Raw genomic sequence first — 53,534 nt, 5'->3', positions numbered from 1 at the left:
GCCCGCGGGTCACGTGGACCCCGCCGGCGGCCGACTCGCGATCGCAGCGGGCGACGTAGGTCGCTGCACCGAGGGCGAGATAGGCGTCGCGGGCGGTGGTGATCACGGCGTCCGCCTCGGCCCGGCGCCCGGCCCGGCGCAGGGTCTGGCCGTAGGCGAAGTGCACACGGGCGCGGTCGTAGCGCAGCGGCAGCGGCTCGAGCAGGGCGATGGCCTCCTGGAAGCAGGCGCGGGCGGCGTCGAGGTCGCCGCGCACGCCGTACCAGCGGCCGCGGGCGTAGGCCAGGCGTGCGGTGGCCGAGGTGTGCCCGCGCTCCCGGGCGACCTCCTCGTGCCGGGCGAGGAAGACGTCGGCGTCGTCCTCGCGACCGACGATCACCAGCGCGTTGGCGTAGACGTCGGCCCACGGCCAGTACCCGGGCTGCTCCACCCAGTCGCGGGCCCAGGGCTGGGTGAGCGGGGCGAGGGCGCGGACGACAGCCGGGTAGTCCGCCCGTGCCTCGCTGTACGCCGCCCGGGCCAGCGCCGCCGGCACCCGCATCAGGCTCGTAGTCCCGCCCGCCCGCGTCGCCCACTCGCAGCGAGCGCTCGGCGGCCTCCCAGTCACCGCGCAGCGCGAGCACCTGGGTCCGGGTCCAGGCGAGGAGCGGCACGAGCAGGCTCATCCCGGTGCGCCGGGCGAGACTCGACGCCGGCCGTCGCCGTACGCATCGCCTCGTCCCAGTCGCCCGACTGCAGCTGCACGCGTGCGAGCCAGCCCCGTGCCCACAGCGAGATCCGCAGCGAGCCGCCCAGGAAGTCCGTGGGCACGGCGCTCTGCAGGCTCCTCGCGCGCCCGGTCCGGGTCGTCGGCCGCCAGGTGCAGCCACCCCGAGGCCATCGCCACCCGCTGGGCGACCGGCCCCTCGGGCACGCGGTCCATCAGCGCCCGGTAGCCCTCGAGCGCGACCTCGATCCCCTCGACCGGCGCGACGCCCAGCCCACGGACGGCGGCGGCCTCGACGGCGGTCGGCGCGGCCGGGTCGGCCAGGCTCCATGGCCCGGTCCGCCCACGTCACCAGGTCGCGCGGGCGACAACGGGCCAGGTGGTGCAGCACGTGGCGCTGGGCCACGAGGGAGGCGGTCGCGGCGTCCCGGCGGGGGTTCGCCAGGCTCCCAGGCCCGGTTCAGCCGGCTCTCGGCCTCGGCGGGCCGGCCGCGCACGACGGCGAGGTAGCCGAGCACCGCGTTGCGCGACGGCGTCTCGCGCAACGACTCCAGGCTCCGGCAGGTAGCGCGAGGCACGCGGCACCTCCCCCGCACCCACCAGGGCGTCGACCCCGCGCACCAACCGGGCACCGCGGGTCTCCTCGTCGGCGCTGGCCCGCGAGGCCAGCACCAGCAGGTCGGCCGCCGCGGCCCAGGCACCCTGGGCGGCCCGCTCGGTCGCGAGGGCGTCGAGCCGGTCCGCCAGGCTCCGCGTCCGGGTACGGCGCAGCGAACCACCGGTGCCGCACGGACACCGCCGGGTCGGTCACCACTTCCGCCGCGCGGTCGTGGAGCTCGGAGCGACGCAGCGGGCCGAGCTCGTCGAGCAGCGCACGGCGGACCACCGGGTCGGCCAGCCGGACCCATGCGGCGTGCTCGTCGAGCACTGTCAGCAGGCCGGCCGCAGCGGCCTCGGCGACCGCTGCCGTGGCCGGGTCCACCGCGGCGGTCCGGCCGGCGTCCGCGACCGCGACGGCACGCGCGCGCCGGTCCGCGGTCTCCAGCACCGCGATCGCCCGCACCAGCCGGCAGGTCTCCTCCGACAGCCCGGCGAGCGCGGTCCGCACCGCCCGAGCGGCGGTCGCCGGCGCGGGCAGGGCGAACCAGGGCGCCGTCCAGTCCGCGGCCGGAACGTCCTCGAGCAGGCTCCGCGACGTACCGGGCCCGGCCGCCGGTGTGCCGCAGCAGCCGGTCGGCCTGGCTCGCGGGCAGCACCACGCCGCGCTGCTCGGCCAGGGCGGCGACGTCCTCGGCGTCGAGGCCGCCGAGCGCGACGACCTCGTCGGCCGCGGCGCGCACGCTGTCGAAGAGGCCGTCCCCGGGCAGGGCCCAGCCGAGCACGACGACCACCTCGCCCCGGCGGCTCGCACTGACCAGCGCCTGCACCGCGGCGGCATCCGCGTGCTGGGCGTCCTCCAGCACGACCGTGCCGGAGGCGTCGACCTCGCCGAGGGCGTCCTCCCAGGGCAGCGCCAGCAACCGCCGGTCGTCCGGGACGGCACCGGCGAGCGCCCGCAGGAAGGTGCTCAGCCCGCCGCCCGGCGGTGCAGTGACCAGGACGAGCCGCGGCCCGTCGTCCCGCGCCAGGGCGGCCACCAGGCCGTCGAGCGCGCGACGCCGGGTCGGCACCAGCGGCGGGCCAACGGTCACGCTCTCACCGTAGAGGCTCAGCCCAGGTCGCCACCGGCGACCGGCAGCACCGTCCCGGTGATGTACGACGCCTCGTCCGAGGCCAGGAACGCGATCGCCGCGGCCTGCTCGTCCAGCGTCCCGTAGCGGCCCATCAGCGAGGATCCGAGGGTCTGGTCGATGTGCGCCTGGAACCATGCCCGCTCCTCGTCGTTGCCCGGCACCGGGGTGCCGCGGGAGACCCGCCGGGGCGGGGCCTCGGTGCCACCAGGAGCGGTGGCGACGACGCGGATGCCGTGCTCGGCGTACTCCAGCGCGAGGGAGGCGGTCACCGCGTTCACGCCGCCCTTGGCGGCGGAGTAGGGAATCCGGTGGATGCCGCGGGTCGCCGCCGACGACACGTTCACGATGACCCCGGCGCCCCGCTGGACCATGCCGGGCAGCACCGCGCGGCAGGTGAGCAGCGTGGTCATCAGGGAGCGGTCCACCTCGGCCGCGATCTCGTCGGCGGTGAACTCCGTGAACGGCTTGAAGTTGATCGCGCCGCCGACGTTGTTGACCAGGACGTCGACCCGGCCGAACCGCTGACGGGCCGCCTCGGCCAGGTCGGCCGCACCGGCCCAGGTCTCGAGGTCGCAGGTGACCGACTGCGCCGCGAGGCTCCTCGGCCAGGCTCGGCGACCAGACTCGGAGCGGTCTGCCAGGACCAGCGAGCCGCCCTCGGCGGCGACCCGGCGCGCCACCTGGGCACCGATCCCCTGGGCCGCACCGGTCACCACCACGACCTTGCCGGCGAAGCGGCCCGGAGTGACGAACCGCGGCCGGGTCGTGGCCGCTGCATCCGACATCGCACGGCGCATGGTCTGCTTCGAGCGCCCCGCGTGCGCGACGATCAGGGCGCGCGCGGCCTCGCGGTCGCCCACCTCGAACGCCTCGACGATCTCGACGTGGTCGACCGCGCAGCGCGGGTGGCACCAGGTCGCGTTGCGCAGCACCTCGGCCATCCGGCCCTTCACGCCGAGCGCCTGGTAGGCCTGCAGCAGGTGCTCGTTGCCGGTCTGCACGAACAGGTAGTCGTGGAAGGCGGCATTGGTCTCGGTGTACGCCGCCGCGTCGGTGAAGCACTCGCCGTCGACGTAGGGCAGCGTGGACTCGGCGAGCAGCCGGTAGCCCGCCAGCCTGCCGCGAGTCCAGCCGGCCGATCGTCAGGCTCCAGGGCGCCCAGGCTCCAGGGCCTGCCGCGCCTCGAAGAGCGCGTCGGAGGACCCGACGTCCGGGTGCTCCTCGCCGATCTCGTAGGCACCCGGCGCAGGCTCCTCCGCGGGCGCGGCCGCGAACACCTCCCGGCCGGCGATCCCCCGAGCATCGCCGGCCGGGATCAAGCTCGTCCTCGGGGTCGTGCTCGGCCGCGGCCTCGGCAGGAGCCACCGGGACGGCGGCGACGGGCGGCGGCGTACCGGCGAGCGCGAACTTCTCGTAGTAGAAGCCCGTCGGCTCGATGCCGGCGTCCGCGACGTGGGTGCGCACGGCCTCCACCATCGGCGGAGGCCCGCAGAGGTAGACGGCGACGTCGCCGCCGTGGAGGTGCTCGGGGCGGATCAGGCTCATCACGTAGCCGCGGTTGGCGGCCGTGGTGGCCGGGTCCGAGACGCAGTGGTCCCAGGTGAGCCGCGGCAGGTCCGCGGCCACCTCGGCGACCTGGTCGAGGGCGACCAGGTCCTCGTCGGTGCTCACGCCGTAGACCAGGTGGGCGGTGCGGGTGCTCCCGGCCGCGCGCATCGTGCGCAGCATCGACAGGATCGGGGCCAGCCCGGTGCCGCCGGCGAGCAGCAGGACCGGACGGTCCGCCTCGCGCAGGAAGAACGAGCCGTGCGGACCGGTGACGGTGAGCGCGTCGCCGACGGCCGCTCGCTCGGAGAGCCAGGTCGACATCGCGCCGCCGGGAGTGAGCCTTCACCAGGAAGGTCAGCCGGTCCTCGTGCGGCGCGCTGCTGAACGAGTAGGACCGCGTGACGTCGGTGCCGGGGACCGCGATGTTGACGTACTGCCCGGGCAGGAACGCCAGGTCCCCGCGGTCCGGGATCTCGATCGCCAGGCTCCACCGTGGTCGCGGAGAGCCGGGTCAGCGCCGTCACCCGGGCGTCGTACGACGCGGCGCGGGTCTTGGCGACCTCCGACGTGCTCGCCACCTGCAGCACCAGGTCCGAGCGCGGCCGCATGCTGCACGGCAGCACGAACCCGCGTGCCGCCTCGTCCTCCGGCAGCGCGTCCTCGAGGTAGGCTGCCACCGTCGTACTCCCCCGACTCGCACAGCGCCTTGCAGGTCCCGCACGCCCCGTCGCGGCAGTCGAGCGGGATGTTGATCCGTTGGCGGTACGACGCGTCGGCGACGGTCTGGTCGGTGCGGCAGGTGATGAACCGGGTGACCCCGTCCTCGAAGGAGAGGGCCACCTGGTGGGTGGCGACGTCGGTCTCGGTGAGCGTCATGGCGGCCTCAGAAGTGGTAGACGTCCACCACGTGGTGGATGTAGTCGTTCTTCAGCACCACGGTCTTGCGCCGGATCAGCGGGCGCTCGCCGGTGAAGTCGATGGTGCAGAAGGTCGTGCCGTAGTACGGATCCACCGTCTTGTAGCGGAAGTACATGGTGTGCCAGTTGAAGCGCACGTCCACGACGTCACCGCGGCGCTCGATCACCTCGACGTTCGCGATGTTGTGGCTGGTGCGCGGCTCGGGGATCGACGTCGCCGAGGAGCGCTCGGTGCGGATCCGGAAGACCCGGTCCTCCAGGCCGCCCTTGTTGGGGTAGTAGATCAGCGAGACGTCGCGCTCGGGGTCCTCGACGAGTTCGGTCGTCGTCGGTCCAGGCGGGCATCCAGTAGACGACGTCGTCGGCGTAGCACTCCAGCCACTTCTCGAACTCGCGGTCGTCGAGGTGGCGAGCCTCGCGGTAGAGGAACTGCTCGATGGCGTTCTGGGTGATCGACTTCGCGCCGGTGCCGGCGGCCAGGGCGTTGGTGCTCACCTGCCCGCCTCCTTCTCCAGCGCGGCGCGCATCGTGTCGCGCCAGTAGCCGTGCTGGACGGGGTAGAGCCCCTCGTCCTCGTTCTTCAGCCCGGACGAGATCACCCCGTCCATGCCGAGGGAGGTGGCGACCTCGTCGGGTCCGGTGAGCCAGTGCTCGGCGCCGCGGCTCATGTCGTTCCACGGCGCGGCGGTGGCCCGGAAGGTCAGGCTGGCAGGAGCGGAACTCCTCCAGGTCGTCGGGGGTGGCCATGCCGGAGGCGTTGAAGAAGTCCTCGTACTGGCGGATCCGCCACGACCGGGCCTCGGCGCTCTCGCCCTTGGGGGCGATGCAGTAGATGGTGACCTCGGTCTTGTCCGGCGCGATCGGGCGGAAGTGCCGGATCTGCGTGGAGAACTGGTCCATCAGGTAGACGTTCGGGTAGAGGCAGAGGTTGCGCGAGCCCTTGACCATGAACTCGCCCTTGGCCTCGCCGTAGGCGGCCTTGAGCTCGTCCATCCGGTCCCACAGCGGGCGGTCCTGCGGGTTGCCCGCCCAGGTCCACAGGCACAGGTGGCCGTTCGGGTACGACCAGTAGCCGCCACCGGACTTGCCCCACTGGCCGGCGTCGAGGGTCTTGGTGGCGTTGGCGGACTCCCCGGTGCCGCGGCGCGAGGTGGTGGCCGCGTAGTTCCAGTGCGTCGCGGTGACGTGGTAGCCGTCGGCGCCGTTCTCGGCCTGGACCTTCCAGTTGCCGTCGTAGGTGTAGGTCGAGGAGCCGCGCAGCACCTCCAGGCCGTCCGGCGACTGGTCGACGAGCATGTCGATCACCTTGGTGGTGTCGCCGAGGTGCTCGGCCAGGGTGCTGACGTCCTCGTTGAGGCTGCCGAACAGGAAGCCGCGGTAGCCGTCGAAGCGCGCCACCTTCGTCAGGTTGTGCGAGCCCTCGGTGTCGAAGGAGGCCGGGTAGCCCGCCCCGTCGGGGTCCTTGACCTTCAGCAACGTGCCGTCGTTGCGGAAGGTCCAGCCGTGGAAGGGGCAGGTCAGCGTCATCCGGTTGTCGCTCTTGCGGCGGCAGATCATCGCGCCGCGGTGTGCGCAGGCGTTGACGAGCAGGTGCAGGCTCGCCGTCCTTGTCACGGGTGATGACGACCGGCTGCCGCCCGATGTACGTCGTGAGGTAGTCCCCGGGGTCCGGCACCTGGCTCTCGTGCGCGAGGTAGATCCAGTTGCCCTCGAAGATGTGCTTCATCTCGAGCTCGAAGACCTCCTCGTCGGTGAAGATCCGGCGGTTGGCGCGGTAGATCCCGGCCTCCGGCTCCTCCACGACGGCGTCGGCCAGCATGGCGCCGACCCGCTCCAGCATCTCGGTCATGGCTGCTCCCGGTGTGTTCGACGGCGGATGCCCGGAACTCAAGCACGACGTGGCGGTCGTCACACGAGGCAATTACCTAGGTCTGGCCACGGGCTTGATTCATCATTGGGAGTTATGAATCAGCGAACTATTCGTCTTTGTGTTTCTGGATCAAGGCGATCTAGCGTGAGTGACGCCGACCACACCGGCCCCGCCCTGGAGAGGAGGAGGTGACCATGGACCTCAAGCAGCCTGCGCTACTTCGACGCCGTCGCGGAGACCTGCCACTTCGGGCAGGCGGCCGAGCGGCTCCACCTGGCCCAGCCCGCCCTCTCCCAGGCCGTACGACGCCTGGAGGCCGACCTCGGCGTCCTGCTCCTCGCCCGGACCACCCGGCAGGTGGCGCTGACCCCGGCCGGCGAGTTCTTCCACCGCGAGGTGCGCCGCATCCTCGGTGACCTGGACGCCTCGGTGCTCGGCGCGCAGAGCATCGCCGACGGCAGCCGCGGCCTGCTCCGGGTCGGCTTCACCGGCACCAGCGCGTTCACCCAGGCTGGCCCGGCTCTCGCGGATGATCCGCTCCGCCCTGCCCGGGGTGACCCTGGAGGTCCGGGCCGACCTGCTCACCCCCGGCCAGGTGGAGCGACTGCTCGACGGCCGGCTCGACCTCGGCGTGCTGCGCGGGCCGGTGGCCGAGCCGGGCATCGAGACCCGCTCGCTGCTGCAGGAGCCGCTGGTGCTGGCGCTGCCAGCCGACCACCGCCTGGTCCCGGAGGCGGCGCTGGAGGTGGCCGACGTCGCCGCCGACGAGTTCGTCGCCTACGCCGACACCCGCTCCGCGGTCAACGAGGCGATGGTGTCGAGTCTGCCTGCGCGCCGGCTTCTCCCCCAACATCACCCACCGCGCCCCCGGCACCGCCGCCCTGCTGGCCCTGGTGGCCGCGGACCTCGGCGTCGCCACTGGTCCCCGAGTCGGTGCGCAGCATGCAGACCAAGGGCGTGGTGTTCCGCGACGTCGCGGACGCCGCGAGCATCGACCTGTCCCTGGCCTGGCGCGCCGACGAGCCGTCCGCGCTGGTGTCCAGCGCCCTCGACGTGCTCGACCGCCAGGGCTTCGCCACCCCCGCACCCGTCCCCCCGAGCCTGAGGAGACCCGTGAAGATCACCGCCGTCGAGGCGATCCCGTTCCGGATCCCGTACGTCAAGCCGCTGAAGTTCGCCAGCGGCGAGGTGCACGTTGCCGACCACGTCCTGGTCCGCGTGCACACCGACGACGGCGTGGTCGGGGTCGCCGAGGCGCCTCCGCGGCCGTTCACCTACGGCGAGACGCAGCGCGGCATCCTCGCGGTCGTCGAGACGATCTTCGCCCCGCAGGTGGTCGGGCTCGCGCTCACCGACCGCGAGCGGATGACCGCCCTCCTCGGGCGCACCGTCGGCAACCCGACCGCGAAGGCCGCCATCGACATGGCGGTCTGGGACGCCCTGGGCCGCACCCTCGGGCTGTCCGTCTCCGAGTTCGCTCGGTGGCTACACCGACCGGATGCGGGTCTCGCACATGCTCGGCTTCGACCAGCCGGCCGCGATGGTCGAGGAGGCCGAGCGGATGCGGGAGGTGCACGGCATCACCACCTTCAAGGTGAAGGTGGGGCGCCGCCCGGCCGCCCTCGACGTCGCCGTGGTCCGCGCGCTGCGCGAGGGCCTGGGCCCCGACGTCGTGCTGTACGTCGACGGCAACCGCGGCTGGACCGCCTCGGAGTCCGCCCGGGCGATGCGCCAGATGGCCGACCTCGACCTGGCGTTCGCCGAGGAGCCTGACCCCCGCCGACGACGTGCTGGGGCGGCGCTGGCTGGTGAGCCGAACTCGACGTGCCGTTCATCGCCGACGAGTCCGCCACCACGCCCGCCGAGGTCACCCGCGAGGTGCTGGGCGGCTCCGCGACGGCGCTGTCGATCAAGACCGCCCGGACCGGCTTCACCGGCTCGCAGCGCGTGCTCCACCTGGCCGAGGGTCTCGGCCTGGAGGTGGTGATGGGCAACCAGATCGACGGCCAGGCTCGGCTCGATCTGCTCCGTCGCCTTCGGTGCCGCGCACCCGCGCACCAGCCTGCACGCGGGCGAGGCTCTCCAACTTCCTCGACATGAGCGACGACCTGCTCACCGAGCCGCTGCGGATCGAGAACGGTGAGTCTCACGCTCCGGCCCGGCGCCGGCCTCGGCGTCGACATCGACGAGGAGAAGGCTTCGCCACTACCGCACCGACCACTGAACGACCCCGCGACACCACCCCGAGAGGACATCCCATGACCACCGACGTCGCCACCGCAGCCGCATCCGGCGCCAGCGCCACCGAGCGCTTCCACACCGACAAGTCGCCGTACGCCGCCGTCGCCGGCACCCCGCCCGAGCGGGTCGACCGGCTGGCCCGGCGCGTGCTGGAGGCCGTGTACCAGACCGTCCGCGACGAGAAGGTGACCTACGACGAGTTCAACGCGCTCAAGGCCTGGATGATCGGCGTCGGGGAGGACGGAGAGTGGCCGCTGTTCCTCGACGTGTGGCTGGAGCACGTCGTCGAGGACGTCAACACCGCCCACCGCGAGGGCAACAAGGGCTCGATCGAGGGCCCCTACTACGTGCCCGGCGCCCCCGAGCACGGCAGCACGGGCACCATCGACATGCGCGAGGGCGAGGCCGGCACGCCGCTGGTGTGGACCGGCACGGTGACCTCCACCGACGGCACGGTCCTCGCGGACGCCCTCGTCGAGCTCTGGCACGCGGACGCCGACGGCTTCTACTCGCAGTTCGCCCCCGGCATCCCCGAGTGGAACCTGCGCGGCAACTTCCGCACCGACGCCGCGGGCCGCTTCGAGATCCACACGATCCAGCCGGCGCCGTACCAGATCCCGACGGACGGCTCCTGCGGCAGGCTGATCGCCGCCGCCGGCTGGCACGCCTGGCGCCCGGCGCACCTGCACGTGAAGGTCTCCGCGCCCGGACACGAGTCTGCTGACCGCGCAGTCTGTACTTCCCCGGCGACGAGCACAACGACGACGACATCGCCTCGGCCGTGAAGCCCGGTCTGCTGCTCGCCCCGGTGCCGCAGGCCGACGGCTCGGCCAGCGTGGACTACGGCTTCGTGCTCGACCCGGTCCGGGGCTGAGCCGGTGCTCTTCCAGGTCCGGATGGACGTCGACCTCCCGCGCGACCTCGACCCCGCCGCGCGGGGAGGACGTGCTCGCGCGGGAGAAGGCCTACGCCCAGGAGGCTGCAGCGCGGCGGCGAGTGGGCTCACCTGTGGCGCATCGTCGGGCAGTACGCCAACATCAGCGTCTTCGACGTCGAGTCCAACGCCCGCCTGCACGAGATCCTCTCGAACCTCCCGCTGTTTGCGTACATGCGGATCGAGGTCACCGCGCTGACCGGCCACCCGTCGGCGATCTGATGCTCCCCGCCATCGCGGTGCGCTCGCTGGCGGGCGAGCCCGGGCAGCCGCTGCTCGTCGTCGGCCCGTCTCTCGGTACGACGGCGGGCCGCCTCTGGAGCGGGGTCGCCGCCGGCCTGCCCGGCCGGCACGTGCTCGGCTGGGACCTGCCCGGCCACGGCGCCTCCCCGCTCCCCCGCGGCGGCTTCACCATGGCCGAGTCTGGCAGCGGCTGTCCTGACCGCGGTGACCGAGGCGGCCGGCGGCCGGCCGTTCGCCCACGCCGGCGACTCGGTCGGCGGCGCCGTCGGCCTGCGACTCGCGCTCGACACCCCGAGCCGAGTCTCGTCGGTCACCGTGCTGTGCAGCGCCGCCTCCTTCGGCGGCCCCGCCCCGTGGAGCGAGCGGGCCGCGCTGGTGCGGGCCGAGGGCATGGCGCCGATGGTCGCGTCCTCCCCCGCCCGCTGGTTCGGCTCCCGCATCGCGGACGTGGCTCGCCGCGCGGCGCTCGACGACCTCGCCGGTGTCGACCCGGAGGGCTACGCCTGCGTGTGCGAGGCGCTCGGCGGGTTCGACGTGCGGGAGCGGCTCGACACGATCGGCGTCCCGGTGCTGGCCGTTGCCGGGGCGGAGGACGTCGCGACACCGCCGGTGACGCTGAAGGAGATCGCCGCCGGCGTGCCCCGCGGCGAGACGGCCGTCCTCGACGGCGTGGGCCACCTGGCGCCGTACGAGGATCCGGAGGCGGTGGCCGGTCTGCTCGGCGCCTTCCTCGACCCGGCCTGACTCAGGCCTCGGTCTCCCTCGGCGAACTGCTCGTGGTTGCGGATGACCTCCGCGATGATCACGTTGAGGATCGACTCCGCGAAGTGCGGGTCCAGACCGGAGGCTCTCCGCCATCGAGCGCAGCCGCGCGATCTGCACGGCCTCGCGGGCCGGGTCGGCGGGCGGCATCCCGGCACGGGCCTTGAGCCGGCCGACGGTCTCGGTGCACTTGAACCGCTCGGCCAGCAGGTGCACCAGCGCGGCGTCGAGGTTGTCGATGCTCGACCGGAGTCGATGGAGGCTCGGCCCGGGCTTCGTCTGCGCTCACACCACGAATCCTGCCCTACCGCCGGTCGTCTCCACGACGGCGACCGCTCCGCGGCGCTCCAGGCTCGGCGCACAGCCACTGGGCCGCCTCCCGCGAGCGTACGACGAAGCGCGCCGGCTCCCGCTCCAGGCTCCTCCTTCACCGGGAGCGGGCCGGGCCCGGTCGCCTGACGGACCGCCTTGACGACGTCGATCCATCGGCTGCCGACCGTGTCGATGCGCCCCGACGACCACGATGCAGGACCCGACGGTCCGCAGCCCCCTCCACAGCATCCGACGATCCTAGGATCCGAGCACGCCCCCTGACGAGAGGACCCGCATGAGCGAGCAGGTGCTGTACACGCTCGACCCCGACGAGCAGCCGACCCACTGGTACAACATCGTGGCCGACCTGCCGACGCCGCCGCCCCCGCCGCTGCACCCGGGCACCCGCGAGCCGGTCGGGCCCGACGACCTGGCGCCGCTCTTCCCTCCGGAGCTGATCGCGCAGGAGGTCACCACCGAGCGGTACGTCGAGATCCCGGAGCCCGTCCTCGACGTCTACCGCCAGTACCGGCCGAGCCCGCTCTACCGCGCCCGCCGCTGGGAGCAGGCGCTCGGCACCAGCGCCCGGATCTACTACAAGTACGAGGGTGTCTCGCCGGCCGGCTCGCACAAGGTCAACACCGCGGTCCCGCAGGTCTACTACAACAAGGCTCAACGGCATCACCCGGCTCACCACCGAGACCGGCGCCGGCCAGTGGGGCACCGCGCTCTCCTACGCCAGCGCGCTCTTCGGCGTGACCTGCGAGGTCTGGCAGGTGGGCGCCTCCTTCGACACCAAGCCTCAGCGGCGCACGCTGATCGAGGTGTTCGGCGGCACCGTGCACCGCTCCCCCAGCCGGCTCACCGAGTCGGGCAAGGCGTTCGCGGAGGACCACCCCGGCTCGCTCGGCATCGCGATCTCCGAGGCCGTGGAGGTGGCGGCGCAGGACGACACGGCGAAGTACGCCCTCGGCTCGGTGCTCAACCACGTCCTGCTGCACCAGAGCGTGATCGGCGAGGAGGCCGTGCGCCAGGCTCGCGAAGGCGGGCGAGACCGGCGCCGACCTCGTCGTGGGCTGCGCGGGCGGCGGGTCGAACTTCGCCGGCCTGGCGTTCCCGTTCCTGCGCGAGAAGGCTCACCGGCAACCAGTCGCCGCGGATCCTCGCCGTCGAGCCGAGTCTCCTGCCCGACGCTGACCCGCGGCGAGTACCGCTACGACTTCGGCGACACCGCGGGCCTCACCCCGCTGATGAAGATGCACACCCTCGGCCACGACTTCGTCCCCTCGCCGATCCACGCCGGCGGCCTGCGCTACCACGGCATGGCACCGCTGGTCTCGCACACCGTCAACGAAGGACTGGTCGAGGCGGTCGCGCTGCACCAGAACGAGTGCTTCGACGCGGCCGTGGAGTTCGCGCGGACCCAGGGCATCGTCCCGGCTCCCGAGTCGTCCCACGCCCTGGCACAGGTACGGCGCGAGGCGCTCGCCGCCGCCCAGTCGGGCACCTCGCCCGTGATCGTCGTCGGCCTGTCCGGGCACGGCCTGCTGGAGTCTGGGCGCCTACGCGACGTACCTCTCCGGGGGGCTGGAGGACGACCCGCTCTCCGACGCCGCGCTCGCCGAGGCGCTGGCCAACGTCCCGGTGGTGTGAGGCCGTGCCCGTCACCGTGCGTCGCGCGGAGGCCGGGGACGTCGACGGGATCGTCGCCGTCGGGCACGCGACCTGGCCGCCGACGTACACCGCGGTGACCGGCGCGGACTACGTCCGCCGCGGGCTCGCCCAGTGGTGGTCGGTCGACCACATCGGCCGGACCGTCGCGGACGGGCTCGCCCTCGTCGCGGTCGACGGGCCGCGGGTGGTGGGCGTGGCGACCTACTCCCTCGACGGGGACGTGGTCGACGTCTGGAAGGCTCTACGTGCTGCCCTCGGAGCAGGGCGGCGGCGCCGGCCGCGCCCTGCTCCGTGCGGTGGTCGAGGGGCCGGCCGCGGGGGCGAGCGCGATCCGGCTCGCCCACGTGGCGGGCAACGCCGCGGCGCGGGCCTTCTACGAGCGGCAGGGGTTCACCGAGACGCACCGGACGGCCGGCGAGGACGGCGGCCCGGACCTGGCCTGGATGCGGCTACCTCTGCGGAAATAGCAGGCGCAAGGCGTTTCTCGCGACGTAGCGTCCTCGACCGGCCCGCACCCGGCGGGCCGACCACACGAGAAGGGCCACGACGCAGGACACCACCATGGAGAAGATCACCCCGAAGCCTCCTGAGCCTGGGCTTCGATCCTCGAGCAGGGCACCCGCGAGCAGGCGATGACGACGGCGAGCATGCCGTTCATCTACCCGCACCTCGCGCTGATGCCGGACGCCCACCTGGGCCTGGGCGCGACGGTGGGCTCGGTCATCCCGACCCTCGGCGCGATCATCCCGGCCGCGGTCGGCGTGGACATCGGCTGCGGCATGATCGCCGTCCGGACGCAGTACGTCGCCGACGAGTCGCCCACCGACCGGCGACCGCTGCGCGAGGCCATCGAGCGGGCCGTCCCGCTCTCGGCCGGTGCCGCCAACCGGAAGATCTCGCGGGAGCACACCGAGCGCCGGCTCGCCGAGACTCACCGAGGCCGCCGAGCAGGCCGGCTTCGAGCCGGGGCGCTACGCGAAGCGGTGGGACCTCCAGCTGGGCACCCTCGGGTCGGGCAACCACTTCATCGAGGTGACCCTCGACGAGGAGCACCGGGTGTGGCTCTTCCTCCACTCCGGCTCGCGCGGGGTCGGCAACCGGATCGCGCAGCACCACATCAACCTCGCGCGCGAGCCTGTGCGAGAAGTGGTGGATCAAGGCTCCCCGACAAGGACCTGGCCTACCTCGCCGAGGGCACCGACGAGTTCTGGGCCTACATCCACCAGATGCGGTGGGCCCAGCGGTACGCGCTGCTCAACCGCGAGGAGATGATGGACCGGGTGGTCCGCCAGTTCGCGGAGTGGGTCGGTCTCGGCTCGGCCGACGAGGTCGAGCGGGCCGAGGAGATCAACTGCCACCACAACTACACCGAGCAGGAGACCCACTTCGGCCGGGAGGTGTGGCTCTCGCGGAAGGGCGCGATCAACGCCGAGCGCGGGCGGCCCGGGCTGATCCCGGGCTCGATGGGGACGGCGTCGTACGTCGTGAGCGGACGGGGCAACCCGGTGGCGCTGCACTCTGCGCCGCACGGCGCGGGGCGGGAGCACTCCCGCTCCAGGGCCCGCCGGACGTTCACCCGCGAGCAGGCTGCGGGCGGCGATGGCGGGGATCGAGTACCGCGACACCGATGCGTTCATCGACGAGATCCCGGCGGCGTACAAGGACATCGACCGGGTGATGGCCGACGCGGCCGACCTCGTCGAGGTCCGGCACACGCTGCGTCAGATCGTGAACGTCAAGGGCGACTGATCGGCACCCGTCGGTGACAGGGGCCGGGGCGGTCGGTTTGAATGGACGCATGGAGGACGACCATCCCGACCTGCCCTGGCCCCTGAGCGGCGCCGACGCGCTGCGTGCGGAGCCTGCTGGCGGCCTACGACGACCCGAGCCGCGGGCACCACAGCGTCCGGCACCTGCGGGAGGTGCTCGCCCGGTTGGACGAGCTGGCCGCGGCCGGTGCCGGCTTCGGCACCGTGCCGGTCCAGGCTGGCCGCGTGGTTCCACGACGCGATCTACGACGGCGAGCGGGACGCCGAGGAGCGATCCGCCTCGTGGGCCGAGGAGGCGCTCGCGCCGCTCGTCGACGCCGCCACCCTCGCCGAGGTGGTCCGCCTGGTGCGGCTCACCGAGCACCACCGCCCAGAGACCCACGACGCCAACGGGTGCGCGCTCAGCGACGCGGACCTGTCGATCCTGGCGGCGCCGCCCGAGCGCTACGAGGAGTACGTCGCCGCGGTGCGCAAGGAGTACGCCCACCTGCCCGACGAGGTCTTCGCCGCCGGCCGGGCCGACGTGCTGAGCCAGGTCTCGCCGCGAAGCCGCAGGCTCTTCCACACCGAGCACGGCATCGCGGCCTGGGAGGCGGCGGCGCGCAACAACATCGCCGCCGAGTCTGGAGAAGTCTGCTCCCGCAAGCCTGAGCGTTCGCTGAGGTTGTGCGCCCTGCACACAATGGGGCCGTGGACGACAGCGTGATCTACACCGCACGAGCGCAGGTGCTGGCCGACCTGGCCGCCCGCGCACTCGACACGCCGGCGTCGGTGACCCTGCTCGAGGACGCCTGCTCCGAGCGCCGGTGGTGGTTGGAGCAGTGGGCCGAGGGCGCGCCGTACATCGCGGGGCTGATCGCGCAGGACGTCCAGGACGCGCTGGCCGACCAGTTCGGGCGGGACCGGCGCGACGGCCTCTGGCCGGTGTGCTCGCGCTGCGAGAAGGGGCCGGTGCACGCCCTCCACGTCGACCCCGACCTCGGCGGCCCGGACCCGCAGTGGGTCTGCGAGGAGACCGGGACGCCGGTCGCGCCGCTCGGCCACCTCGCCGACATCGGCGCCTGACAACCCGCGCAGGATCCGAACACCTGTTCGACTCCTGCGCTAGGCTGGGTCCATGTCGGTGGACTTCCAGAGCAGCCTCTTCGACGCCCCGGCCGCCGGCCGGACGACCTCGATCGAGCGCCGCCCACTGAGCGGCGGCGCCTGGGTGGACGTGGCGCGCAACTGGCTTCCGGACGCCGACGACGTCTTCGCGACGCTGGTCGCGGAGGTGCCGTGGCGCGCGGAGCGGCGCGCGATGTACGACCGGGTCGTCGACGTACCGCGACTGGTGCACACCTACGTCATCGGCGACGAGTCTGCCGCACCCCGGGCTGACCGCGGCCCGGGAGGAGCCTGAGCGCCCACTACGCCGCGGAGCTCGGCGAGCCCTTCCGCACCGCCGGCTGCTGCTTCTACCGCGACGGGCGCGACAGCGTCGCCTGGCACGGCGACACCATCGGCCGCGGCTCCACGCAGGACACGATGGTCGCCATCGTCTCGCTCGGCGACCCGCGCCGGCTGCACCTGCGCCCGCGGGACCCCGAGCGGCGCGCGGAGTCGTTCGCGGTGGAGATGGGCCACGGCGACCTGGTGGTGATGGGCGGCTCGTGCCAGCGCACCTGGGAGCACGCGGTGCCCAAGGTGGCCGCGGCCGGCCCGCGGATCTCCGTGCAGTTCCGGCCGCTGAACGTCTTCTAGTCCTGCGCCGCGAGGCTCGGCGAGCGAGCGGACCACGCAGAACTCGTTGCCCTCGGGGTCCGCGAAGGTCACCCAGCCCGAGCCGGGGCCGTGGATGCCCCGGTGGTCGGCGACCTCGGTGGCGCCGTACTCCCGCAGCCAGGCGATCTCCTCGTCCCGGGTGCGCTCGCGCGGGCGCAGGTCGAGGTGCACCCGGTTCTTGACCGTCTTGGCGTCGGGGACCTCGATGAAGAGCAGGCTGGTGGCCGGTCTCGGGGTCGCGGATCATGCACTCGACGTGGCCGGGCAGGTTCGGGTCGCCGTCGAGGTCGACGTACCCCAGCACGGGCTTCCACCACTCGGAGAGGCTCGTAGGCGTTGGTGCAGTCCACGGTGGTGTGCGAGACGAACGACGCCATGGCCGGCCTCAGTCCGTGCCGTGCGCCGCGACGAAGGCCAGGATCCGCTCCGACAGACTCGGGGCGGCACACGATGACGTCGGGCAGGTAGACGTCGGCCTGGTTGTAGACCAGGCTCGCTGCCGTCGACCCGCGAGGTGAACAGGCCCGCGGCCCGGGCGACCGCGACCGGTGCGGCCGAGTCCCACTCGTACTGCCCGCCGGCGTGCACGTAGGCGTCCGCGACGTCCCGCACGACCGACATCATCTTCACCCCCGCCGAGCCCATCGGCACCAGACCGGCGTCCAGGCTCCTTCGCCAGCGCCTCCACGAAGGCCGGCGGGCGGGTGCGCGAGACGGCGATCCGCGGACGGCTCGACGTGCGCGGGGGTACGACGGGCGGCATACCGGTGCTGAAGGTCTCCCCCAGGCTCGGGCTGGGCCACCGCGCCGGCGACCAGGCTGGCCGGCCTGCCACAGCGCCACGTGCACCGCCCAGTCGTCGCGCGGCGGCTCGGAGAACTCCCGGGTGCCGTCGAGCGGGTCGACGATCCAGACCTTGTCGGCACTCAGCCGGGCGTCCTTGTCGGCCGCGCTCTCCAGCGCCTCCTCCGACAGCACCGCGTCGTCGGGGCGGTGGGTCGCCAGCAGGTCGGTGAGCAGCAGGTGCGCGGCCCGGTCGCCGGCGTCCTTCAGGCTCCTTGCCCGTCAGGCCCTCGCCACGGACCTCCAGCAGCCGGCGTCCGGCGGCCTCGGCCAGCCAGGCGGCGAATCGGTGGTCGTCGGCGACGACCTCGGGAGCGGGGGCACCAGGCTCGAAAGTCACCCGGTCACCCTAGCGACGCCCCGCGAGTGGGGACTTTCCACCCGCGAGTTGGGACTTCGCACCCGCGAGTTGGGACTTCGCACCCGCGAGTTGGGACTTTACGACCACCCGGCCGGGGAGAACCCCCAAGTCGACAGGGAGAACCCCCAAGTCGACAGGGAGAACCCCCCCAAGTCGACAGGGAGAACCCCCAAGTCGACAGGGAGAACCCCCAAGTCGACGGGGGGAACCCCCAAGTCGGCGGGAGGGTCAGGAGTTGAACTTCTGCTGGGTGCGCTCGAGGCCCTCGGCGATGAGGGTCTCGACGGCGTCGGCGGCGGAGTCGACCTGGAAGGGCAGGCTCCCTTGCGCTCGGTGGTCGAGTAGTTCGACAGCACGAAGTCCGCGACCTCCTGCCGCCCGGGCGGGCGGCCGATGCCGGCGCGGACGCGGAAGAAGTCGCCGGTGCCGAGCGAGGAGCGCATCGACTTGAGGCCGTTGTGGCCGTTGTCGCCGCCGCCCTTCTTGATCCGCAGCGTGCCGAAGTCGATGTCCAGACTCGTCGTGGATCGCGATGACGCGCTCGGCGGGCACCTTGTAGAACGTGGCGAGCGCCTTGACCGGGCCGCCGGACTCGTTCATGTACGAGCGGGACTTGGCGAGCACCACCCGCGGGGCGGGGGCGCCGGGGACACCCAGGCGACCTTCGACGACGTCGGCACGGCCGGTCTTGTGGGCGCGGAAGGTGCCGCTCATCCGGCGGGCCAGGCTCGTCGACCACCAGGTAGCCGATGTTGTGCCGGTGGCCGGCGTACGACGCCCCGGGGTTGCCGAGACCCACGACGAGCCACACGTCGGTGTCGGTCACGTCATCGCTCCAGGGGTGCTCGGCGGGAGATGCGGAGCTCCCCGGCGCGGCGGACCGCGCCGGGGAGATCAGTCGGCCCAGGAACCACCTGAGCCGGCTGAGGGTCACTCGCTGTCGCCACCCTCGGTGGCCTCGGCGGCCTCGTCGGAGGCGGCCTCGGGCTCGTCCTTCTCGATGCCGGCCTCGGCCTCGGCCTCCTCCAGGCTCGGCCTCGAGGGCCTCGGCGGTCTGCGCGGCGGTCACGTTGACGACGAGGGTCTCGGCGTCGGTGAGCAGCGTGGTGCCCGAGGGCAGGTCGAGCCTGGCCGGCGAGGAACTGGGTGCCGGCCTCGGCGCCCTCGATCGAGATCTCGAACTGCTCCGGGATGTGGGTGGCCTCGGCCTCGACCTGGACGGTCGCGTTCTCGGTGACGACGAGGGTCTCGGGGGCGGCGTCGCCGACGATGTGGACCGGGACGTCGACGGTGACCTTCTCGCCGCGCCTCACGGCGACGAAGTCGACGTGCTCGAGGACGCGACGGACCGGGTCGACCTGGACCTGCTTGGTCAGCGCGAGCCTGCGTGTCGCCGTCGATGTCGAGCTCGAGCAGCGCGTTGGCGCCGCCGTGCTTGATCGCCATCATGGTGTCGTGGCCCGGGAGGCTCAGGTGGATCGGCTCGTTGCCGTGGCCGTAGACGACGGCGGGGATCTTGTGCTCGCGGCGGATGCGGCGGGCGGCGCCCTTGCCGAACTCGGTGCGCAGACTCGGCCTTGATCTTCTCGGTGCTCATGGGGAAATCTCCTGGGTTCGTCGGGGGCGGTGCGCGGCCGCGAACGAGGAAACGCCGCGCTTCCCTGGCCCGATGACCGGCAGGGCGCGCGGCGTCGTACAAGACGAACCGGCCCAGTCGATCACGGAGTCACAGAAGCGGGAGTCCCTCGCCGAGGCAACCGGGAGAGACTACCCAACGGCGTGCGCTCGGCGAAAATCGCCGACAGTTCGTTATACGCATTTATACTTTGGCGAAGTATAAAGAAGTATCCAGACTCGGGAGACCTCATGGTGCGCAACCCCTACACCCCCGGCCAGGTGCCGCGGATCCTGGCCGGCCGTGCCGTCGAGCCTGCACCGGATCGAGGGCCTGCTCGCCCGGGTGGTGACCTTCGGCGAGACTCGGCGGACCGCTGCTCGTCTTCCACGCTCCGCGCGGCATCGGCAAGACATCGCTGCTGCGGGCCGGCCAGCAGCGGGCGGCGCAGTCCGGCTTCGTGACCGCCTGGGTGGCCTGCACCCGGCAGCAGCCCGTCCTCGCCGAGGTGGCGCACAGCATCGGGCGCGCCCTGGAGCGGGCCGACGCCGTGCCGTCCGGGGCGGCGGGGCAGCGCTGGCGCGGCCAGGCTGGAACGACTCACCGTCGAGGTCGGCGTACCGGGGGCGCGGGTCTCGGCCCAGGTCGGACGGCGCGAGGACGCCGCGCCGCCGCACGCCGCCATCGGCATGCTGGAGACCCTGCTGCACGACGCCGCCACCGCGGTCCGCGCGCGGGGCGGGGCCGGGCTGCTGCTCCTCCTCGACGAGCCTGCACACCGCGTCCGCCGACGAGATGTCGGTGCTGCTCAACGCCCTGCAGAACCTCGACGGCGAGCGCGCCGAGAACCCGCTCGCCGTCGTCGCGGCCGGGCTCCCGGTCACCCCCGAGGCACTGACCCGGGCTGCGACCTTCGGGGAGCGGAGCACCTACGTCTCGCTCGACGTGCTGTCCGCCGACGATGCCCGCGCCGCCCTCGTGGGCCCCGCGGAGGCGGAGGGGGTCGGTTGGTCCCCCGCCGCGCTGAGCGCGATCGTGGAGGAGTCGAAGGGCTACCCCTACCTCATCCAGGCTGCTCGGCAGCACCACCTGGGAGGCCGCCGAGCCCGCCCCCGGCGACCGGCTCACCCTCACCGCCGTCAAACGTGGTCTGCCCGTCGCCCGGGACCAGGCTCGCGGCCATGCACCGCGCGCGGTGGGGCGCCGCCTCCCGCCTCGACAAGCAGTTCCTGAGCGCGATGGCCGCCGCCGGGGACGGCAACGTCACCCGGGCCGCGATCGCCGCCGGGATGGGCGTCGACTCGCGCGCGATCAGCGTCCCGCGCGAGCGGTTGATCGACAAGGGCGTGATCGAACCCGTCGGGCACGGGCTGGTGCGCTTCACGCTGCCGGGCTTCGGCGCGTTCGTGCGCTCCCTCGACGAGGAGTGACAGGTTGCACCCGACCGGCTCAGGGCCGTCCGGTGCGTGCGGCGCCAACGCCGCAGACGTGCGTGCTGCGCGGTCCTGAGCCGGTCAGGCGTGCCCGTCGAACATGGAGGTGACCGAGCCGTCCTCGAACACCTCGCGGATCGCCCGGGCGACCAGCGGCGCGATCGACAGCGTGGTGAGCTTTGTCGAACTGCTTCTCCGGCGGCACCGGGAGGGTGTTGGTGATGACGACCTCGGTGGCGGTGCTGTTCTTGAGCCGGTCCACCGCGGGGTCGGAGAGGATCGCGTGCGTCGCGGCGATGATCACGCCCGCGGCACCGTCGGCCATCAGTGCCTCGGCGGCCTTCACGATGGTGCCACCGGTGTCGATCATGTCGTCGGTGAGCACGCAGATGCGGTCCTTGACCTCACCCACGACGCGGTTGGCGACGACCTCGTTGGCGACGTCGGTACGACGCGTCTTGTGGATGAACGCCAGCGGCGCGCCGTCGAGGCGGGCCGACCAGCGCTCGGCGACCTTGATCCGGCCGGCGTCCGGGGAGACCACGGCGAGCGGCTGGTCGCCGTACTTCTCCTTGATGTAGTCGGTCAGCAGCGGCAGCGCCATCAGGTGGTCGACGGGGCCGTCGAAGAAGCCCTGGAGCTGGTCGGCGTGCAGGTCGACGGTGATGATCCGGTCGGCGCCGGCGGTCTTGAACAGGTCCGCCATCAGCCGGGCGGAGATCGGCTCCCGACCGCGGTGCTTCTTGTCCTGCCGGCTGTAGCCCCAGAACGGCATGACCACGGTGATCCGCTTGGCGGAGGCGCGCTTGAGCGCGTCGACCATGATCAGGTGCTCCATGATCCACTCGTTGATCGGAGTGGTGTGGCTCTGGATGACGAAGGCGTCGCAGCCGCGCACCGACTCGTCGTAGCGGACGTAGATCTCGCCGTTGGCGAACTCGCGGGCCTCGGTCGGCACGAGCTTGCTGCTCGAGGATCTCGGCGACCTCCTCCGCCAGGCTCGGGATGTGCTCGTCCGGAGAAGACCATCAGGTTCTTCTCGGTCGTCCGCTTCAAGCCCGTCACGCCTGACTCCCCTGGTCGCCGGAGGTGGTGCCTACGATTCTGCCCGCTCCGCGGCACCGTCCCCAAGTCCCCGCCCGTTTTCGGACTGTTCATCGAGTGCGGCGGCCGCGGCCTGCGCCTGCGCGGTGCCGGCGCGGCGGCTCTGCACCCAGCCCTCCAGGTTGCGCTGGGGCGAGGTGCTCACGGCCAGCGCGCCCGCGGGGACGTCGCGGCGCACGACCGTGCCGCCGCCGGTGGAGGCACCGTCTCCGATCTCGATCGGGGCCACGAAGGTGTTGTTGGAGCCGGTCCTGGCGTGCTTGCCGACCTTGGTGCGGTGCTTGTTCACCCCGTCGTAGTTGGCGAAGATCGTGCCGGCACCGATGTTGGTGCCGTCGCCGATCTCGGCATCGCCGACGTACGAGAGGTGCGGGACCTTGGCGCCCTCGCCGATCGTGGCGTTCTTGGTCTCCACGAAGGTGCCGATCTTGCCGTCCTTGCCGAGCAGCGTGCCGGGCCGCAGGTAGGCGAAGGGCCCGACCGTGGCGCCGGCGCCGATCACGGCGAGCCTGGCCGTGGGCGCGCACGACCCGCGCACCGGCGCCGATCTCGCAGTGCTCCAGGGTGGTGTCCGGCCCGATCACGGCGTCCTCGGCGACCACGGTCGTGCCGAGCAGGCTGGGTGCCGGGCAGGATCGTCACGTCCGGCGCGAGAACGACGTCCGCCTCGATCCACGTCGTCGCCGGGTCCATCACGGTGACGCCCTCGCGCATCCAGCGGGTGACGATGCGGCGGTTGAGACTCGCGGCCGAGCTCGGCGAGCCTGGGCGCGGTCGTTGGCGCCCTCGGTCTGCAGGGCGTCCTCGACCGGGTGCGCCGCGACGGTCAGCCCGTCGCCGCGGGCCAGGCCGATGGCGTCGGTGAGGTAGTACTCGCCCTTGGCGTTGTCGTTGCCGATCCGCCCGACGGCGTCGGCGAGGAAGGCCGCGTCGAAGGCGAGGATCCCGGAGTTGATCTCGGTGATCGCGCGCTGCTCGTCGCTGGCCTCCTTCTCCTCCACGATCGCCTCGACCGCACCGCTCGCGTCGCGCACGATCCGTCCGTAGCCGTGGGGGTCGGCGACGATGCCGCTGAGGATGCTGACGGCCGCGCCGGCAGCGCGGTGGAACTCGGCGAAGGCCTGCAGCGTCTCGCCGGCGAGCAGCGGGGTGTCTCCGGCCGCGACGAGCACGGTGCCCTCGCGCGGCGGGCTGTCGAGGGCCTCCAGGGCCATCCGGACGGCGTGCCCGGTGCCGAGTCTGCTCCTCCTGCACGGCGAGCACGGCGTCGGCGCGCACCTCGGTGACGTGCGGCCCGACCAGGCTCGCGCTGGTGCCCGACCACCGCGACCACCCGGGCCGGGTCGAGCGTGCCGACCGCGGCCAGCACGTGACCGACCATGCTGCGCCCGCCGATGCGGTGGAGCACCTTCGGGGTCTTCGACTTCATCCGGGTGCCCCCGCCGGCGGCGAGGACGATGACGGTCAGGCTTGCTCACTCACGCCCGCCACACTAGACCGGGCGGCTCAGCGTCCGTCGAGCCAGGCCAGGACCGCCAGGACGCGCCGGTTGTCGTCGGAGGCCTGCGGCAGGTCGAGCTTGGTGAAGATGTTGTTGGTGTGCTTGCCGACGGCCTTCTCGGTGACGACCATCCGGGCCGCGATCGCCGCGTTGGAGCGGCCTTCGGCCATCAGCGTGAGCACCTCGCGCTCGCGCTCGGTGAGCCGGTCGAGCGGGCGGCTGCGGGCCGAGACCAGCGCCGCGACCACCTCCGGGTCGAGCACGGTGCCGCCCTCGGCCACCTGGCGCACGGCGGCCAGGAAGGCATCGACGTCGGCGACGCGGTCCTTGAGCAGGTAGCCGATCGAGCCCTCTCCCCCGGCCAGCAAGCTGCCGGGCGTACAACGGCTCCACCCACTGGCTCAGCACCAGCACCGGGAACGCCGGTCGCGCCGCACGCACCGCGGTCGCCGCCTCCAGGCCCTCGGTGGTGTGCGTCGGCGGCAGCCGTACGTCGACCACCGCGATGTCGATGTCCTCGCGACCCAGCGCCCGGGTCAGCGAGGGGGCGTTGTCGACCGCCTCGACGACCTCGATCCCGCCGGCCTCCAGGATCCGGGTGAGTCCGACGCGGAGCAGCGCCCGGTCCTCGGCCAGCACCGCCCTCAGGGTGTCCGGCACGGCACCTCCAGGCTCGACGAGGGTGGGGCCACCGGCCGGGCTGAGCACCCGGATGTCGCCGTCGAAGGCGTCCAGCCGGCGCGCGACGCCGGTCAGCCCGGAGCCGGTGGCGTCGGCACCGCCGCGGCCGTCGTCCCCGACGGTGATCCGGAGCCGGTCGCCGTCGTAGCGGCCGGTGACCCAGGCGCGTCCGGCGCGGGCGTGCTTGACGGTGTTGGCGAGGCACTCGGCGACCGCGAAGTAGGCCGCCGACTCGACCGGCGCCGGCAGCCGCGGGACCTCCATCGAGACCGACGTCGGCACCGGGAGCGCCAGCGCGAGCGCCTGGACCGCACCGGCCAGCCCGCGGTCGGCCAGCACCGGCGGGTGGATCCCGCGGACCACGCTGCGCAGGTCGTCGAGGGCGTCCATGGTGGTCTCCCGTGCCTCGCGCAGCAGCGCCGCGGCGGCGTCGGGGTCGGTGGCGATGAGGCTTCTCGGCGAGGCCGACGTTCATGCCCACCGAGGCGATCCGGGCCTGGGCGCCGTCGTGCAGGTCGCGCTCGATGCGTCGTACCTCCGCGGCGGAGTGGTCCAGGCTCTCCGCCCGCGACTCCTCGACCCGCTCGACCCGCTCCTCCAGCCGAGCCACGCGCGAGCCGCCGAGCATGGCCCGCTCGGTCAGCGCCCGCGCGCGCACCAGCGGCGGGGTGACGAACCACCACGCGACCAGGGCCGGGCCGCCGAGCAGCAGCAGGAGCAGCCACACGAGCCCGGCGCCGCTGAGCGCGAGGACCAGCCAGGTGAGCGGCGCGGTCAGCAGCGCGACCGGCAGCAGCGACATCGCGAAGCCGCCGGACGCCGAGAACCACAGGAAGCCGACGTTGCGCCACCGGGCCGGGTCGCGCATCCAGCGCACGCCGCTGGGCGAGGTGGCGTAGCGGGGCTCGATCGTCGTGCCGAGCAGGCGGCCGCTGACCGCGCGGTGCGCCCGGGTCAGCCCCGCCGTCGCCGGTACGACGGCCTGCGCGAGCAGGATGCCGATCCCCAGGGCCGGCCCGAGGGCCAGGCAGAGCACCGTGCCGATGGCGAGCACCAGGCTCGGCACGAAGGACAGCGCGTACCCGGCCGAGACCAGGGTCAGCCGCAGCCGGTCGAGCAGTCCCTCGACCGTCACGTCCTGGGGCCGCCCGAGGCGGACCGGCGCGAGCATCTCCATCGTCGTGAAGTCTGTCATCGCGACACCGTCGTCGCCATCTGCGCACGCACCGAGGTGCGCGCGGCGCCCAGCGTGATCGCCACCACCGCGGCCACGACGGCCGGGACCAGCCACAGCCCGCCGTCCGGTACGACGCCCTCGTGCCGCGCCACGGCGAAGGGCACCACGGTCGTGAGCGCCGCCAGGGTGCCGAGCACCACGCCGATCGCGGCGACGATCCCGGCCTCGGCGACGACCGAGCGCTCGACCTGGCGCGGGGTGGCGCCGATCAGGTGCAGCCGCCGCAAGCTCGCCGCGGCGGTGGGCGATGGTGGCGACGAAGGCGTTGACGACCATGATCGCTGCGAACAGCGCGAGCATCCCGACGACCACGTTGTTGAGCAGGTTGATGGTGCCGCTGTCCGGCGTGCCGGCGGGCAGGGTGCGGCCGTCGATGTTCACCAGCAGCAGGGTGCCCACCGCGGCGGAGGTCAGCACGATCACCGGGGCGAGGACGCCGGCGAGCAGGTGCGCCCGCCGTGCGGTGTTGTACGACGCCAGGTGCCCGCTCGCCCCGCGGCCCACCAGCAGCCCGGCCGGGCCGGCGAGCCGGCGCAGCAGGACCGGGGCGAGGACGGCGAGACCGACGCCCACCAGGATCGGTCTGGAGCCGCTGGTCGACATCGCGGCGTACGGGTCGTCGTCGTGCGCGGTGACCGCGACGGTGATCACGGCCATGGCGAGGCCGTAGCCGACGAGCAGCACCGCGGCACCGATGCGCCACCAGCGCATCCGGCCGGCCTCGGCACCGGCCTCCTGGAGCAGCACCCCGGCCGGGCCCCGGGTCGCGCGCCGGGCGGCCACGACCGTGGCCAGGCCGGAGACGAGCAGGACGAGGAGGGCGGCGGCGCCGACGGAGGCGGGGCCCGCGTCGTACTCCGCGGCGGAGGTGACGAGCCCGCCCGAGCGGATCAGCGCGAACAGGCCGTGCCCGGCGACCGAGGCGAGGCCGGCACCCAGCACCGCCGCGAGGCCCGTCACGGCCGCGGTCTCGCGGACGACGAGTCGCCGGGCCTGGCGCGGGGTGGCGCCGATGGTGCGCAGCAGGCCGATCTCCGCGGCGCGCTGGGTGGTGGTGATGCCGACGGTCGAGGCGACCGAGAAGAGCACGATCAGCGCGCCCCACCCGCCCACGACGGCGCCGAGGACGACCAGGGTGTCGGCGTCGTTGCCGTGCGCGCCGAGGGCGGACTCGGTGAGCGTGGCGAAGGAGCCGATCAGGACCGTGCCGAGCAGGACGGCGAGGAAGGTGGCGGTCGCGGCGAGCGGGCGGTGCCGCAGGCTGCGCCAGGCGAGCGCCGTCATCGCGCCACCACCAGGTCGTCGAGGTGCGCCATCTGACCGGCGACCGCATCGGCCGTGGGGTGGGTCATCCGGCCGGCGACGCGGCCGTCGACGAGGAACACCACCTCGTCGGCGTACGACGCGGCGACGGGGTCGTGCGTCACCATCACCACGGTCTGGCCCATCTCGGTGACGCTGGCCCGGAGCAGGGCGAGGATCTGCCGCGCGGTCGCGGAGTCGAGCGCACCGGTCGGCTCGTCGGCGAGCACGACGTCGGGGTCGGTGACCAGCGCCCGGGCGATGGCGACGCGCTGCTGCTGGCCGCCGGACATGCTGCCGGGCAGGTGGTGCGCGCGCTCGCCGAGGCCGACCCGCTCCAGCAGCATCCGCACCCGCGCCCGGTCCGGGCGCCCGCCGGCGAGGCGGGCGGGCAGGGCGACGTTCTGGGTGGCGGAGAGGTAGGGCAGCAGGTGGAAGCCCTGGAAGGCGAAGCCGATCTGCTGACGACGCAGGCGGGTACGCCGGTCCTCGTCCCAGTCGGTGAGGTCCTGCCCGCCGACCAGCACCCGCCCGGCGCTCGGCCGGTCGAGCCCCGCGGCGCAGGACAGGAAGGTGGACTTGCCGGAGCCGGAGGGCCCCATCACCGCGGTGAAGGTGCCGCGGGCGAAGGCGAGGTCGACGCCGCCGAGGGCGGTGATCGTGGCGTCGCCCGTGCCGTAGGTCCGGGTCAGGCCCTGCACCTCGAGGGCCGGGGAGGTGGTGCTCATCTGCGCTCCTGGGGAGTGTCGGAAGTGATGTCTCCGACGCTAGGAAGCACAGCGGTCCGCCACGAGGGGCCTGGTCCGCCGACCGGGGGTGGGGTTTCCCCTACCCCGCGCTCCCGCGCAGCAGCCCCACGGCGGGGCCGAACATCGTCTCCTTGATCGCACCCAGCGCGGTCCGGTCCTTGCCGGCGAGCGGCGCGACCTTGGCGATCGCGTCGGCGAGCAGGGACTCCTCGGGGGCGGTGCCGTCGACGATCCCGGCCCGCGCGGCGTCGGTGCCGCCGAGCCGGGCGCCGGTGGTCATCGTGTCGACCGCGGCGCGCGGGGTCGGCTTGGCCTGCACCAGGGCGGCCATGCCCGGGGTGAAGGGCAGCGCGATGTCCACCTCGGGGAGGCAGAAGAAGCCGCGGTCCGCGCGCATCAGCCGCCAGTCGTGGGCGAGCGCGAGCAGCCCGCCGCCACCGAACGCGTGGCCGTTGACGGCGGCGACCGTCGGGACCGGCAGCGCCAGGACCCGGGCCAGCAGCGCCTCCACCCGGGCGACGTACGGGACGAAGTCGTCGGGGTGGGCCTGCGCCCACTCCAGGTCGAGGCCGTTGGAGTAGAACTTCCCGGCCCCGACGGTCACCAGGGGCGTCCCCGCCGCGACGACGTCGTCGAGCGCCGCCTCGACCTCGTCGAGCCAGGTGGGCGCGAAGCGGTTCTCGTCGTCGCCGAGGGTCAGCACCGAGACACCGTCGGTCGTGGTCAGATCAGGCACGGCGCCATCATGCCCCTCGTTAGGCTCGGCCCATGAGCTCCCCCACCGTCCTGGTGACCGGCGCCACCGGCTTCGTCGGCCGCCGGCTCGTCCCCGAGTCTGGTCGAGCGCGGGATGGACGTGCGGGCCATGACCCGCCACCCCGAGCGGTACGACGGCCCGGGCACCCCCGTCGGCGCCGACGTCGGCGACGAGGAGTCCCTCGCCGCGGCCCTGGCGGGCGTGGACGTCGCGATCTACCTGGTCCACTCCCTCGACCACGCCGACTTCGAGGCCCGCGACGCCGACGCGGCCCGCCGCTTCGGGCGCCTGGCCGCCGAGGCCGGCCTGCGCCAGATCGTCTACCTGGGCGGGCTGGGCCGCGACGACGAGGAGCCTCTCCCCGCACCTGCGCTCGCGGCGCGAGGTCGAGGGACTGCTCGGCGCGGGCGGCGTGCCGGTCACCGTGCTGCGCGCCGCGATCGTGGTCGGCCACGGGGGCATCTCCTGGGAGCCTGACCCGCCAGGCTGGTGAAGAACTTGCCTGCGATGGTGGTGCCCAAGTGGACCGCGACCCGCACGCAGCCGATCGCCGTGGACGACGTGATCCGCTACCTGGCCGGGGTGATCGACCTGGAGGGCGCGATCGGCGAGGTGCTGGAGATCGGCGGCCCGGAGGCGATGACCTACCGCGACATGCTCGACATCGCCTCCGACGTGACGGCCGGGCATCCCGTGCCGCTGGTCTCGGTGCCCGTGCTGACACCCCGCCTGTCGTCGTACTGGCTGGCGTTGGTGACCGACATCGACGTCACCACCGGGCGCAACCTCATCGACTCGATGAGCACCGAGGTCGTCGTCACCGACAACCGGATCCGCACGCTGGTGCCGGGTGAGCCGATCAGCTACCGCGAGGCCGTACGACGCGCGCTGGCCGAGCGCCTGCAGGAGGGCGACGAGGTCTAGGCAGGCTCGGAGGTCAGGAGCCGAAGAGCGCCGGCAGCGCGAACAGCATGGTCAGCGACCGGGAGCAGTGCGTGATCACCGGACCGAGGATCCCGCCGGACGCGCGCCGCTCCAGCCCGACGACCACGCCGAGGATGATCGCGGCGAAGGCCAGCATCACGTTGCCGGTGGCGAGGGTGGCCAGCACGTAGGCGATCGAGGTCCACGTCACCGGGTGCCGCGGCAGGGCGGCGTAGGCCGCGCCCCGGAAGAACAGGCTCCTCCGCGATCCCGTTGACCAGGGTCACCACGACGAGCAGCGGCACCGAGCCCTGGTCGGCGAAGTCCACGACCGAGCGGACCTGCCGGTCCAGCCAGTCGATCTCGCGCACCACCAGCCCGCCGGCGACGAACACCGCCGCCAGCCCGAGCCCCACCAGCAGGGGTGCCAGCACCGGTCGCACCAGCGCGTCCCCGCGCCGGATCCGGCCCAGGTGCAACGGCCCGGCGGCGAAGGCGCCGACCGTCCAGGTCGCCGCCAACGCGAAGGTCGCCGGGTAGAACCAGGCGCTCCCCGGCTCGATCCGCAGGGACACCCCGAGCAGGACCGCCCCGAGCAGGACGACGCCCGCGGTCACCAGGCTGGCGGCGGCGCAGGGCCGCGTCGGTCTCCCGGTGGTCGCGGGGCACGACGTCCCACAGCGTTCGCCGAACCCAGCCGCGCACCATGCCTCGAACCTACGCGGCGGGCCACTACGCTCGCGCCATGACCTCCCCCTCCCGGTCCGAGCGCCTCCTCGACGCCCAGGTCGCCTGGCTGCTCGGCCGGCTCACCGGCGACGAGTCCGACGCCCTGGTGACCGCGGACGTGGACGCCCTGCTCGGCCTCGGCTCCCGGATCACGCTGGCGGAGCCTGATCGACCCCGCCGACGTGCAGCGGCTGGTGCGCGAGCCTGCTGGCCGTCGTACCGGGCAGCACGGGGGCGAGCACCCTGGTCGCGATGGCCGCCGATGCGCTGTACGACGGCCCGACCGAGACCTTCACGCTGGCCGAGGTGCTCGACCGGGAGAACGCCGAGCGGATCGCCGACGAGCTCCTCGCCAACACCGACGTGCTCGCCGCCGCGCTCGACGACCTCACCCGCAGCCCGCTGGTCACCTCGTTGGCCTCACGCTTCGTGACCCGGATCGTCACCGACGTGGTGCAGACCAACCGGGCGATGGCAGAGAAGATCCCCGGTGTGGGCTCGCTGGTCTCCTTCGGCGCCAGCGCCGCCGGAAGGGTCGTCGGGGCCGCCGACAAGCGAACTCGAGGCGGTCCTGGGCGACACGGCCGCCAAGGGCGCGGCCTTCGCGATGCGCCGGCTCAACAAGATCGTCGTGGAGACCCTGCGCGACCCCGCCACCAAGGCCGCGGTCCTGGAGATCTTCGACCTGTACGCCGACCAGCCGATCCCCCACCTGCGCGACTCCGTCGAGCGCGGGGACGTGCACCGCGTCGCCGGGCTGGTCCAGGACATCGTCCTCGCCGGCGCCCCGACCGAGCCGGTGCACGCCTTGATCGGCGTCCTGGTCGACGGGCTGCTGCGCACCTACGGCCCCGAGCCGGTCGCCACCCTCGTCGAGGACCTCGGCATCGAGCGGGACCTGCTGGTCGAGCACGCCGTCGCGCTCGCCGGTCGCGCCGTGGCCGCCGCGCACGCGACCGGCGAGCCTGGAGCGGCTGGTCCGCGAGCGCCTGGCGCCGTTCTGGGAGCCTGCCCGAGGTCCGGGCCATCCTGGCGGACTGAAGCCCGCAGGTCGCGGGCTCGCCTGCCGACGTTCCTCTGACGGGCCCGACCACGGGCCCCCGTTCTGAGGATCCCCCATGCACCGCTCCCCCGACGCCTCGCGACCGGCCTCGCCGTCGCCGCCGTCGTCACCGCCGGACTCGTCTGCCAGGGTGCGGCCTCCGCCGCCCCGGCCGGCTTCCCGCAGTCCCTCGACTTCACCCCCACCGACCTCGCCGCCGGCGCGGACGAGGTCTACGCCGTCGGGTACGTCGGGGTGGACACCGACGGGGACTTCCAGTTCGACCAGACTCGACGGGTACGTCGAGGCGGTCGGCGCCGGCACCAAGATCGGCCTCGGCGACGGCAGGCTGGCCGACCGCCGCCAGCATCAGTCCCGACGGCGACACGCTCGACGTGATCGGCACCGTGCTGGCCGCCGGCGGCGGGTACACGCCCACCCGGTGGACCGTCGACACCAGCACCCTGACCGTCACCGGCCAGGCCACCCTGGAGGTCTCCAACGCCGCCGACGTGGCCAGCGACGCCACCGGCAGCTACCTCGCCGCGACCGGCACGGGCGGCGGACAGGTCGTCCTGCCCGGCGGCGGCACGGTCGCCCTCGGCCAGGACTCGGCACCCTCGCGGATCGCCCTGCTGCCGTCCGGCTCCAGTACCGACGTGGTCGTCGCGGGCGTCGACTGGCAGGACGGCGGCACCCACAGCGTCGCGACCCTGCGCACCGTGCACGACGGCACGTCCGGCGCGCCCGTCACCCTCGGCGCCGAGGGCACGCCCGACCAGTGGGTGACCGGCCTCGCCGTCGACCCCGTGCACGACCTGACCTACGTCGTCAGCGGCCGCGACGTGAGCGACGGGCCGCAGGAGTACGGCCTCAACGTGATCGGCGCCGGCACCGACCTCTACGTCCCGCTCTCCAGCCCGGTCTTCACCCTCGGGGTCTCCCCCGACGGCGGCACCGTCTACCTGCCCGGCACCGGTGTGTCGGCGTACGACGCGAGCGCGCTCACCTCCTACACCGATGACAACCCGGCTCCTTCGGCGTACCTCGGCGGCTCGGGGTTCATCTCCCTCGCCGACGTCGCGCCCTCCGGCCGGGTCTACGCCGTCCAGGACGTCGACACCCCGGACGGCGCGAAGACCCAGGTGCACGCGCTCGAGGCGCCCGGCGCACCGTCCGGTCTCACCGTCGCGCCCTCGGAGTGGGACGACTCGACGTACGTCGCCACGTGGACCGCGCCCGCCAGCGCGGGCGGCGCCGACCCGACCTCGCTGACCTACCGCACCACGCTGCAGGACCAGGCCGGCGGCGACCCGGTCACCTTCGACGGCTTCCTGCTCGAGCAGGACCTCGGCGCCGTGACCCCCGGGCACACCTACACCGTCAGCGTGACCGCCACCAACGGCGTCTTCACCTCCGCGCCCGCCACCGCGACCCTCACCCCGGCCGCGCCCGTCGCGCACCCGAGCGCCGTCGCCGTCTCCGGGCGCGCGGCCGTCGGCACCCGCCTCGCCGTGGCCAGCACCGGCTCCTGGGCCGCTGGTACGACGCTCGCCTACACCTGGCGCACCGACACCGGCCTGGTCGTGGCCCGCACCGCGACCTACACCCCGACGCCCGGTGCCCTCGGCCGACGCCTCCAGGTCGAGGTCACCGGCACCAAGGCCGGTCTCGCGCCCGCCACGGTCACCAGCGCGCCGAGCGCCAAGGTCGTCGCCGGCACCCTCGTCGCACCGGTCCCCTCGGTCTCGGGCACCGCGAAGGTTGCTCGCACCCTGACCGCCACCGCAGGCACGTGGACCGCCGGCACCCGGCTGACCTACCGCTGGACCGCGAACGGCGTCGCGATCGCCGGAGCGACCGCTCGCACGTTCAAGCCGACCCGTGCCCAGGTGGGCAAGCAGGCTGCGGGTCGTCGTCACCGGCACCAAGGCGGGCTACACCACCGTCGTGCGCACCAGCCGCCCGACGGCGAAGGTCGCCCGCTGACGGCGGTCACTTGTGACCCCGGCCGCCCGCCGCCGTAGAGTCGCTCCGTCGCCTTCCGAGGCGGCGTTCCCCGGTTGCTCTGCTGGCACGGGCGGCTGGACTTTGAATCCAGAGGTCGTTGGTTCGATTCCAACCCGGGGAGCCGACGGACACGAACGCCGGCCCGGACCACGTGGTCCGGGCCGGCGTTCGGCGTCGATGCGTCAGGCGTTCGGCACCAGGCAGATCGCCGTGTCCTGCTCGGCGTAGACGAGCGGCTGAGCCTGGCCGGCACACTTCGCCTTGGCCTTGCCCACCGAGGTCACCCGCACGACGGAGGGGGTCTTGTTGGAGGCGCAGGCGACCTTGGCCTCCTCGGAGATGTTGAAGCAGTCGCCCTGGGCGACCCGAGCCAACCCTCAGCAAATCTTCAAGAACACCCTAGGGGCAAGGCACCGCGGGACGTCAGCGGAGGAGGTCACGTCCGATAACCATCCGCTGGATCTGGTTCGTGCCCTCGAAGATCTGGGTGACCTTGGCGTCACGCATCATCCGCTCGACCGGGTACTCCCGCGTGTAGCCGTTGCCGCCCAGCACCTGCACCGCGTCCGTCGTCACCCGCATCGCCGCGTCCGTGGCGGTGAGACTTGGCGATCGAGGCCTGGCGGGAGAACGGACGGCCGGCGTCCTTCAACCGCGCCGCCTGCAGGTACGACGCCCGGGCCCGCTCCACGTCGGCGGCCATGTCGGCGAGCAGGAACTGCATGCCCTGGAACTCCCCGATGGCGCGGCCGAACTGCTCACGCTCCTTGGCGTACTGCACCGCGTAGGCCAGCGCGCCCTGGGCGATGCCCGTGGCGACGGCGGCGATCCCGAGCCGGCCGGCGTCGAGCGCGGAGAGCGCGACCCGCATGCCGGCGCCCTCCTCGCCGATCAGCCTGGGCAGCCGGGATCCGGGCGCCGTCGAAGAGCACCTGCGTGGTCACGTCGCAGTGCAGGCCCATCTTCTTCTCCGGGGCGCCGAAGGACATCCCCTCGACCCCGTCCGGCACGACGAACGCGGACAGCCCGCGCTTGGGGTCCTCGGAGGTGCGGGCGAAGAGGATGTAGTAGTCCGCGCAGGAGCCGTTGGAGATCCACTGCTTGGTGCCCTTGACGACGTACTCCTCGCCCTCGCGCACCGCCGCGGTGCGGATCCCGCTGACGTCGGAGCCGGCCTGCGGCTCGGAGAGGCAGTAGGCGCCCAGCCAGTCGCCGGAGAGCATCTTGGGCAGCCACTCCTCGCGCACGGCGTCGGAGGCGTTGGCGGCGACGACCGTCGCGGTCAGCGCGTGCACGCTGGTGCCGACCCCGACGCTGGGCCAGGCGGTGGCGATCTCCTCGATCACCTGGAGGTACACCTCGTAGGGCTGGCCCCCGCCGCCGTACCGCTCCTCGAAGGGCAGGCTCAGCAGCCCGGACCGGCCGAGCAGCCGGTAGGCCTCGGCCGGGAACTCCGCGCGCTCCTCGGCCGCCGCGACCTGCGGGGCGAGCCTCCTTGGTGGCGATCTCACGGGCCAGGCCGAGCAGGCTCCCTCAGCCTCCTCGGTGGGCAGCAGACGGTCGACGGTGGTTCCCATGCAAGGCAACCTAGCGGGACCTCAGTAGGTGAGACTCCACCCAGGGATCGACGTCGTAGCGGCCGTTGGTCTGCAGGGTCACCGACTGGATGCCGACCGGGCGCCCGTCGCGGTAGGTGATCAGCGCGACCCCCGCGGCCCGGCGCAGGCTTGCTGCCGATCGCGATGGCGTACGCCGCCCCGCCCGTCGTGCCGACGGTGTAGGTCCAGCCCTTGCGCCCGTCGGTGCCGGTCACCTCGCTCGGCCCGCTCTGCACGTGCACGTGCCCGCCGACGACGAGGTCCACACAGCCCCGCGCGAGTGCCTGGTCGCCGAAGTCGGCGTCGTGCAGCAGCAGCGTGTTGACCCGGTCGCCCTTCTCGTCGGCTTCGCAGACCGCCTCGGTGAGCCGGTCGGCGACCTCCGCGGAGGACAGCCCCTTCTCGTCGCGCCAATTGCCCAGCCCGCTGGAGCGCGGGTCGTCGACGCCGAGGATCCGGGAGCCGTCCGGACCGTCGAGCACGGTGCCGTCGAAGTAGCGCCAGCCGTCCTTCTCCATGTGCGCCCGGACGAAGGAGCCGTTGTCGTGGTTGCCCGCGACGGCGAAGCGCTCGTCGAGGTCGCGGAAGGCGGCGGTGACCGAGTCGAGGGAGAAGGCCTCCCAGCGCTCACCGGTGGAGGTGTCGTCGCCCGCGTCGTAGACCGCGGTGGCGCCGGCCCGGTCGCCGATCGCACGGGCCACCTTGTCCATGCCGACGTTGAGGTGCCGGTCGGAGACGAGCAGGGCGACGGTCTCGTCCTTCTCCGGCTCGCGCAGGTCCAGGTCCTTGGCGTCGTCGGCCGCCTTGGAGTAGAACGCCTGGCCCTGCTGGTAGCTGCTCACCGCGCTCGCGATCAGCCGCTTGGTCTCCTCGGTCGTGACGTCGCCCATGATCTCGACCTTGCGCGCCTCGTCGGGCAGCGGGATGTCGTCGCCGACGTAGGCACCGAGGGTCATCCAGCGCTGCGGCAGCGGGTCGCGACGTCCCCAGGTGAGCGGTGCGATCAGCGCGACGACGAGCAGCAGCGCGGTGAGCCCGACGATCACGCCCTGGGTCGAGGGCAGCGCGGCCAGCAGCGCGCGCCGTCGCTCGCCGCCGACGGCCGCCCAGATCGCGAACGGCAGCGCGCCGAGCGCCGCGCCCTGCACCAGTGCGGCGATCGCCATCGTCCGCACGGCCCGCTCGACGACCGCGATCTGGCCGTCGGGCTGGGAGGCGATGGCGGCGTACCGCGCGGTGAGCTCCTGCAGGGAGGTGGTGTCGGTCTTGCCGAGCTCGATGTCCAGGCCCAGGCGCGAGCCGGACTCCGCACGCAGGTCGGGCAGGACCGGTCCGGTGCGCAGCACGACCTCCCCGGAGAAGTCCGGGCTGACCGTGGCCTCGTGGCCGGCGAGGTCGACCGTGCGCTCGCTGCCGGCGAAGATCACCGCCGCGATGCCCAGCGACAGGGCGATCCAGGCCACGCCGCCGAGCGCGAGCCGCAGCAGCCGGACGGGAGTGCCGGGTGCCATGGTCAGCTGCGCGCGCGGGCCTCGGCCACGGCGTACAGGGCCACCGAGGCGGCGACCCCGGCGTTGAGCGACTCCAGCACACCGGCCATCGGGATGGACAGCAGCCGGTCGCAGGCTCTCCGCGACCAGCCGCGAGAGACCGTCGCCCTCCGAGCCGACCACGATCACCAGCGGCCCGAGCGCCGGTCGTCGTCGGCCACCAGGCTCCGGCAGGGTGAGGTCGCCGTCGGCGGCCAGACCCACCACGAAGCAGCCCGCCTCCTGGTAGGCCTTGATCTGGCGGGTGAGGTTGACCGTCTGCGCGACCGGGCAGCGCGCCGCCGCACCGGCCGAGGTCTTCCACGCCGACGCCGTCATCGAGGCCGCACGGCGCTCGGGGATGACCACGCCGTGCGCGCCGAAGCCGGCCGCGCTGCGCACGATCGCGCCCAGGTTGCGCGGGTCGGTGATCGAGTCGAGCATCACCAGCAGCGGCTTCTCGCCGGCCTCGTCGGCGGCGTCGAGCAGGTCGTCGGGGTGGGCGTACTCGTACGGCGGGATCTTCGCCGCGAGGCCCTGGTGCACCGCACCGTCGGTGAGCCGGTCCAGGCTCGCCCCGGCTGACCTCCAGCAGGCCGACACCGTGCTCGGCGGCGAGACGGAACACCTCGCGCAGCCGGTTGTCGCGCTCGGCGCCCTCGGCGACGTACACGGAGGTGACGGGCACGCGCTCGCGCAGCGCCTCCACGACCGGGTTGCGCCCGGCGATCCACTCGGCCTCACCAGGCTTGCGGCGCCCGCGCGGGCCGCCGCTGGTGCGTCCGGCGCGCTTGTCGGCGCGCTTCTTGGCCTCGGCGATCTTGTGCGCCTTGTGGTACTCCCGGTCCACCGCCTTCGGCGTCGGGCCCTTGCCCTCCAGGCCGCGGCGGACCTGGCCACCGGAGCCGGCCTGCGGCCTCTTGCTCGACTTGCGGATCGCGCCCTTGCGCGAGGAATTGCCAGCCATGTCAGCTCACCGTCCAGGTTGGTCCGTCAGGGGTGTCGGTGACCTCGATGCCGGCCGCCTTGATGCGGTCCCGGATCGCGTCCGCGCGCGCCCAGTCCTTGTCCGCACGCGCTTGCGTGCGCTCCTCCAGCAGCCCGGCGACGAGCGCGTCGACGGCGGCCGTCAGCCGCTCCTCCGCCTCCGTGCCGCCGGCACCGGCCCAGGCCGGGTCGTCGGGGTGCACGCCGAGCACGTCGAGCATGCCGTGGACGAGCGCGGCCTGCTCGGCCACGTCCTCACCCTCGGCGAGGCGCCGGTTGCCCTCGCGCACGGTGTCGTAGAGCACGGCCACCGCGGCCGGGGTGCCGAGGTCGTCGTCCATCGCGCTCGCGAAGGCCTCGGGCAGGCTCGCCCGCGCCGCTCGAGCCGGTCGGCGACCCCGCCCGGTCGAGGAAGGCCTCGATCCGGCGGTAGCCGACGGCCGCCTCGTCCAACGCCTCGAAGGAGAACTCCACGTGCGAGCGGTAGTGCGCCGCCACGACGTAGAAGCGCGACTCGGCACCCCGGTAGGTCTCCAGGATCGCCGGGATCGAGAGCGTGTTGCCGAGCGACTTGCTCATCTTCTCGCCGGCGGTGGTGATCCACGCGTTGTGCATCCAGTACGACGCGAAGGCACCGCCCGCCGCCCGCGACTGGGCCTGCTCGTTCTCGTGGTGCGGGAAGCGCAGGTCCACGCCGCCGCCGTGGATGTCGAAGGCGTCGCCGAGGTACTTGCCGGCCATCGCCGAGCACTCGATGTGCCAGCCCGGCCGGCCGCGGCCCCACGGGCTGGGCCAGGACGCGGTCTCCGGCTCGGACTCCTTGCGGCCCTTCCACAGGGCGAAGTCGCGCGGGTCGCGCTTGCCGCGCGGGTCGGCGTCGGCCGCGGGCTCCATGTCGTCCACGCCCTGGTGCGTCGACTCGCCGTACGACGCCCACGAGCGCACGTCGAAGTAGACGTCCCCGCTCCCGTCCTCGGCCGGGTAGGCGTGGCCGCGCTCGACGAGCCGCTCGATGAGCACGATCATCTCGGGGATGTGCCCGGTGGCGGCGGGCTCGTAGGTCGGCGGCGCGACGTTGAGAGCGGCGTAGGCCTTGTCGAGTCTCGATCTTCATCGCGTAGGCGAGGTTGTACCAGGGCCGGCCCTGCTCGGCCGCCTTGGCGAGGATCTTGTCGTCGATGTCGGTGATGTTGCGGATGAAGGTGACCTCGTAGCCGCGGTGGCGCAGCCAGCGCTGGAGCACGTCGAAGTTCACCGCGGAGCGCACGTGCCCGACGTGCGGCTCGCTCTGCACCGTCAGGCCGCACACGTACAGACCCGCCTTGCCCTCCTGGAGGGGCACGAAGTCACGGACCTCGCGGGTCGCGGTGTCGTAGAGCCTGATCGTCACCGGGCCAGTCTAGGGATCCGCGGCGCGGGCCCGCGCATCGTCGGCCAGCGCCGGCCTGCAGGCTCTCTCAGACGCCGTAGCCGCCGTCGACGTCCAGACTTCTGCCCGGTCACGAAGCCGGCACGCGGCGAGGCGAGGAAGCACACCGCCTCCGCGATGTCGGCGGCCGAGCCGAAGCGCCGCAACGGGATGTTGCCGCGGGTCACCTCGAGCGCGCGCTCGTCGAGCTCGCCGTCGGCGATCAGGCGCTCGGCCATGCCGTCGGTGAGCATCCCGGGGCCGACGGCGTTGACCCGCACGCCGTACCGGCCCTCCTCGGCCGCCAGGCCGCGCACCAGCGCCTCGACGGCCGCCTTCGGTGCCGCGGAGAGCCCGTCGCGCACGGGGAAGCGGGAGGTCGCTGCGGTGGTGACGGCGGTCAGCGAGCCGCGCGCCTCGCGCAGGAAGGGCAGCGCGGCATGGGCGACGGCGAAGAAGCCGGCCGCGTCCACGGCCAGCCTGCGCCGCCAGGTCCGCGGGAGCCACCCGCGAGAGGTGGACCATCGGCACGTGCGGCCCGGCGGCGTGCACGACCGTGTGGAGGCCGTCGAGGCTCCGCCGCGGCGTGCCCGACCACCCGGGCGACCTCGTCGGTCTCCCCCAGGTCCAGCCCGTACGACGCCACCCCGATGTCCACCGGGTGCGAGCGGTGCGTGACCGCGACCCGCGCGCCCCGCTCGAGCAGCAGCGTCGCGATCGCCCGGCCCAGGCCGCCGGAGCCGCCGACCACCAGCGCGCCGCCGGGCAGCGCGGAGAAGTCGTCCACCTCAGGCCTGCGCCGTCACGTCGATGGTGTGCCAGCCCGTCGCGCCGTCGGGCAGGACGTCGGCGACGACGCCGGTCTGCACGGTGCCGTCGCGGTCTACGGCGCGGACCCGGACCTGGTGCTCGCCCTCCTCGACCCGCACGGTACGACGCCACTGCACCCAGGTGTCGGCGCTCGCGACCTGCGCCAGCTCGGCGTCCTGCCACGCACCCCCGTCGACCTGGACCTGCACCGCCGAGATCCCGGTGTGCTGGAACCACGCCACCCCGGCGCACACCAGGTCGCCCGCCGGGACCTCGTCCCCCGAGCGCGGTACGTCGATCCGCGAGGCGATCTTGACCGGGCCTCGCTCACCCCAGCCCTTCGCCGTCCAGTACGCCGTGAACCGGTCGAACCGGGTGACCTCCATGTCCACGACCCACTTCGTCGCCGAGACGTAGCCGTAGAGCCCGGGCACGATCGTGCGCACCGGGAAGCCGTGCTCGATGGGCAGCGGCTCGCCGTTCATCGCCACGGCCAGCATCGCGTTGCGCCCGTCGGTCAGCGCCGCGAGCGGCGTGCCGCAGGTCCAGCCGTCGTCGGAGGTCTGCAGCACCGCGTCGGCGTCCGGGTGCAGGCCTGCCTCGGCGAGCAGCGGCGCCAGCCGGACCCCGCTCCACCAGGCGTTGCCGACGAGGTCGCCGCCGACCGGGTTGGACACGCAGTTGAGGGTGATCCAGTCCTGGGTGATCTCGCGCGCGACCAGGTCCCGGTAGGTCAGGGTGATCTCGCGATCGACCATCCCGTGGATCCGGATCGACCACTCGGCGGGCTCGATGGTCGGCTTGATGAAGGTCGTGTCGATCAGGTAAAACGGCTCGCTCGGCGTCGCCCAGGGCGTCACGCCCGGGACGGGCAGGCTCACCCCGTCCGGCACGGCGGGCGCGGTCACCCCCTCGATCCGCAGCAGCCGGCGGCTCGCCTCGGCCCGGCGCCGGGCCGAGCCCGCGACCCGGCCGACGAGGCCGGCCGCAGCGGCGAGCGCGACGGCGCCGCCGACGGAGACGAGGAACTGCCGGCGCGCGTGCGCCGACACCGGCCCGGGGCCGCCCACGACCTCCCAGCGGCGCAGGCCCTCGGCCAGCACCGCGAGCACGATCACCCAGCAGAGCAGCCCGACGACCACCGGCACGTAGTCGATGAGGGCGGGCGTGGGCTTGGCGGCGACGGCGAGGAAGGCGACGGCGGCGAGCACGACGTACCCACCGACGGCGATCCACCAGTGCCGGCGGGCGACCCGGCCGATCAGCGCGAAGATGATGGCCAGCAGGACCAGGATGCCGGCGACGAGGATCTTCTTGTCGTCGCGGTCGAAGGTGTTGATCGCCCACTTCACGACCGAGCCGGGGGTGAGCGCGGTGACGCCCTCGGCGACCGCGACGACCGGCGACTCGCGCACGTGCAGCAACGCCGCCACGGCGTAGGCTCAGGGCGAGGCCGAGCGCGCCGGCCACCAGGCCGGACAGCGCCCACCAGCCGCGGGGAGTCCTCACAAGAGGTCATTGTCCCTCAGGCAAGATTCTCCCGTGAACACCACGGGCCTCCGGGTCGGCATCGGCTCCGACGTGCACCGCCTCGTCCCGCGTGCGGCGGACGCCCCACCGCTGGCTCTCGGCGGGCTCCTGTGGCCCGAGGAGGACGTCGTCCTCGAGGGTCATTCCGACGCCGACGTCGCCGCCCACGCCGCCTGCGACGCGCTGCTCTCCGCGGCGGGGCTGGGCGACCTCGGCAGCAACTTCGGTACGGCGGAGCCGGAGTGGTCCGGCGCCAGCGGGGCCGCGCTGCTGGGCGAGACACGGCGTCGGGTCGAGGCGGCGGGCTTCGGCATCGTGAACGTGGCCGTGCAGGTGATCGGCAACCGGCCCAGGATCGGGCCCCGCCGCGCCGAGGCGCAGGAGGCGCTGTCGGGGGTGCTCGGGGCGCCCGTCTCGCTCTCGGCGACGACGACCGACGGGCTCGGGCTGACCGGGCGCGGCGAGGGGGTCGCGGCGATCGCGACCGCGCTGCTGAGTCTCCTGACCGGAGTGCGACACGCTGTCGCAGACGCCTTCCGTCGTGGCAGGGTGGGAGGGGTGAGCGAGCACAACGTGATCACCGAGGACGGTCTGCGCATCCACGTCACCGTGCGCGGGCGCGAGGACGCGCCGCTGACCGTGCTGCTGTCCCACTGCTGGACGGCGGAGGAGTCGGACTGGCACTACCAGGTCACCGACCTGCTGGCGCGCTACGGCCGCGACGTCCGGATCATCACCTGGGACCACCGCGGGCACGGCCGCTCCGACCGGGCGCGCGAGGCGCAGTGCACGATCCCGCACCTGGCCCGCGACCTCGGCCTGGTGGTCGACACCTACGCGCCCGAGGGCCCGCTCGTCGTCGCCGGCCACTCCGTGGGTGGGATGACGCTCACCGCGATCCCCGAGGAGCGCCCGGACCTGATGCCGCGCATCGTCGGCGCGCTCTTCGTCAGCACCACCAGCGGCGAGCCTCCGCAAGGTCACCCTCGGTCTGCCCGCGGCCGCCGGCGCGCTGATGCGCGACCGGCTGCCCTTCATCCTCGCCCACCGCTCGCGGATGCTCAGCCGCACCCGCCGCGAGAAGTACCCGATCATCGAGCGCCAGATCGCGCGCCGCTTCCTCTTCGGCACCCCGGCCCGTCCGCGCGACGTCGGGCACGTGGTCGACCAGGCTGGTGCACGCCTGGCCGGAGACGATGTCCGGCTTCTTCCGCGACATGATGGCGCACGACCGGATCGGCAACCTGTCGGCCTTCGACGACATCCCCACCACCGTGCTCGTCGGCACCCGCGACCTGCTCACCCCGCCCGAGCACGCCGGCAAGATCGCCCAGGGCATCCGCGGCGCGCGCCTGCTCGTCGCGCCCGGCGCCGGGCACTACCTGCCGTTCGAGCGCCGCGAGCTCGTCACCGAGGAGCCTGATCGCGCTCGTCGACGGCGCTCTCGCCCGGACCTCGCGGCAGGGCCGGCACCGCGCCCAGGCATCCGGCTAGGCGGCCTTGCGGGAGCCGACCAGCACCACGCCCTCGACCACCTTCACGTCGTACGCCGGGACGGTGACGTGGTGGTCGTCCAGGCAGCGCCCGGTGCGCAGGTCGAAGGCGTGCCGGTGCGCGGGCGAGGCCACGAAGGGCGTCTCGCCGCGCCGGCCGACGATCCCGCGGGAGATCCCGCCGCCGGCGTGCCGGGCGAAGGGATCGTGGTTGCCGAGCGCGTACACCGCGTCGTCCCCGGTGCGGAAGATCGCGATCGCCTGGCCGTGCACGAGCGCCGTCACCCCGCGATCGACCGCCAGCTCGACCATCCGGCAGACCGGCCGCCACTCCTCCGCGGCCTCGTGACCCGTCATGCAGCGAACGTAGGGTCGCGCTGTTCTCAGCGAGGTTTCCGCGTGTAACAGCCAGGAAAACCCTTCCTCTGACCTGCACGGCCCGAGCACGTCTGCGTCGCTAGGCTGCCGGTCGTGAGCACCTTCCCCACCGCTGCCGTCGTGGTCCTCGGCGCCGGGAGCGGGACCCGCGTCGGCGCGGAGGTCAACAAGGTGCTCCTGCCCCTGCGTGGCACCCCCTGCTGGCCTGGTCGGTGCGGACCGCGCTGGAGGTCCCCGGGGTGGACCCGGTCGTCGTGGTCTGCCGTCCCGGCGAGCGGCCCGAGGTCGCCGACGCTCTGCTGCCCGTCGTGGGCGAGCGCGAGGTGCTGCTCATCGACGGCGGCGCCACCCGGCAGGCCTCGGAGCAGGCCGCCCTCGACCTGCTCGCCCCCCGGGTCGCCGACGGCGCTGTCGACGTGGTGGCGATCCACGACGGCGCTCGTCCACTCGCGGGCGCGGCGCTCTTCGCGGCGGCCATCGCCGCCGCGCGCACCTACGGCGGCGCGGTCCCCGCGCACGAGCCTGCCCGGCCTGCTTCCCCGCGATCCCGCCGGCCTACCGTCCCCCGGGGCCCGGACACCCGCCTGGTCGGCGTGCAGACCCCCAGGCGTTCCGAGCCGCGCCGCTGGTGGCCGCGTACGCCGCGGCAGGTGCCGCGGGCTTCGACGGCACCGACACCGCCGGGGTCTTCGCGGCCTTCGCCCCCGGGGACCTGGCTATCGCCGCGGTCCCCTCGGGCCCGGACAACCTCAAGGTCACCTTCGCCGAGGACCTCGCGGTCGCCGCGCGCCTGCTCGGCTGACTCGTCGCTGGCGAGCGGCTTCAACGGGGGTCGGTCAGCGCCTCGAGCACCGCGATGTCGGCGCCGGAGGCGACCCGCCGGGCCTCGGGGGCGCCTCGGCGAGCACGACCCGGTCCACGCCGTACCGCTCCCGCAGGGCGGTGACCAGCGCGACGAAGTCCGTCGACGGCAGGCCGTCGAGGTCGGCGACCACCGACGGCGGCAGCACGACCGGGGAGCAGACGGCGACCAGGGCATCGCGGTCGACGGTGGGGCCGAGCAGGCTCGCCGGTCACCTCCTTGACCGTGTCGGTGACCGGGCGTACGCCGACCACGACCACGTCCTCGACGGCGGCCCGGTCGGCACAGCGGGCCAGGAAGGCCGGCGGCGTCATCGGGCAGAGGGGGTCGTGGAGGACCAGGGGCCTCGCCGCGCTCGGCGAGGGCGGCCCAGGGCACGGTGAGGTCCACGAGCTCGACCCCCGCCTCGCCGGCGGACCAGGCGGCCGCCGCGACGAGCGACTCGCCGTGCACGAGGTGGAAGGGGAGGGCGCCACGGCCCTCCTCCACGACGATCCCGGAGACCGGGACCGAAATGTCGACGACGTCATACGGGTGCGGGTTCATCAGAACCCCACCGTATGACGTCGTCGATTGCCTCAGTCGTTTGCCTCAGGAGGCGAGGACCTCGTCGAGGATGGTCTCGGCCTTGTCCTCGTTGGTGTTCTCGCAGAGCGCGAACTCGGAGACCAGGATCTGCCGGGCCTTGGCGAGCATCCGCTTCTCGCCGGCCGACAGGCCACGGTCGCGCTCGCGGCGCCACAGGTCGCGCACGACCTCCGCCACCTTCATGACGTCGCCACTGTGGAGGCTTCTCGAGGTTCGCCTTGTAGCGCCTCGACCAGTTGGTCGGCTCCTCGACGTGCTCAGCCCGCAGCACGCCGAACACCCGGTCCAGCCCGTCCTTGTCCACGACATCCCGAACACCCACGAGATCGAGGTTGTCGGCCGGCACGCGGACCACGAGGTCCTGCTGGGCGACAATCCGAAGCACGAGGTACTGCCGTTCCTGGCCCTTGATCGTCCGCATCTCGATGTTCTCGATGACAGCGGCCCCGTGATTGGGGTACACGACCGTTTCGCCGACGGTGAAAGTCATATGAGCAAAACCCCTTCCTAGGACACCTATCCTACCACGCTCAGCCGAGGGCCCAGAAAGCGTTTGCGCAGGTCAGGGCCGTTATCAGCGGCTTGACAACCCCGGTGAGGTGTGGTTCCCGCGCACAGTGGTGCTGTGGGGCACATCACCCGGCGGGGGTACGACGGTGCTGCCGGCCGCGCTCGCGTCGTACCGATGTGGGAAGGGGACCGATCGGTGGGCCCGCCTGCGCGGGACCTGCCGGTGTTCCATACTGCTCGCCATGGCAAAGATGCAGCGCTGGCGGCGCGGACGCTCTGCCGGGGAGGGAACGGCACCGGGGCCGGAGGCCACGGAGCTCGTCGAGGGAGACGACGAGTCTCGCGAGCGAGATCGACCCCGAGGTGGCCACCGACCTGGACGAGGCCGAGCAGCCCGAGGACCCCGAGGACGAGCCCGGGGACCCCGAGGACCCCGAGGACTCCGGCGACCTCGACGACTCGGACGACCCCGACGACTCGGACGACCTCGACGAGGAGTCCGACGACGAGGAGTCCGACGACGAGGAGTCCGTGGAGGACGACGACGCCGAGGAGGACGACCTCGACGACGTCGCGCCCGTCCTGCCCTCCGCCACCCGGCGCGGCTTCCTCGACGGCAGCGTGGCGGTGCAGGCTGCTCCAGGCCGCGCACGCCAAGCAGGCGATCACCACCGCGCTCGCGATGGGTCTGGCCGCCGCGGTCTCCGGCCGTCCCGCGCGCGAGACGGCCGTCGTGCTGGTGACCGTGCTGGTCGGCCAGACGATCCTGGGCTGGCACAACGACATCGTCGACCGCCAGCGCGACAAGGCCCACGGGCTGACCGGCAAGCCGGTCGCGATGGGCCGGCTCACCACCGACACGCTCTGGTACGCCGTCCTGGTGGCCGCGCTGCTGCTCGTGCCGCTGGCGATCACGACCGGCATCAAGGCCGGCTGCCTCTACCTCGCCTCCGTCGCGGTGGGCCTGCTCGGCAACGTCGTGCTGCGCACCGGGTTCTTCTCCTGGTGGTCGTGGGCGGTGTCCTTCGCGCTGCTGCCGGCGTACCTCTCCTTCGGCGGCTGGGGCGGCCAGGCCGAGGGCAACCCGCCGGAGACCTCGATCGTCGTGCTCGCCGCCCTGCTCGGCATCGGCGTGCACTTCATGCGCGCCGTGTGGGGCCTGGTGGCCGACCACGAGGACGGCTGGACGTACCTGCCGCTCAGGCTCGGCCTCAAGACTCGGCGCCACCCGCCTGCTCGCGCTCTCGACGCTCTACACCGTCGTCATCGTCGTGCTGCTCGCGGTGATGGGCGCCAAGGTCGGCCTCAGCCGTTGACCGGTCCCCGTCCCGGGGCAGCCCGGGCCATCCGCGACCGCTAGAGTGAGGCCGCTCGACCACCCGGTTCCACCGGCCGCCCCGCGGCCGAACCCGACAGACCAGCGGAGGCCTGCCGACATGCCCCACCTGCGCCCGACTGCGATCGCCGGACTGCTCCTGGCAGCGGTCTCGTCCGTGACGCTCTCGTCCTGCGGCTTCCACTACCCGACCGACCGGGTGAACACCATCGCCGCGGGCACCAACAACCGCGACCACTCGGTCGAGGCCCTCGGCATCCGGGTGCTGGCGACCGCGAAGGGTGAGGGCCGCCTGATCGGCGCGCTGTCCAACGGCAACACCGAGGACGCCTCGCTGCAGTCGGTCTCCTCCCCCGACAACACCTTCACCGCCGCGAAGTTCAAGCCGGTCAAGGCTGGCGCCGGGCGCCGCGGTCAACCTGGCCGAGGCCGCCCCGATCGACCTGAGCGGCGACTTCACCGCCGGCGACTTCGTCACCGTGGAGCTCGGGTTCAGCACGGGCGAGACCGCGAGCCTGGACGTGCAGGTCGTCAAGAACTGCTTCCAGTACACCCAGGTCCCCACCCCGACGCCCTCCGCGGACGACAGCGCCACCGCCGAGGAGAGCGCGTCCGCGAGCGACGAGGCCACCGACGAGGCCACCGACGAGGCCACCGACGGCGAGAGCCCGGCCGCGGGCGAGGAGCACGGCGACGAGGGCGACGCCACCTTCACCTGCGCGAACGAGGCTCCCGTGCCCGGGAGCGAGCACTGATGACGTACACCCTCGTCCTGCTGCGCCACGGCGAGAGCGAGTGGAACGCCAAGAACCTCTTCACCGGCTGGGTCGACGTGGCCCTGACCGAGAAGGGTCGCGGCGAGGCCGTCCGCGGCGGTGGTACGCTGCGCGAGGCCGGGCTGCTGCCCGACGTCGTGCACACCTCGCTGCAGCGCCGGGCGATCAACACCGCCGCGCTGGCGCTCGACGCCGCCGACCGGCACTGGATCCCGGTCCGCCGCTCGTGGCGTCTCAACGAGCGCCACTACGGCGCCCTGCAGGGCAAGGACAAGAAGTCCATCCGCGAGGAGTACGGCGAGGAGCAGTTCATGCTCTGGCGCCGCTCCTTCGACGTACCGCCCCCGCCGCTGGCCGACGACGACGAGTACTCCCAGGCCGGGGACCCCCGCTACGCCGACCTCGGCGACGAGACTCCCCCGCGCCGAGGCGCTCAAGCAGGTCATCGACCGCCTGCTTCCCTACTGGGACGCCGGCATCGTGCCCGACCTGCGGGCCGGGCGGACCGTGCTGGTCGCCGCACACGGCAACAGCCTGCGCGCGATCGTGAAGCACCTCGACGGCATCAGCGACGCCGACATCGCGGGCCTGAACATCCCCACCGGCATGCCGCTGCTCTACGAGACTCGACGAGGAGACCCTGGCGCCGACCGTGCCCGGCGGTCGCTACCTCGACCCCGAGGCCGCGGCCGCGGCGGCTGCTGCCGTCGCCAGCCAGGGTCACTGACCCGCTGACCGGGCCGGCAGGTCTCAGCCGGCCAGCACCCCGTCGGCGACGACGGCGAGCATCGAGCGGGCCGCGGCGGGCTCCAGGCTCGCTGTTGTCGACCACGGCAGCGACCCCGCCGACCAGTCGGCACAGGCTGCATCGCGTCGACCTCGCCCTGCAGGGCACCCTCGGCGGCCAACGCCTCGATGACCCGCTCGTTGGCGCTGAGGTAGGTGCGGCACTTGGCCGCGAAGGGCGAGCCCTCGTCGCCCAGCGCGCTGGTGATCCGCCAGGCCGCGCCCTTGTGGCGGGTGAGGAACTCGACGTAGGTCTCGAACCAGGCGAGCAGCCGGTCGCGGGGAGTGCCCTCGCCGGCGAGCGCCTTCTCGGCGGCGGCGTTCACCGTCTCCACCCAGGCCTGGATGGCGGCGTCGTAGAGCGCCTCCTTGGTCGGGAAGTGGCGGTAGAGGGTGCCGACGCCCACGCCGGCACTCTTGGCGACCTCGTCCATCGAGACGGCGTCGTAGCCCTTCTCGCGGAAGAGCCGACGAGCGATGTCCGCGATGCGCTCACGGTTGCGGACGGCGTCGGCGCGCAAACGAGATCACCTTTTTCCCTTGCTAAACGGAGACACCCTCCGTATCGTGGTGGATAACCGGAGTCACCCTCCGATACAGCGTACCTCGGCCTCCCCGGCCAGAACAGGACACCACCCTTGTCTTCCACCGCACTCCTCGCCGCACCGTCCCGGGCGACCACCCGGACGACGTCGGTCGGCATCCTGATCGTGCTGCTCGCGCAGGCTGATGCTCGTCCTCGACTCCGCCGTCATGAACGTCGGACTGCCCCACATCGCCACCGACCTGCACTTCGGCGCCGCGTCGCTGTCGTGGGTCCTCAACGCCTACGCCCTCGCCTTCGGCGGCCTGCTGCTCCTCGGCGGCCGGCTCGGCGACGTCTTCGGCCGGCTCTCGGTCTTCTGGATCGGGCTGGCGGTGTTCACCGTCTTCTCCCTGCTCGGCGGCCTCGCCACCGAGCCGTGGATGCTCGTCGGTGCCCGCGCCCTGCAGGGCGTCGGCGCCGCGATCGCCGCGCCCTCGGTGCTCGCCCTGATCACCACCTCCGCGCCCGACGAGGCGGCTCGCAACCGTCGCCTCGCGCTCTTCACCGCCGTCTCCTCCGGTGGCGCCGCGCTCGGCATGCTCCTGGGCGGCGTCCTCACCGACCTGCTGTCGTGGCGCTGGACGCTCTTCATCAACATCCCGATCGGCCTGGCGGTCCTGCTCACCGTCCGCCGGTACGTCGCGGACACGCCCCGCCGCCCCGGCCGCTTCGACGTCGTCGGCGCCATCACCTCCACCGGCGCCGCCGCGACACTGGTCTGGACGCTGATCAAGGCGCCCGACCACGGCTGGACGTCCCCGCAGACCGTCCTGGGTCTCGCGCTCGCCGTCCTGCTCGCCGCCGCCCTGGTCGTCACCGAGCGCCGGCACAGCCACCCGCTGCTGCGCCTGGGCCTGCTCCGCAGCCGGACCCGGGTCGCCACGCTGGTCACCATGGCCGCGCTCTACGGCGGCATGCTCGCCACGTTCTTCCTCATGGTGCAGTTCTTCGAGGAGGACCGCGGCTACGGCCCGCTGCAGACCGGGTTCGCGTTCCTGCCGATCCCGCTGAGCGTGTTCACGATGTCCCGGGTCACCCCGCGCCTGGTCGCCCGCTTCGGGCAGCCGCCGATCATCGCGGCCGGCACGGTCGGGGTGCTTACCAGCCTTCCTGCTGCTCACCCGGCTGACCGAGACGACGAGTCTACTGGAGCGGCGTCTTCCCGGCCCTGCTCCTCATGGGCATCAGCATGGGCGGCAGGCTTCATGCCGATCACCTCGCTGGCGCTGCTGGGCGTCGAGCCCGAGCACGCGGGGTCGGCCTCCGGCCTGCTGCAGACCATGCAGCGAACTCGGTGGCGCAGTCGGCCTGGCCATCATCGCCTCGGTGTACGCAGGCCACGCCGTGCCCGGCGACTTCCTCGCCGGCGCCCACGCGGGGCTGGCCGCCGCCGCGGTGATCGCGGCGATCGGGCTCGTCAGCGCGGCGAGCCTGCTGGCCCGGCCCCGCCCGCGCGTCGTACCGGCCCCCGAGCCGGTGGCCGTCGAGGTCGAGGCGGCCTGAGGCCGCGGCGCAGCCCGGGCCGGCTCAGGCAGCCGGCTCGGGCTTGTGCCCGGTCACGACGAAGATCACCCGGTTGGCGACGGAGACCGCGTGGTCGGCGATCCGCTCGTAGTAGCGACCGAGCAGCGCGATGTCGACGGCCGCCTCGACGCCGTGGCTCCAGTCGTCGGAGAGCAGACTCGGTGAAGTTGGTACGACGCAGCCTGGTCCATCTCCTCGTCGTCGCGGCCCAGCGCGATGGCGGCCTCGACGTCGCGCCCGGCGATCACCTGGGTGACCCGGGCGACCATGTCCTCGGCGACGGTGGCCATGCGCTGCACGGTCGGCCGGATCTCCTCCGGCACCGCGACGTCGGGCACCCGGAGCCGGGCGACCTTGGCGACGTGGACGGACAGGTCGCCCATCCGCTCGAGCTCGGCGACCATCCGCAGCGCGGCGACGATCGTGCGCAGGTCACCGGCCACCGGCTGCTGCAGGGAGAGCAGCCCGAACGCGTTGTCCTCGACCCGCTCGCGGGCCCGGTCGATCTCGGCGTCCTCGCTGATCACCCGCTCGGCGATCGAGGAGTCGCCGGTCATCAGGGCCTCGGTGGCATCCTTGACCGCGACCTGGACCCGGCGGCTGATGCCGGCGAGGTCCTCGAAGATCGCGTCGAGTCTGGTCGGTGTACGCGTCACGCATGCTCCCAGGCTAGGGCGCACAGGTGTCCCGCACACGCACCACGGTGAACGCAGGGTGAACATCGCGAAGCCCGGCATTCTCGATTCCGAGACAGCCCGGCGGGTCGCCGTACGATCGTGACGTGGATCCGACGACGCAAGCCTTCCTGGCTGCGCTCCTCGGCGCCGTCGTCGCCGGAGGTGCCATGCTCGCCTGGCACCTCAGCGACCGTCAGCAGAACCTCTACAAGGCTCCCGAGGACCCGCTGCTCCCCGACGGGGTCGCGGCCGTGCTCTCCGTGCTGCGCAGCAGCGCCGTCGTCGTCGACGAGACCGACGCGGTCCTCAAGGCATCCGCGCCCGCCTTCGCGATGGGCTTCGTGCGCGGCTCCCAGGCTGCTCTCCGAGGAGCCTCGGCACCCTCATCCGGCAGGTACGACGCGACGGCCAGATCCGCGAGACCGGTTCGATCGTGCCGCGGGCCTCCGGCATCCCCCGCCACGTCACCGCGCGGGTCGCGCCGCTGGGCTCGCGCCTGGTGCTGGCGCTGGTCGAGGACCGTACCCGCGAGCGCCAGGTCGACGCCGTCCGGCGCGACTTCGTCGCCAACGTCAGCCACGAGCTCAAGACGCCGGTCGGCGCGATGCGGCTGCTCGCCGAGGCCGTCCAGGACGCCTCCGACGACCCGGACGCGGTCTACCGCTTCGCCTCGCGGATGCTCACCGAGAGCGACCGGCTCTCCCGCCTGATCCAGCAGATCATCGAGCCTGTCCCGGCTGCAGGGCGACGAGCCGCTGGAGTCGCCGGTGCCGGTCTCCATCGACGAGGTGGTCGCCTCCGCGGTCGACTTCGTCTCGATGACCGCCACCGCGAAGGACATCTCCGTCATCGCCGAGGGCGAGGAGGGCCTCAAGGTCCTCGGCAGCGAGAAGCAGGTGGGCGCCGCGGTGAGCAACCTGGTCGCCAACGCCGTCGCCTACTCCGAGCCCAACGCCCGCGTGGTGGTGACCCGCAAGCGGGCCGGGCACTTCATCGAGATCTCCGTGATCGACCAGGGCATCGGCATCCCCGAGGCCGAGGTCGAGCGGATCTTCGAGCGGTTCTACCGGGTCGACCCGGCCCGGCACCGCTCCACCGGGGGCACCGGCCTCGGGCTGTCGATCGTGAAGCACGTCGCAGCCACCCACGGCGGGGACGTGCGAGTCTGGTCCGTGGAGGGCCAGGGCTCCACCTTCACGCTGTCCCTGCCCCACCACCCGCACCACGACGAGGGGTCGCCCTTCCTGGGGCTGGCCTCGCTCGCGACGGCCGACACCGACCGCCGCAAGCACGACCACATGGAAGACCAGGAGGACCGCCCGTGACCCGGGTACTTGTCGTCGAAGACGAAGAGAGCCTACAGCGACGCGCTCGCCTACCTCCTCCGCAAGGAGGGGTTCGAGGTCGCGATCGCGGCCGACGGCAACGAGGCGCTCAAGGAGTTCGACCGCAACGGTGCGGACATCGTGCTGCTGGACCTGATGCTCCCGGGCATCCCCGGCACCGAGGTCTGCCGCACGATCCGCCAGACGTCGAACGTCCCGGTGATCATGGTGAGCGCCAAGGACGACGAGGTCGACAAGGTGGTCGGGCTCGAGCTCGGCGCCGACGACTACGTCACCAAGCCCTACTCCCCGCGCGAGTTCGGTCGCCCGGATCCGCGCGGTCCTGCGCCGCGGTGCGGGTGAGGAGCCTGCTGCCCGACACCCTCGAGGCCGGGCCGGTGCGGATGGACGTCGAGCGGCACGTGGTGACCGTCGACGGCACCGAGCAGCGCCTGCCGCTCAAGGAGTTCGAGCTCCTGGAGATGTTCCTGCGCAACCCGGGCCGGGTGCTCACCCGCGGCCAGGCTCATCGACCGGGTCTGGGGCTCCGACTACGTCGGTGACACCAAGACCCTCGACGTGCACGTCAAGCGCCTGCGGGCCAAGGCTGGAGCCGGAGCCGAGCGAGCCGAAGTACCTCGTCACGGTGCGCGGCCTGGGCTACAAGCTCGAGGTCTGAGGAACGCGGCAGGAAGTCGTCGTACGACGACCGAAATCCGCGCGACCGGAGCGGTGCGCGCCCCCTAGCGTGGGGGGCGTGCCCGACTCCCCCCGCTCGCCCGCCGTCCTGCCCCTGCTCGCCGTCGGGGTGACCCTGGTCCTGTGGGCCAGCGCGTTCGTCGGGATCCGGCACCTGGCCGGGGACTTCTCCCCCGGCGCGCTGTCCTTCGGCCGGCTCCTGGTCGGCGCCGTCGCGCTCGCGCCGGTGGCGCTGCTGCAGGGCCTGCCGCGGCCGAGCCGGCGGCAGTGGGCCTCGATCGTGGTGATCGGGGTGCTGTGGTTCGGCGTCTACAACCTCGCCCTCAACGCCGGTGAGCGCCGCATCGACGCCGGCACTGCCGCGATGCTCATCCAGGTCTCGCCGGTCCTCATCGCGCTGCTCGCGGCGACCTTCCTGCGCGAGCGGTTCACCCGTCAGGCTCGCCGCCGGGCTGGCGCTCGCGTTCGCCGGCGTCGCGGTGATCGGCCTGGCGACCTCCGGCGGCGAGACCTCGGGCGACGTCCTCGGCGTGGTGCTGTGCCTGGTCTCCGCCGCGGTGTACGCCGTCAGCGTGATCCTCCAGAAGCCCCTCGTCGCCTCGCTCTCCGCCGTCCACGTGACGTGGTTGGCGTGCACGATCGGGATGATCACCTGCCTGCCCTGGGCGGGCCAGCCTGGTCTCCCAGGCCGGGGACGCACCGCTCTCGTCGAGCCTGTGGCTGGCCTACCTCGGGGTGTTCCCGACGGCGATCGCCTTCACGACGTACGCCTTCGCGCTGCGGCACATGTCCGCCTCCGCGCTGGGCGTCACGACCTACCTGGTGCCGCCGATCACGATCGTGCTCGGGCTGGTCCTCCTCGACGAGGTCCCGCCGCCGGTCGCCTACGTCGGCGGGGTGCTCGCGCTGCTGGGCGTCGGCATCGCGCGCCGCGCCCCGTCGAAGCCCGCGGCGACCGTCGCGCCCGCGGCGCCGGCTCAGGAGCCGGCGGTCTGAGCGTCGCCCTCGATCTCGACGACCACGTCCGCGGCCGGCTCGGTGCTGGCCACCGCGGTGGCATCCGCCTCGGCGGCCCGGCTGCCCGCGGCGACGAAGCAGCCGACGAGGATCAGCGGGAAGCCGACGAGCATGCCGGTGGTGACCTTCTCGTCGAGCAGCAGCACCCCGAGCACGATCGCGACCGCGGGGTTGACGTAGGTGATGATCGTCGACCGGGTCGGCCCCGCCTCCCTGATCAGGGCGAGGAAGACCACGAAGGCGAGGGCGGTGCAGACCAGCCCCAGCACGACGATGCTGCCCCACGCCTTGCCGGGCAGGCCGGTCGGCGGGTCGAGGACCCCGAACGGCAGGTAGACCAGCGCGGTGAGGGTC

Annotated in this window: 55 protein-coding genes, 1 tRNA gene and 28 pseudogenes (2 of these 84 running past the window's edge); 39 read left to right on the top strand and 45 right to left on the bottom strand. The window is 73.2% G+C overall.

Annotated elements, in window-relative coordinates; all coding sequences use genetic code 11:
- From G5V59_RS28935 to G5V59_RS28890, 10 genes and pseudogenes are all read right to left on the bottom strand, one after another.
- Positions 1–665, bottom strand: partial view of a hypothetical protein gene (locus G5V59_RS28935; RefSeq protein WP_278258786.1) — the 5' portion only. 295 nt of this gene lie to the left of the window's left edge; the window shows 665 of its 960 coding nt (coding positions 1–665); it begins with the start codon at positions 663–665; the stop codon falls past the left edge of the window.
- Positions 662–922 carry a hypothetical protein gene (locus tag G5V59_RS28930; protein WP_278258785.1) on the bottom strand — a complete coding sequence of 87 codons (261 nt, stop codon included), beginning with the start codon at positions 920–922 and terminating at the stop codon, positions 662–664. Before G5V59_RS28930 ends, G5V59_RS28935 begins: the two co-directional genes overlap by 4 nt.
- Positions 922–2,397: a hypothetical protein gene (locus tag G5V59_RS28925; protein WP_278260365.1), complete on the bottom strand. Its 1,476-nt coding sequence runs from the start codon at positions 2,395–2,397 to the stop codon at positions 922–924. Before G5V59_RS28925 ends, G5V59_RS28930 begins: the two co-directional genes overlap by 1 nt.
- A 17-nt stretch (positions 2,398–2,414) precedes the next feature.
- Positions 2,415–3,440, bottom strand: a complete 1,026-nt coding sequence (gene benD / locus G5V59_RS28920; RefSeq protein WP_278260124.1) for a benzoate diol dehydrogenase BenD — start codon at positions 3,438–3,440, stop codon at positions 2,415–2,417.
- Positions 3,441–3,581: 141 nt separating this feature from the next.
- Entirely contained in the window at positions 3,582–3,758 is a 177-nt protein-coding gene (locus G5V59_RS28915; RefSeq protein ID WP_278260364.1) for a hypothetical protein, read from the bottom strand.
- Between the two features lie 199 nt (positions 3,759–3,957).
- Positions 3,958–4,155 (bottom strand): annotated as a pseudogene (locus tag G5V59_RS28910) (hypothetical protein); the annotation flags it as partial.
- A gap of 186 nt (positions 4,156–4,341) precedes the next feature.
- On the bottom strand, positions 4,342–4,863 hold the full coding sequence (locus G5V59_RS28905; RefSeq protein ID WP_278258784.1) for a 2Fe-2S iron-sulfur cluster-binding protein: 522 nt from the start codon (positions 4,861–4,863) through the stop codon (positions 4,342–4,344).
- Positions 4,864–4,870: 7 nt separating this feature from the next.
- Entirely contained in the window at positions 4,871–5,188 is a 318-nt protein-coding gene (locus G5V59_RS28900; protein WP_278260123.1) for an aromatic-ring-hydroxylating dioxygenase subunit beta, read from the bottom strand.
- An 86-nt stretch (positions 5,189–5,274) separates the two neighbouring features.
- Positions 5,275–6,461, bottom strand: a pseudogene (locus tag G5V59_RS28895) (SRPBCC family protein); the annotation flags it as partial.
- 53 nt (positions 6,462–6,514) lie between these two features.
- Entirely contained in the window at positions 6,515–6,799 is a 285-nt protein-coding gene (locus G5V59_RS28890) for a hypothetical protein (protein ID WP_278258783.1), read from the bottom strand.
- Between the two features lie 185 nt (positions 6,800–6,984).
- On the opposite strand from G5V59_RS28890, the pseudogene G5V59_RS37895 reads away from it, so the two are divergent.
- The 8 genes and pseudogenes from G5V59_RS37895 to G5V59_RS28860 all read left to right on the top strand — a co-directional run.
- Positions 6,985–7,095: pseudogene (locus G5V59_RS37895) on the top strand (LysR family transcriptional regulator); the annotation flags it as partial.
- Positions 7,096–7,303: 208 nt separating this feature from the next.
- Positions 7,304–7,879 carry a LysR substrate-binding domain-containing protein gene (locus tag G5V59_RS37890; protein WP_341351329.1) on the top strand — a complete coding sequence of 192 codons (576 nt, stop codon included), beginning with the start codon at positions 7,304–7,306 and terminating at the stop codon, positions 7,877–7,879.
- Positions 7,810–8,187, top strand: a pseudogene (locus G5V59_RS37885) (hypothetical protein); the annotation flags it as partial. The gene G5V59_RS37890 and the pseudogene G5V59_RS37885, both read left to right, overlap by 70 nt.
- A gap of 85 nt (positions 8,188–8,272) precedes the next feature.
- A pseudogene (locus G5V59_RS28880) lies at positions 8,273–8,497 on the top strand (enolase C-terminal domain-like protein); the annotation flags it as partial.
- A 101-nt stretch (positions 8,498–8,598) separates the two neighbouring features.
- The gene (locus G5V59_RS28875) at positions 8,599–8,874 is read left to right on the top strand and encodes an enolase C-terminal domain-like protein (RefSeq protein WP_278260363.1); all 276 of its coding nucleotides are present in this window, start codon (positions 8,599–8,601) and stop codon (positions 8,872–8,874) included.
- Positions 8,871–9,800 (top strand): dioxygenase, encoded by a 930-nt coding sequence (locus G5V59_RS28870; protein WP_278258782.1) that lies wholly within the window; start codon positions 8,871–8,873, stop codon positions 9,798–9,800. Before G5V59_RS28875 ends, G5V59_RS28870 begins: the two co-directional genes overlap by 4 nt.
- 194 nt (positions 9,801–9,994) lie before the next feature.
- Positions 9,995–10,171, top strand: a complete 177-nt coding sequence (locus tag G5V59_RS28865; RefSeq protein WP_341351328.1) for a muconolactone Delta-isomerase family protein — start codon at positions 9,995–9,997, stop codon at positions 10,169–10,171.
- A gap of 180 nt (positions 10,172–10,351) precedes the next feature.
- A pseudogene (locus G5V59_RS28860) lies at positions 10,352–10,936 on the top strand (alpha/beta fold hydrolase); the annotation flags it as partial.
- A gap of 17 nt (positions 10,937–10,953) precedes the next feature.
- Here G5V59_RS28860 and G5V59_RS28855 read toward each other — a convergent pair.
- Together G5V59_RS28855 and G5V59_RS28850 are read right to left on the bottom strand one after the other, a co-directional pair.
- Positions 10,954–11,194, bottom strand: a pseudogene (locus G5V59_RS28855) (chorismate mutase); the annotation flags it as partial.
- A gap of 45 nt (positions 11,195–11,239) precedes the next feature.
- Positions 11,240–11,515, bottom strand: a complete 276-nt coding sequence (locus tag G5V59_RS28850) for a hypothetical protein (protein WP_278260362.1) — start codon at positions 11,513–11,515, stop codon at positions 11,240–11,242.
- Positions 11,516–11,874: 359 nt separating this feature from the next.
- Here G5V59_RS28850 and G5V59_RS28845 point away from each other — a divergent pair, with 359 nt between their 5' ends.
- The 9 genes and pseudogenes from G5V59_RS28845 (at position 11,875) to G5V59_RS28805 (ending at position 16,452) form a co-directional block, all read left to right on the top strand.
- Positions 11,875–13,017, top strand: a complete 1,143-nt coding sequence (locus G5V59_RS28845; RefSeq protein ID WP_278258781.1) for a TrpB-like pyridoxal phosphate-dependent enzyme — start codon at positions 11,875–11,877, stop codon at positions 13,015–13,017.
- A 150-nt stretch (positions 13,018–13,167) separates the two neighbouring features.
- A pseudogene (locus G5V59_RS28840) lies at positions 13,168–13,407 on the top strand (GNAT family N-acetyltransferase); the annotation flags it as partial.
- Positions 13,408–13,572: 165 nt separating this feature from the next.
- A pseudogene (locus G5V59_RS28835) lies at positions 13,573–13,800 on the top strand (RtcB family protein); the annotation flags it as partial.
- 16 nt (positions 13,801–13,816) lie between these two features.
- Positions 13,817–14,212, top strand: a complete 396-nt coding sequence (locus G5V59_RS28830) for an RtcB family protein (protein WP_278260121.1) — start codon at positions 13,817–13,819, stop codon at positions 14,210–14,212.
- Positions 14,116–14,689 (top strand): annotated as a pseudogene (locus tag G5V59_RS28825) (RtcB family protein). The gene G5V59_RS28830 and the pseudogene G5V59_RS28825 overlap by 97 nt, the downstream one beginning before the upstream one ends.
- A gap of 104 nt (positions 14,690–14,793) precedes the next feature.
- On the top strand, positions 14,794–15,360 hold the full coding sequence (locus tag G5V59_RS28820; RefSeq protein WP_278258780.1) for a hypothetical protein: 567 nt from the start codon (positions 14,794–14,796) through the stop codon (positions 15,358–15,360).
- Positions 15,361–15,399: 39 nt separating this feature from the next.
- A complete protein-coding gene (locus G5V59_RS28815) occupies positions 15,400–15,774 on the top strand; it encodes a hypothetical protein (RefSeq protein ID WP_278258779.1) in 375 nt (124 codons plus the stop codon).
- 52 nt (positions 15,775–15,826) lie between these two features.
- Complete coding sequence (locus G5V59_RS28810; protein ID WP_278258778.1) at positions 15,827–16,111, top strand: hypothetical protein; 285 nt, start codon at positions 15,827–15,829, stop codon at positions 16,109–16,111.
- Positions 16,108–16,452 (top strand): alpha-ketoglutarate-dependent dioxygenase AlkB, encoded by a 345-nt coding sequence (locus G5V59_RS28805; RefSeq protein WP_341351327.1) that lies wholly within the window; start codon positions 16,108–16,110, stop codon positions 16,450–16,452. The genes G5V59_RS28810 and G5V59_RS28805 overlap by 4 nt, the downstream gene beginning before the upstream one ends.
- A 90-nt stretch (positions 16,453–16,542) precedes the next feature.
- Here the strand turns inward: G5V59_RS28805 and G5V59_RS28800 are convergent.
- The 5 genes and pseudogenes from G5V59_RS28800 to G5V59_RS37875 all read right to left on the bottom strand — a co-directional run.
- Positions 16,543–16,644 (bottom strand): annotated as a pseudogene (locus tag G5V59_RS28800) (VOC family protein); the annotation flags it as partial.
- A gap of 72 nt (positions 16,645–16,716) precedes the next feature.
- On the bottom strand, positions 16,717–17,451 hold the full coding sequence (locus G5V59_RS28795; protein WP_278258777.1) for an inositol monophosphatase family protein: 735 nt from the start codon (positions 17,449–17,451) through the stop codon (positions 16,717–16,719).
- A 454-nt stretch (positions 17,452–17,905) separates the two neighbouring features.
- Positions 17,906–18,503, bottom strand: a pseudogene (gene pth, locus G5V59_RS28790) (aminoacyl-tRNA hydrolase).
- A gap of 1 nt (position 18,504) precedes the next feature.
- Positions 18,505–18,990 (bottom strand): hypothetical protein, encoded by a 486-nt coding sequence (locus G5V59_RS37880; RefSeq protein ID WP_341351057.1) that lies wholly within the window; start codon positions 18,988–18,990, stop codon positions 18,505–18,507.
- Positions 18,991–19,120: 130 nt separating this feature from the next.
- A pseudogene (locus G5V59_RS37875) lies at positions 19,121–19,192 on the bottom strand (50S ribosomal protein L25); the annotation flags it as partial.
- A gap of 403 nt (positions 19,193–19,595) precedes the next feature.
- Between G5V59_RS37875 and G5V59_RS28780 the strand changes: the two are divergent.
- Together G5V59_RS28780 and G5V59_RS28775 are read left to right on the top strand one after the other, a co-directional pair.
- The gene (locus G5V59_RS28780; RefSeq protein ID WP_278258776.1) at positions 19,596–20,525 is read left to right on the top strand and encodes a hypothetical protein; all 930 of its coding nucleotides are present in this window, start codon (positions 19,596–19,598) and stop codon (positions 20,523–20,525) included.
- Between the two features lie 5 nt (positions 20,526–20,530).
- Entirely contained in the window at positions 20,531–20,722 is a 192-nt protein-coding gene (locus G5V59_RS28775) for a hypothetical protein (RefSeq protein ID WP_278258775.1), read from the top strand.
- 84 nt (positions 20,723–20,806) lie between these two features.
- Here the strand turns inward: G5V59_RS28775 and G5V59_RS28770 are convergent.
- The 9 genes and pseudogenes from G5V59_RS28770 to G5V59_RS28730 form a co-directional block, all read right to left on the bottom strand.
- Positions 20,807–21,754: pseudogene (locus G5V59_RS28770) on the bottom strand (ribose-phosphate diphosphokinase).
- A 67-nt stretch (positions 21,755–21,821) separates the two neighbouring features.
- Entirely contained in the window at positions 21,822–22,331 is a 510-nt protein-coding gene (locus tag G5V59_RS28765) for a hypothetical protein (RefSeq protein WP_278258774.1), read from the bottom strand.
- Entirely contained in the window at positions 22,328–22,543 is a 216-nt protein-coding gene (locus G5V59_RS28760; RefSeq protein ID WP_278258773.1) for a hypothetical protein, read from the bottom strand. The genes G5V59_RS28765 and G5V59_RS28760 overlap by 4 nt, the downstream gene beginning before the upstream one ends.
- Complete coding sequence (locus G5V59_RS28755; RefSeq protein WP_278260119.1) at positions 22,522–23,043, bottom strand: sugar phosphate nucleotidyltransferase; 522 nt, start codon at positions 23,041–23,043, stop codon at positions 22,522–22,524. Before G5V59_RS28755 ends, G5V59_RS28760 begins: the two co-directional genes overlap by 22 nt.
- A 116-nt stretch (positions 23,044–23,159) precedes the next feature.
- Positions 23,160–23,258, bottom strand: a pseudogene (locus G5V59_RS28750) (hypothetical protein); the annotation flags it as partial.
- Between the two features lie 77 nt (positions 23,259–23,335).
- A pseudogene (locus G5V59_RS28745) lies at positions 23,336–23,978 on the bottom strand (response regulator transcription factor).
- A 2,038-nt stretch (positions 23,979–26,016) separates the two neighbouring features.
- Positions 26,017–26,532, bottom strand: a pseudogene (locus G5V59_RS28740) (ABC transporter permease); the annotation flags it as partial.
- Entirely contained in the window at positions 26,529–27,278 is a 750-nt protein-coding gene (locus G5V59_RS28735; protein WP_278258772.1) for an ABC transporter ATP-binding protein, read from the bottom strand. The gene G5V59_RS28735 and the pseudogene G5V59_RS28740, both read right to left, overlap by 4 nt.
- Positions 27,279–27,378: 100 nt before the next feature.
- Positions 27,379–28,035, bottom strand: coding sequence for an enoyl-CoA hydratase-related protein (locus G5V59_RS28730; protein ID WP_278258771.1), 657 nt, complete (start codon positions 28,033–28,035; stop codon positions 27,379–27,381).
- Positions 28,036–28,149: 114 nt separating this feature from the next.
- Between G5V59_RS28730 and G5V59_RS28725 the strand changes: the two genes are divergently transcribed.
- A complete protein-coding gene (locus G5V59_RS28725; protein WP_278258770.1) occupies positions 28,150–28,533 on the top strand; it encodes an NAD(P)H-binding protein in 384 nt (127 codons plus the stop codon).
- Between the two features lie 30 nt (positions 28,534–28,563).
- Positions 28,564–28,980, top strand: coding sequence for a hypothetical protein (locus G5V59_RS28720; RefSeq protein WP_278258769.1), 417 nt, complete (start codon positions 28,564–28,566; stop codon positions 28,978–28,980).
- A 13-nt stretch (positions 28,981–28,993) separates the two neighbouring features.
- On the opposite strand, the gene G5V59_RS37870 is transcribed toward G5V59_RS28720, so the two are convergent.
- Positions 28,994–29,191 (bottom strand): hypothetical protein, encoded by a 198-nt coding sequence (locus G5V59_RS37870; protein WP_341351056.1) that lies wholly within the window; start codon positions 29,189–29,191, stop codon positions 28,994–28,996.
- Positions 29,188–29,688: a hypothetical protein gene (locus tag G5V59_RS28715; RefSeq protein ID WP_341351055.1), complete on the bottom strand. Its 501-nt coding sequence runs from the start codon at positions 29,686–29,688 to the stop codon at positions 29,188–29,190. The genes G5V59_RS37870 and G5V59_RS28715 overlap by 4 nt, the downstream gene beginning before the upstream one ends.
- A gap of 273 nt (positions 29,689–29,961) precedes the next feature.
- Here G5V59_RS28715 and G5V59_RS28710 point away from each other — a divergent pair, with 273 nt between their 5' ends.
- The 4 genes from G5V59_RS28710 to G5V59_RS28695 all read left to right on the top strand — a co-directional run bounded on the left by G5V59_RS28710 (position 29,962) and on the right by G5V59_RS28695 (position 32,882).
- A complete protein-coding gene (locus G5V59_RS28710) occupies positions 29,962–30,750 on the top strand; it encodes a hypothetical protein (protein ID WP_278258767.1) in 789 nt (262 codons plus the stop codon).
- A 256-nt stretch (positions 30,751–31,006) separates the two neighbouring features.
- The gene (locus G5V59_RS28705) at positions 31,007–31,150 is read left to right on the top strand and encodes a hypothetical protein (RefSeq protein ID WP_278258766.1); all 144 of its coding nucleotides are present in this window, start codon (positions 31,007–31,009) and stop codon (positions 31,148–31,150) included.
- A complete protein-coding gene (locus G5V59_RS28700) occupies positions 31,147–32,778 on the top strand; it encodes a hypothetical protein (RefSeq protein ID WP_278258765.1) in 1,632 nt (543 codons plus the stop codon). Before G5V59_RS28705 ends, G5V59_RS28700 begins: the two co-directional genes overlap by 4 nt.
- A gap of 29 nt (positions 32,779–32,807) precedes the next feature.
- Positions 32,808–32,882, top strand: a tRNA-Gln gene (locus G5V59_RS28695).
- A gap of 61 nt (positions 32,883–32,943) precedes the next feature.
- On the opposite strand, the gene G5V59_RS28690 is transcribed toward G5V59_RS28695, so the two are convergent.
- The 10 genes and pseudogenes from G5V59_RS28690 to G5V59_RS28645 form a co-directional block, all read right to left on the bottom strand.
- The gene (locus G5V59_RS28690; protein WP_278258764.1) at positions 32,944–33,135 is read right to left on the bottom strand and encodes a hypothetical protein; all 192 of its coding nucleotides are present in this window, start codon (positions 33,133–33,135) and stop codon (positions 32,944–32,946) included.
- A 49-nt stretch (positions 33,136–33,184) separates the two neighbouring features.
- Positions 33,185–33,343, bottom strand: coding sequence for an acyl-CoA dehydrogenase family protein (locus G5V59_RS28685; protein WP_278258763.1), 159 nt, complete (start codon positions 33,341–33,343; stop codon positions 33,185–33,187).
- 82 nt (positions 33,344–33,425) lie between these two features.
- A pseudogene (locus tag G5V59_RS28680) lies at positions 33,426–33,590 on the bottom strand (acyl-CoA dehydrogenase family protein); the annotation flags it as partial.
- Entirely contained in the window at positions 33,520–34,338 is an 819-nt protein-coding gene (locus G5V59_RS28675; protein WP_278258762.1) for an acyl-CoA dehydrogenase family protein, read from the bottom strand. The pseudogene G5V59_RS28680 and the gene G5V59_RS28675, both read right to left, overlap by 71 nt.
- The gene (locus G5V59_RS28670) at positions 34,269–35,870 is read right to left on the bottom strand and encodes a metallophosphoesterase (RefSeq protein WP_278258761.1); all 1,602 of its coding nucleotides are present in this window, start codon (positions 35,868–35,870) and stop codon (positions 34,269–34,271) included. Before G5V59_RS28670 ends, G5V59_RS28675 begins: the two co-directional genes overlap by 70 nt.
- Positions 35,871–35,872: 2 nt before the next feature.
- A pseudogene (gene rlmB / locus G5V59_RS28665) lies at positions 35,873–36,855 on the bottom strand (23S rRNA (guanosine(2251)-2'-O)-methyltransferase RlmB).
- A gap of 1 nt (position 36,856) precedes the next feature.
- A pseudogene (gene cysS, locus G5V59_RS28660) lies at positions 36,857–38,265 on the bottom strand (cysteine--tRNA ligase).
- Entirely contained in the window at positions 38,262–38,756 is a 495-nt protein-coding gene (locus tag G5V59_RS28655) for an SDR family oxidoreductase (RefSeq protein WP_278258760.1), read from the bottom strand. Before G5V59_RS28655 ends, cysS begins: the two are co-directional and overlap by 4 nt.
- The gene (locus tag G5V59_RS28650; RefSeq protein ID WP_278258759.1) at positions 38,684–39,070 is read right to left on the bottom strand and encodes a hypothetical protein; all 387 of its coding nucleotides are present in this window, start codon (positions 39,068–39,070) and stop codon (positions 38,684–38,686) included. Before G5V59_RS28650 ends, G5V59_RS28655 begins: the two co-directional genes overlap by 73 nt.
- A 1-nt stretch (position 39,071) precedes the next feature.
- The gene (locus G5V59_RS28645; protein ID WP_278260118.1) at positions 39,072–40,508 is read right to left on the bottom strand and encodes a molybdopterin-dependent oxidoreductase; all 1,437 of its coding nucleotides are present in this window, start codon (positions 40,506–40,508) and stop codon (positions 39,072–39,074) included.
- A 127-nt stretch (positions 40,509–40,635) separates the two neighbouring features.
- Here G5V59_RS28645 and ispF point away from each other — a divergent pair.
- The 3 genes and pseudogenes from ispF to G5V59_RS28630 all read left to right on the top strand — a co-directional run.
- Positions 40,636–41,118, top strand: a pseudogene (gene ispF, locus G5V59_RS28640) (2-C-methyl-D-erythritol 2,4-cyclodiphosphate synthase); the annotation flags it as partial.
- A gap of 15 nt (positions 41,119–41,133) precedes the next feature.
- On the top strand, positions 41,134–41,844 hold the full coding sequence (locus tag G5V59_RS28635; RefSeq protein WP_341351326.1) for an alpha/beta fold hydrolase: 711 nt from the start codon (positions 41,134–41,136) through the stop codon (positions 41,842–41,844).
- Positions 41,783–42,046 (top strand): hypothetical protein, encoded by a 264-nt coding sequence (locus tag G5V59_RS28630; RefSeq protein WP_278258758.1) that lies wholly within the window; start codon positions 41,783–41,785, stop codon positions 42,044–42,046. The genes G5V59_RS28635 and G5V59_RS28630 overlap by 62 nt, the downstream gene beginning before the upstream one ends.
- Before the next feature lie 67 nt (positions 42,047–42,113).
- On the opposite strand, the gene nirD is transcribed toward G5V59_RS28630, so the two are convergent.
- A complete protein-coding gene (gene nirD, locus G5V59_RS28625) occupies positions 42,114–42,473 on the bottom strand; it encodes a nitrite reductase small subunit NirD (protein WP_278258757.1) in 360 nt (119 codons plus the stop codon).
- Between the two features lie 233 nt (positions 42,474–42,706).
- On the opposite strand from nirD, the pseudogene G5V59_RS28620 reads away from it, so the two are divergent.
- A pseudogene (locus tag G5V59_RS28620) lies at positions 42,707–42,949 on the top strand (2-C-methyl-D-erythritol 4-phosphate cytidylyltransferase); the annotation flags it as partial.
- 367 nt (positions 42,950–43,316) lie between these two features.
- Here G5V59_RS28620 and G5V59_RS28610 read toward each other — a convergent pair.
- Together G5V59_RS28610 and G5V59_RS28605 are read right to left on the bottom strand one after the other, a co-directional pair.
- Complete coding sequence (locus G5V59_RS28610) at positions 43,317–43,670, bottom strand: hypothetical protein (RefSeq protein ID WP_278258756.1); 354 nt, start codon at positions 43,668–43,670, stop codon at positions 43,317–43,319.
- A 277-nt stretch (positions 43,671–43,947) separates the two neighbouring features.
- Positions 43,948–44,434 (bottom strand): annotated as a pseudogene (locus G5V59_RS28605) (CarD family transcriptional regulator).
- 262 nt (positions 44,435–44,696) lie between these two features.
- On the opposite strand from G5V59_RS28605, the gene G5V59_RS28600 reads away from it, so the two are divergent.
- The 4 genes and pseudogenes from G5V59_RS28600 to G5V59_RS28585 all read left to right on the top strand — a co-directional run.
- Positions 44,697–45,197 carry a hypothetical protein gene (locus G5V59_RS28600; protein ID WP_278258755.1) on the top strand — a complete coding sequence of 167 codons (501 nt, stop codon included), beginning with the start codon at positions 44,697–44,699 and terminating at the stop codon, positions 45,195–45,197.
- Positions 45,137–45,814, top strand: a complete 678-nt coding sequence (locus G5V59_RS28595; protein WP_278258754.1) for a UbiA family prenyltransferase — start codon at positions 45,137–45,139, stop codon at positions 45,812–45,814. The genes G5V59_RS28600 and G5V59_RS28595 overlap by 61 nt, the downstream gene beginning before the upstream one ends.
- 730 nt (positions 45,815–46,544) lie before the next feature.
- Positions 46,545–47,293 (top strand): annotated as a pseudogene (locus G5V59_RS28590) (phosphoglyceromutase).
- A gap of 788 nt (positions 47,294–48,081) precedes the next feature.
- Positions 48,082–49,164: pseudogene (locus tag G5V59_RS28585) on the top strand (MFS transporter); the annotation flags it as partial.
- Here G5V59_RS28585 and G5V59_RS28580 read toward each other — a convergent pair.
- Complete coding sequence (locus G5V59_RS28580) at positions 49,123–49,257, bottom strand: hypothetical protein (protein WP_278260361.1); 135 nt, start codon at positions 49,255–49,257, stop codon at positions 49,123–49,125. The pseudogene G5V59_RS28585 and the gene G5V59_RS28580 overlap by 42 nt on opposite strands.
- Positions 49,258–49,264: 7 nt before the next feature.
- Between G5V59_RS28580 and G5V59_RS28575 the strand changes: the two genes are divergently transcribed.
- Positions 49,265–49,441 carry a hypothetical protein gene (locus G5V59_RS28575; protein ID WP_278260360.1) on the top strand — a complete coding sequence of 59 codons (177 nt, stop codon included), beginning with the start codon at positions 49,265–49,267 and terminating at the stop codon, positions 49,439–49,441.
- A 65-nt stretch (positions 49,442–49,506) separates the two neighbouring features.
- Here the strand turns inward: G5V59_RS28575 and G5V59_RS28570 are convergent, their stop codons facing one another.
- Positions 49,507–50,118: a PhoU domain-containing protein gene (locus G5V59_RS28570; RefSeq protein WP_341351054.1), complete on the bottom strand. Its 612-nt coding sequence runs from the start codon at positions 50,116–50,118 to the stop codon at positions 49,507–49,509.
- Positions 50,119–50,743: 625 nt separating this feature from the next.
- Between G5V59_RS28570 and G5V59_RS28565 the strand changes: the two are divergent.
- The 4 genes and pseudogenes from G5V59_RS28565 to G5V59_RS28550 form a co-directional block, all read left to right on the top strand.
- A pseudogene (locus tag G5V59_RS28565) lies at positions 50,744–50,806 on the top strand (hypothetical protein); the annotation flags it as partial.
- 151 nt (positions 50,807–50,957) lie between these two features.
- Complete coding sequence (locus G5V59_RS28560) at positions 50,958–51,464, top strand: ATP-binding protein (RefSeq protein ID WP_278260115.1); 507 nt, start codon at positions 50,958–50,960, stop codon at positions 51,462–51,464.
- Positions 51,461–52,143 (top strand): annotated as a pseudogene (locus G5V59_RS28555) (response regulator transcription factor). Before G5V59_RS28560 ends, G5V59_RS28555 begins: the two are co-directional and overlap by 4 nt.
- A 69-nt stretch (positions 52,144–52,212) precedes the next feature.
- Positions 52,213–52,539: pseudogene (locus tag G5V59_RS28550) on the top strand (DMT family transporter); the annotation flags it as partial.
- A gap of 52 nt (positions 52,540–52,591) precedes the next feature.
- On the opposite strand, the gene G5V59_RS28545 reads toward G5V59_RS28550, so the two are convergent.
- The gene (locus G5V59_RS28545) at positions 52,592–52,780 is read right to left on the bottom strand and encodes a hypothetical protein (RefSeq protein ID WP_278258753.1); all 189 of its coding nucleotides are present in this window, start codon (positions 52,778–52,780) and stop codon (positions 52,592–52,594) included.
- Between the two features lie 118 nt (positions 52,781–52,898).
- On the opposite strand from G5V59_RS28545, the gene G5V59_RS28540 reads away from it, so the two are divergent.
- Positions 52,899–53,159, top strand: coding sequence for an EamA family transporter (locus G5V59_RS28540; RefSeq protein ID WP_278258752.1), 261 nt, complete (start codon positions 52,899–52,901; stop codon positions 53,157–53,159).
- On the opposite strand, the gene G5V59_RS28535 is transcribed toward G5V59_RS28540, so the two are convergent.
- Positions 53,141–53,534 carry the final stretch of an EamA family transporter gene (locus G5V59_RS28535; RefSeq protein ID WP_278258751.1) on the bottom strand. It continues 548 nt past the right edge of the window, so the window shows 394 of its 942 coding nt (coding positions 549–942); the start codon falls outside the window, past its right edge — the gene reads right to left on this strand; its stop codon occupies positions 53,141–53,143. The two genes, G5V59_RS28540 and G5V59_RS28535, sit on opposite strands and share 19 nt — an antisense overlap.

The sequence above is a fragment of the Nocardioides convexus genome, assembly GCF_011090295.1.
This window is presented reverse-complemented; position numbering and strand designations above follow the sequence as displayed.

What these genes read in the sequence shown, in the direction of transcription:
- G5V59_RS28930 (WP_278258785.1), bottom strand. Translation starts at nt 922, where the DNA reads ATGGACCGCGTGCCCGAGGGGCCGGTCGCCCAGCGGGTGGCGATGGCC.
- G5V59_RS28905 (WP_278258784.1), bottom strand. Translation starts at nt 4,863, where the DNA reads ATGACGCTCACCGAGACCGACGTCGCCACCCACCAGGTGGCCCTCTCC.
- G5V59_RS37890 (WP_341351329.1), top strand. Translation starts at nt 7,304, where the DNA reads ATGATCCGCTCCGCCCTGCCCGGGGTGACCCTGGAGGTCCGGGCCGAC.
- G5V59_RS28870 (WP_278258782.1), top strand. Translation starts at nt 8,871, where the DNA reads ATGAGCGACGACCTGCTCACCGAGCCGCTGCGGATCGAGAACGGTGAG.
- G5V59_RS28850 (WP_278260362.1), bottom strand. Translation starts at nt 11,515, where the DNA reads ATGCTGTGGAGGGGGCTGCGGACCGTCGGGTCCTGCATCGTGGTCGTC.
- G5V59_RS28810 (WP_278258778.1), top strand. Translation starts at nt 15,827, where the DNA reads ATGTCGGTGGACTTCCAGAGCAGCCTCTTCGACGCCCCGGCCGCCGGC.
- G5V59_RS28775 (WP_278258775.1), top strand. Translation starts at nt 20,531, where the DNA reads ATGGCCGCCGCCGGGGACGGCAACGTCACCCGGGCCGCGATCGCCGCC.
- G5V59_RS28760 (WP_278258773.1), bottom strand. Translation starts at nt 22,543, where the DNA reads ATGCGCGAGGGCGTCACCGTGATGGACCCGGCGACGACGTGGATCGAG.
- G5V59_RS28755 (WP_278260119.1), bottom strand. Translation starts at nt 23,043, where the DNA reads ATGGCCCTGGAGGCCCTCGACAGCCCGCCGCGCGAGGGCACCGTGCTC.
- G5V59_RS28735 (WP_278258772.1), bottom strand. Translation starts at nt 27,278, where the DNA reads ATGAGCACCACCTCCCCGGCCCTCGAGGTGCAGGGCCTGACCCGGACC.
- G5V59_RS28725 (WP_278258770.1), top strand. Translation starts at nt 28,150, where the DNA reads ATGGACGTGCGGGCCATGACCCGCCACCCCGAGCGGTACGACGGCCCG.
- G5V59_RS28720 (WP_278258769.1), top strand. Translation starts at nt 28,564, where the DNA reads ATGGTGGTGCCCAAGTGGACCGCGACCCGCACGCAGCCGATCGCCGTG.
- G5V59_RS28715 (WP_341351055.1), bottom strand. Translation starts at nt 29,688, where the DNA reads ATGGTGCGCGGCTGGGTTCGGCGAACGCTGTGGGACGTCGTGCCCCGC.
- G5V59_RS28710 (WP_278258767.1), top strand. Translation starts at nt 29,962, where the DNA reads ATGGCCGCCGATGCGCTGTACGACGGCCCGACCGAGACCTTCACGCTG.
- G5V59_RS28685 (WP_278258763.1), bottom strand. Translation starts at nt 33,343, where the DNA reads ATGCGGGTGACGACGGACGCGGTGCAGGTGCTGGGCGGCAACGGCTAC.
- G5V59_RS28675 (WP_278258762.1), bottom strand. Translation starts at nt 34,338, where the DNA reads ATGGGAACCACCGTCGACCGTCTGCTGCCCACCGAGGAGGCTGAGGGA.
- G5V59_RS28670 (WP_278258761.1), bottom strand. Translation starts at nt 35,870, where the DNA reads ATGGCACCCGGCACTCCCGTCCGGCTGCTGCGGCTCGCGCTCGGCGGC.
- nirD (WP_278258757.1), bottom strand. Translation starts at nt 42,473, where the DNA reads ATGACGGGTCACGAGGCCGCGGAGGAGTGGCGGCCGGTCTGCCGGATG.
- G5V59_RS28610 (WP_278258756.1), bottom strand. Translation starts at nt 43,670, where the DNA reads ATGACGCCGCCGGCCTTCCTGGCCCGCTGTGCCGACCGGGCCGCCGTC.
- G5V59_RS28600 (WP_278258755.1), top strand. Translation starts at nt 44,697, where the DNA reads ATGGCAAAGATGCAGCGCTGGCGGCGCGGACGCTCTGCCGGGGAGGGA.
- G5V59_RS28595 (WP_278258754.1), top strand. Translation starts at nt 45,137, where the DNA reads ATGGGTCTGGCCGCCGCGGTCTCCGGCCGTCCCGCGCGCGAGACGGCC.
- G5V59_RS28580 (WP_278260361.1), bottom strand. Translation starts at nt 49,257, where the DNA reads ATGATGGCCAGGCCGACTGCGCCACCGAGTTCGCTGCATGGTCTGCAG.
- G5V59_RS28560 (WP_278260115.1), top strand. Translation starts at nt 50,958, where the DNA reads ATGACCGCCACCGCGAAGGACATCTCCGTCATCGCCGAGGGCGAGGAG.